At 74.6% G+C, this 52,497-nt stretch carries 44 protein-coding genes, 4 tRNA genes and 3 pseudogenes; 30 read left to right on the forward strand and 21 right to left on the reverse strand.

The window, feature by feature from the left end; translation table 11 throughout:
* Positions 1-241 precede the first annotated feature (241 nt).
* Complete coding sequence (gene purF / locus HK417_RS19890; protein WP_222270144.1) at positions 242-1,801, forward strand: amidophosphoribosyltransferase; 1,560 nt, start codon at positions 242-244, stop codon at positions 1,799-1,801.
* The gene (purM, locus tag HK417_RS19895) at positions 1,798-2,874 is read left to right on the forward strand and encodes a phosphoribosylformylglycinamidine cyclo-ligase (RefSeq protein ID WP_222270154.1); all 1,077 of its coding nucleotides are present in this window, start codon (positions 1,798-1,800) and stop codon (positions 2,872-2,874) included. Before purF ends, purM begins: the two co-directional genes overlap by 4 nt.
* Positions 2,875-2,999: 125 nt before the next feature.
* Here purM and HK417_RS19900 read toward each other — a convergent pair whose 3' ends face one another.
* Both HK417_RS19900 and HK417_RS19905 read right to left on the reverse strand, forming a co-directional pair.
* Entirely contained in the window at positions 3,000-3,218 is a 219-nt protein-coding gene (locus HK417_RS19900; protein WP_222270156.1) for a DUF3073 domain-containing protein, read from the reverse strand.
* A gap of 185 nt (positions 3,219-3,403) precedes the next feature.
* Positions 3,404-4,468, reverse strand: a complete 1,065-nt coding sequence (locus tag HK417_RS19905; RefSeq protein WP_222270167.1) for a Glu/Leu/Phe/Val family dehydrogenase — start codon at positions 4,466-4,468, stop codon at positions 3,404-3,406.
* A 261-nt stretch (positions 4,469-4,729) separates the two neighbouring features.
* Here HK417_RS19905 and HK417_RS19910 point away from each other — a divergent pair, with 261 nt between their 5' ends.
* The 3 genes from HK417_RS19910 to HK417_RS19920 all read left to right on the forward strand — a co-directional run bounded on the left by HK417_RS19910 (position 4,730) and on the right by HK417_RS19920 (position 7,326).
* Positions 4,730-5,716 (forward strand): substrate-binding domain-containing protein, encoded by a 987-nt coding sequence (locus HK417_RS19910; RefSeq protein WP_222270169.1) that lies wholly within the window; start codon positions 4,730-4,732, stop codon positions 5,714-5,716.
* A 28-nt stretch (positions 5,717-5,744) separates the two neighbouring features.
* The gene (locus tag HK417_RS19915; protein ID WP_222270171.1) at positions 5,745-5,915 is read left to right on the forward strand and encodes a hypothetical protein; all 171 of its coding nucleotides are present in this window, start codon (positions 5,745-5,747) and stop codon (positions 5,913-5,915) included.
* A 145-nt stretch (positions 5,916-6,060) separates the two neighbouring features.
* A complete protein-coding gene (locus HK417_RS19920; protein ID WP_222270180.1) occupies positions 6,061-7,326 on the forward strand; it encodes a M23 family metallopeptidase in 1,266 nt (421 codons plus the stop codon).
* Between the two features lie 9 nt (positions 7,327-7,335).
* Here the strand turns inward: HK417_RS19920 and HK417_RS19925 are convergent, their stop codons facing one another.
* A complete protein-coding gene (locus HK417_RS19925; protein ID WP_222270182.1) occupies positions 7,336-7,845 on the reverse strand; it encodes a hypothetical protein in 510 nt (169 codons plus the stop codon).
* 48 nt (positions 7,846-7,893) lie between these two features.
* On the opposite strand from HK417_RS19925, the gene HK417_RS19930 reads away from it, so the two are divergent.
* A complete protein-coding gene (locus HK417_RS19930; protein WP_222270184.1) occupies positions 7,894-8,763 on the forward strand; it encodes an MBL fold metallo-hydrolase in 870 nt (289 codons plus the stop codon).
* A 71-nt stretch (positions 8,764-8,834) separates the two neighbouring features.
* Here HK417_RS19930 and HK417_RS19935 read toward each other — a convergent pair whose 3' ends face one another.
* The 4 genes from HK417_RS19935 to HK417_RS19950 form a co-directional block, all read right to left on the reverse strand.
* Positions 8,835-9,038: a hypothetical protein gene (locus HK417_RS19935; protein WP_222270186.1), complete on the reverse strand. Its 204-nt coding sequence runs from the start codon at positions 9,036-9,038 to the stop codon at positions 8,835-8,837.
* Between the two features lie 202 nt (positions 9,039-9,240).
* A complete protein-coding gene (locus HK417_RS19940) occupies positions 9,241-10,413 on the reverse strand; it encodes a 4-hydroxybenzoate 3-monooxygenase (protein WP_222270195.1) in 1,173 nt (390 codons plus the stop codon).
* A 75-nt stretch (positions 10,414-10,488) separates the two neighbouring features.
* Positions 10,489-12,237: a PIG-L family deacetylase gene (locus HK417_RS19945; RefSeq protein ID WP_222270197.1), complete on the reverse strand. Its 1,749-nt coding sequence runs from the start codon at positions 12,235-12,237 to the stop codon at positions 10,489-10,491.
* A gap of 9 nt (positions 12,238-12,246) precedes the next feature.
* Positions 12,247-13,023 (reverse strand): IclR family transcriptional regulator, encoded by a 777-nt coding sequence (locus HK417_RS19950; RefSeq protein WP_222270199.1) that lies wholly within the window; start codon positions 13,021-13,023, stop codon positions 12,247-12,249.
* A gap of 69 nt (positions 13,024-13,092) precedes the next feature.
* Here HK417_RS19950 and pcaH point away from each other — a divergent pair, with 69 nt between their 5' ends.
* Genes pcaH through pcaC form a run of 5 tightly spaced genes read left to right on the forward strand, consistent with a single transcriptional unit; the run spans position 13,093 to position 17,128 of the window.
* A complete protein-coding gene (gene pcaH / locus HK417_RS19955) occupies positions 13,093-13,860 on the forward strand; it encodes a protocatechuate 3,4-dioxygenase subunit beta (protein WP_222270201.1) in 768 nt (255 codons plus the stop codon).
* Positions 13,860-14,564: a protocatechuate 3,4-dioxygenase subunit alpha gene (pcaG, locus tag HK417_RS19960; RefSeq protein WP_222270204.1), complete on the forward strand. Its 705-nt coding sequence runs from the start codon at positions 13,860-13,862 to the stop codon at positions 14,562-14,564. Before pcaH ends, pcaG begins: the two co-directional genes overlap by 1 nt.
* Before the next feature lie 37 nt (positions 14,565-14,601).
* Positions 14,602-15,930, forward strand: coding sequence for a lyase family protein (locus tag HK417_RS19965; protein WP_222270206.1), 1,329 nt, complete (start codon positions 14,602-14,604; stop codon positions 15,928-15,930).
* On the forward strand, positions 15,927-16,730 hold the full coding sequence (gene pcaD, locus HK417_RS19970; RefSeq protein ID WP_222270222.1) for a 3-oxoadipate enol-lactonase: 804 nt from the start codon (positions 15,927-15,929) through the stop codon (positions 16,728-16,730). The genes HK417_RS19965 and pcaD overlap by 4 nt, the downstream gene beginning before the upstream one ends.
* Positions 16,727-17,128, forward strand: a complete 402-nt coding sequence (pcaC, locus tag HK417_RS19975; RefSeq protein ID WP_222270224.1) for a 4-carboxymuconolactone decarboxylase — start codon at positions 16,727-16,729, stop codon at positions 17,126-17,128. Before pcaD ends, pcaC begins: the two co-directional genes overlap by 4 nt.
* A gap of 62 nt (positions 17,129-17,190) precedes the next feature.
* On the opposite strand, the gene HK417_RS19980 is transcribed toward pcaC, so the two are convergent.
* On the reverse strand, positions 17,191-18,903 hold the full coding sequence (locus tag HK417_RS19980) for a ScyD/ScyE family protein (protein ID WP_222270226.1): 1,713 nt from the start codon (positions 18,901-18,903) through the stop codon (positions 17,191-17,193).
* Between the two features lie 339 nt (positions 18,904-19,242).
* Between HK417_RS19980 and HK417_RS19985 the strand changes: the two genes are divergently transcribed.
* Complete coding sequence (locus HK417_RS19985; RefSeq protein ID WP_261327387.1) at positions 19,243-20,298, forward strand: hypothetical protein; 1,056 nt, start codon at positions 19,243-19,245, stop codon at positions 20,296-20,298.
* A gap of 236 nt (positions 20,299-20,534) precedes the next feature.
* On the forward strand, positions 20,535-20,975 hold the full coding sequence (locus tag HK417_RS19990; RefSeq protein ID WP_222270228.1) for a VOC family protein: 441 nt from the start codon (positions 20,535-20,537) through the stop codon (positions 20,973-20,975).
* Here the strand turns inward: HK417_RS19990 and HK417_RS19995 are convergent.
* A complete protein-coding gene (locus HK417_RS19995) occupies positions 20,894-22,555 on the reverse strand; it encodes a sensor histidine kinase (protein ID WP_222270230.1) in 1,662 nt (553 codons plus the stop codon). The two genes, HK417_RS19990 and HK417_RS19995, sit on opposite strands and share 82 nt — an antisense overlap.
* Before the next feature lie 7 nt (positions 22,556-22,562).
* Entirely contained in the window at positions 22,563-23,303 is a 741-nt protein-coding gene (locus tag HK417_RS20000; protein ID WP_306433869.1) for a response regulator transcription factor, read from the reverse strand.
* Between the two features lie 121 nt (positions 23,304-23,424).
* Between HK417_RS20000 and HK417_RS20005 the strand changes: the two genes are divergently transcribed.
* The 6 genes from HK417_RS20005 to HK417_RS20030 all read left to right on the forward strand — a co-directional run bounded on the left by HK417_RS20005 (position 23,425) and on the right by HK417_RS20030 (position 29,516).
* On the forward strand, positions 23,425-24,450 hold the full coding sequence (locus HK417_RS20005) for an iron ABC transporter substrate-binding protein (RefSeq protein WP_308123719.1): 1,026 nt from the start codon (positions 23,425-23,427) through the stop codon (positions 24,448-24,450).
* A gap of 86 nt (positions 24,451-24,536) precedes the next feature.
* On the forward strand, positions 24,537-26,057 hold the full coding sequence (locus tag HK417_RS20010) for an ABC transporter permease (RefSeq protein ID WP_308123720.1): 1,521 nt from the start codon (positions 24,537-24,539) through the stop codon (positions 26,055-26,057).
* Entirely contained in the window at positions 26,054-27,121 is a 1,068-nt protein-coding gene (locus HK417_RS20015; protein ID WP_222270240.1) for an ABC transporter ATP-binding protein, read from the forward strand. Before HK417_RS20010 ends, HK417_RS20015 begins: the two co-directional genes overlap by 4 nt.
* A 54-nt stretch (positions 27,122-27,175) precedes the next feature.
* Entirely contained in the window at positions 27,176-27,988 is an 813-nt protein-coding gene (locus HK417_RS20020; protein WP_222270249.1) for an aldolase, read from the forward strand.
* Positions 27,985-28,833 (forward strand): NAD-dependent epimerase/dehydratase family protein, encoded by an 849-nt coding sequence (locus HK417_RS20025; protein WP_222270251.1) that lies wholly within the window; start codon positions 27,985-27,987, stop codon positions 28,831-28,833. Before HK417_RS20020 ends, HK417_RS20025 begins: the two co-directional genes overlap by 4 nt.
* Positions 28,830-29,516 carry a glycosyltransferase gene (locus HK417_RS20030; RefSeq protein ID WP_308123721.1) on the forward strand — a complete coding sequence of 229 codons (687 nt, stop codon included), beginning with the start codon at positions 28,830-28,832 and terminating at the stop codon, positions 29,514-29,516. Before HK417_RS20025 ends, HK417_RS20030 begins: the two co-directional genes overlap by 4 nt.
* Before the next feature lie 7 nt (positions 29,517-29,523).
* Here the strand turns inward: HK417_RS20030 and HK417_RS20035 are convergent, their stop codons facing one another.
* From HK417_RS20035 to HK417_RS20050, 4 genes are all read right to left on the reverse strand, one after another.
* Positions 29,524-30,963, reverse strand: coding sequence for a glycosyltransferase family 39 protein (locus tag HK417_RS20035; RefSeq protein WP_222270259.1), 1,440 nt, complete (start codon positions 30,961-30,963; stop codon positions 29,524-29,526).
* Positions 30,964-31,017: 54 nt separating this feature from the next.
* A tRNA-Phe gene (locus HK417_RS20040) sits at positions 31,018-31,091 on the reverse strand.
* 33 nt (positions 31,092-31,124) lie between these two features.
* Positions 31,125-31,201: transfer RNA gene (locus HK417_RS20045), tRNA-Asp, on the reverse strand.
* Positions 31,202-31,234: 33 nt separating this feature from the next.
* A tRNA-Glu gene (locus tag HK417_RS20050) sits at positions 31,235-31,307 on the reverse strand.
* A 114-nt stretch (positions 31,308-31,421) separates the two neighbouring features.
* On the opposite strand from HK417_RS20050, the gene HK417_RS20055 reads away from it, so the two are divergent.
* Entirely contained in the window at positions 31,422-32,075 is a 654-nt protein-coding gene (locus tag HK417_RS20055; protein ID WP_222270269.1) for an AMIN-like domain-containing (lipo)protein, read from the forward strand.
* Positions 32,076-32,079: 4 nt separating this feature from the next.
* Here the strand turns inward: HK417_RS20055 and HK417_RS20060 are convergent, their stop codons facing one another.
* Both HK417_RS20060 and HK417_RS20065 read right to left on the reverse strand, forming a co-directional pair.
* Positions 32,080-32,406, reverse strand: coding sequence for a hypothetical protein (locus tag HK417_RS20060; RefSeq protein ID WP_222270271.1), 327 nt, complete (start codon positions 32,404-32,406; stop codon positions 32,080-32,082).
* A gap of 45 nt (positions 32,407-32,451) precedes the next feature.
* Entirely contained in the window at positions 32,452-32,985 is a 534-nt protein-coding gene (locus tag HK417_RS20065) for a GtrA family protein (protein WP_308123722.1), read from the reverse strand.
* Between the two features lie 194 nt (positions 32,986-33,179).
* Between HK417_RS20065 and HK417_RS20070 the strand changes: the two genes are divergently transcribed.
* Both HK417_RS20070 and HK417_RS20075 read left to right on the forward strand, forming a co-directional pair.
* Complete coding sequence (locus tag HK417_RS20070) at positions 33,180-34,070, forward strand: Rieske (2Fe-2S) protein (protein WP_222270279.1); 891 nt, start codon at positions 33,180-33,182, stop codon at positions 34,068-34,070.
* 18 nt (positions 34,071-34,088) lie between these two features.
* On the forward strand, positions 34,089-34,943 hold the full coding sequence (locus tag HK417_RS20075) for a hypothetical protein (RefSeq protein WP_222270281.1): 855 nt from the start codon (positions 34,089-34,091) through the stop codon (positions 34,941-34,943).
* A 144-nt stretch (positions 34,944-35,087) separates the two neighbouring features.
* On the opposite strand, the gene HK417_RS20080 is transcribed toward HK417_RS20075, so the two are convergent.
* Positions 35,088-35,762, reverse strand: a complete 675-nt coding sequence (locus HK417_RS20080) for a nuclear transport factor 2 family protein (RefSeq protein WP_222270283.1) — start codon at positions 35,760-35,762, stop codon at positions 35,088-35,090.
* Between the two features lie 171 nt (positions 35,763-35,933).
* Between HK417_RS20080 and HK417_RS20085 the strand changes: the two genes are divergently transcribed.
* The 3 genes from HK417_RS20085 (at position 35,934) to HK417_RS20095 (ending at position 37,475) form a co-directional block, all read left to right on the forward strand.
* Complete coding sequence (locus HK417_RS20085) at positions 35,934-36,521, forward strand: RNA polymerase sigma factor (protein WP_222270286.1); 588 nt, start codon at positions 35,934-35,936, stop codon at positions 36,519-36,521.
* A gap of 76 nt (positions 36,522-36,597) precedes the next feature.
* Positions 36,598-37,293, forward strand: a complete 696-nt coding sequence (locus tag HK417_RS20090) for a hypothetical protein (RefSeq protein WP_222270288.1) — start codon at positions 36,598-36,600, stop codon at positions 37,291-37,293.
* Between the two features lie 109 nt (positions 37,294-37,402).
* Positions 37,403-37,475: transfer RNA gene (locus tag HK417_RS20095), tRNA-Lys, on the forward strand.
* Positions 37,476-37,535: 60 nt separating this feature from the next.
* On the opposite strand, the gene HK417_RS20100 is transcribed toward HK417_RS20095, so the two are convergent.
* Together HK417_RS20100 and HK417_RS25765 are read right to left on the reverse strand one after the other, a co-directional pair.
* Complete coding sequence (locus HK417_RS20100) at positions 37,536-38,780, reverse strand: tyrosine-type recombinase/integrase (protein ID WP_222270298.1); 1,245 nt, start codon at positions 38,778-38,780, stop codon at positions 37,536-37,538.
* Positions 38,781-39,140: 360 nt separating this feature from the next.
* Entirely contained in the window at positions 39,141-40,388 is a 1,248-nt protein-coding gene (locus tag HK417_RS25765) for a PP2C family protein-serine/threonine phosphatase (RefSeq protein ID WP_222270308.1), read from the reverse strand.
* A gap of 301 nt (positions 40,389-40,689) precedes the next feature.
* On the opposite strand from HK417_RS25765, the gene HK417_RS20110 reads away from it, so the two are divergent.
* The 3 genes and pseudogenes from HK417_RS20110 to HK417_RS20120 form a co-directional block, all read left to right on the forward strand.
* Positions 40,690-43,002, forward strand: a complete 2,313-nt coding sequence (locus HK417_RS20110; protein WP_261327390.1) for a SpoIIE family protein phosphatase — start codon at positions 40,690-40,692, stop codon at positions 43,000-43,002.
* A gap of 1,748 nt (positions 43,003-44,750) precedes the next feature.
* Positions 44,751-49,049 (forward strand): nSTAND1 domain-containing NTPase, encoded by a 4,299-nt coding sequence (locus tag HK417_RS20115; RefSeq protein ID WP_222270309.1) that lies wholly within the window; start codon positions 44,751-44,753, stop codon positions 49,047-49,049.
* Positions 49,046-49,710: pseudogene (locus HK417_RS20120) on the forward strand (integrase core domain-containing protein); the annotation flags it as partial. The gene HK417_RS20115 and the pseudogene HK417_RS20120, both read left to right, overlap by 4 nt.
* A 305-nt stretch (positions 49,711-50,015) precedes the next feature.
* Here HK417_RS20120 and HK417_RS20125 read toward each other — a convergent pair.
* Together HK417_RS20125 and HK417_RS25770 are read right to left on the reverse strand one after the other, a co-directional pair.
* Complete coding sequence (locus tag HK417_RS20125) at positions 50,016-50,519, reverse strand: tyrosine-type recombinase/integrase (RefSeq protein WP_222270327.1); 504 nt, start codon at positions 50,517-50,519, stop codon at positions 50,016-50,018.
* A gap of 1 nt (position 50,520) precedes the next feature.
* Positions 50,521-50,649 (reverse strand): annotated as a pseudogene (locus HK417_RS25770) (transposase); the annotation flags it as partial.
* Positions 50,650-50,855: 206 nt separating this feature from the next.
* Between HK417_RS25770 and HK417_RS20135 the strand changes: the two are divergent.
* Both HK417_RS20135 and HK417_RS20140 read left to right on the forward strand, forming a co-directional pair.
* The gene (locus HK417_RS20135) at positions 50,856-51,878 is read left to right on the forward strand and encodes a LacI family DNA-binding transcriptional regulator (protein WP_222270337.1); all 1,023 of its coding nucleotides are present in this window, start codon (positions 50,856-50,858) and stop codon (positions 51,876-51,878) included.
* Between the two features lie 424 nt (positions 51,879-52,302).
* A pseudogene (locus tag HK417_RS20140) lies at positions 52,303-52,434 on the forward strand (transposase); the annotation flags it as partial.
* Between the last annotated feature and the right edge of the window lie 63 nt (positions 52,435-52,497).

Consider the following 52,497-nt stretch of genomic DNA (forward strand, 5'->3'; position numbering starts at 1 on the left):
CGCGACCGGCCGCTCCTACAGCGACAAGCCCACCATCCTGACCTCCATCCGGGCCCGGCTGCTCACCCTGCACGGGGACACCGTGGTCCGGACCGGCCACGGCGAGGACACCACCATCGGCGCCGAGGTCGGCCACATCTCCTGAGCCCCCCGGGGCAGGAGTGGCCACTTCTGCCCCGGGGGTGAGTGGCGCCACCCGGGCACGACGAGCGGTCTCCGGCTCCGCCGGTACGCTCGACCTGTGCCTCGCGGTGACGGACGGCTGACGCACGACCTCGATCCCCATGCTCCCGGACCCCAGGACGCCTGTGGCGTCTTCGGTGTCTGGGCGCCCGGGGAGGAGGTCGCGAAGCTGACCTACTTCGGCCTGTACGCGCTCCAGCACCGCGGGCAGGAGGCGGCCGGCATCGCGGTCTCCGACGGCTCCTCGGTGGTGGTCTACAAGGACCTCGGCCTGGTGAGTCAGGTGTTCGACGAGCCGACGCTGGGCAGCCTGCGCGGCCACCTCGCCGTCGGCCACACCCGGTACTCCACCACCGGCGGTTCCACCTGGGAGAACGCGCAGCCGACGTTCCGCACCACCGGGGACGGCGCCGGCCTGGCGCTCTGCCACAACGGCAACCTCGTGAACACCGCCGAGCTCGCCAGCCGGGCCGCGGACGAGGGCGTCGCGGGGGCCTTCGCCTCGACCACCGACTCGGACCTGGTGACGGCGCTGATCGCCGCCCGGCAGGACATGTCGGTCGAGGCGGCGGCGATGGAGGTGCTGCCGATGCTGCGCGGCGCCTTCAGCTTCACCTTCATGGACGAGACCACCCTGTACGCCGCCCGCGACCCGCAGGGCGTCCGCCCGCTGGTGCTCGGCCGGCTGGAGCGGGGCTGGGTGGTGGCCAGCGAGACCGCCGCGCTGGACATCTGTGGCGCGTCCTTCGTCCGCGAGGTCGAGCCCGGTGAACTGCTCGCCATCGACGAGGACGGGCTGCGCAGCCAGCACTTCGCCCCTGCCGAGCCCAAGGGCTGCATCTTCGAGTACGTCTACCTGGCCCGCCCGGACACCACGATCTCCGGCCGCGGCGTGCACGCCGCCCGGGTGGAGATCGGTCGCCGGCTGGCCAAGGAGCACCCGGCCGACGCGGACCTGGTCATCCCGGTGCCCGAGTCGGGCACCCCGGCCGCCGTCGGGTACGCCGAGGCCTCGGGCATCCCCTACGGGCTGGGCCTCGTCAAGAACTCCTACGTGGGCCGCACCTTCATCCAGCCCAGCCAGACGATCCGCCAGCTGGGCATCCGGCTGAAGCTCAACCCGCTGCGCGACGTCATCCGCGGCAAGCGGCTGGTCGTGGTCGACGACTCGATCGTCCGCGGGAACACCCAGCGGGCGCTGATCCGCATGCTGCGCGAGGCCGGCGCGCTCGAGGTGCACGTCCGCATCTCGTCGCCGCCGGTGAAGTGGCCCTGCTTCTACGGCATCGACTTCGCCAGCCGGGCCGAGCTGATCGCCAACGGCCTGGACGTCGACGGCGTCCGCGCGTCGATCAACGCCGACTCGTTGGGCTACGTCTCCGAGCAGGGGCTGATCTCCGCGACCGAGCAGCCGGTCAACCGGCTGTGCACCGCCTGCTTCACCGGTGAGTACCCGATCCCGCTCGGCGAGCCGGAGGTCCTCGGCAAGCACGTGCTGGAGGGCATCGGCCGGCGGGCGCTGTCCGAGGGCGCCCCGGCGGTGACCGGCTGGACCGGGCAGCAGGCGGGCAGCCCCGCGGTCTCCGGCGGCGCGGACGACGCGCTCCAGCGCCCGTGACGGAGCGGGGCACAGGGACGGACGCCGACCTCACCTACGCGGCCTCCGGCGTCGACATCGACGCCGGGGAGCGGGCCGTGACGCTGATGCGCGCCGCGGTGGAGAAGACCAACCGGCCCGAGGTGGTCGGCGGGCTCGGTGGCTTCGCCGGCCTGTTCGCCCTGGACACCACGAAGTACCGCACGCCGCTGCTCGCCTCGTCCACCGACGGCGTCGGCACGAAGATCGCGCTGGCCCGGGCGCTGGACCGGCACGACACGATCGGGATCGACCTCGTCGCCATGGTCGTCGACGACCTGGTGGCCTGCGGCGCCGAACCGCTGTTCCTGCAGGACTACGTCGCCTGCGGCCGGGTCGTCCCGGAGCGGATCGCCGCGATCGTCACCGGCATCGCGACCGGTTGCACCCAGGCCGGAGCCTCACTGGTCGGCGGGGAGACCGCCGAGCACGGGGACCTGATGGACGCCGACGAGTACGACCTGGCCGCCACCGCGGTCGGGGTCGTGGAGGCCGACGCGGTGCTCGGGCCCGAGCGGGTCCGGGACGGCGACGTCGTCCTGGCCATGGCATCCTCCGGCTTCCACTCCAACGGCTACTCGCTGGTGCGCCGGGTCGTGGACCGCGCGGGGCTGGACCTGCACGCCACCTCGGCCGGCCTGGACCGACCGCTGGGCGAGGAGCTGCTCGAGCCGACCCGCATCTACGCCCGGGACTGCCTGACGCTGGTGGACGAGCTCGGCGTCGAGACGGTGCACGCGTTCGCGCACATCACCGGCGGCGGGCTGGCCGGCAACACCGCGCGCATCCTCCCCGACGGCCTGGAGGCGGTGCTCGACCGCGGCACCTGGGCGCTCCCGGCCGTGGTGCAGCTGATGGAGGAGCACGGCGTCCCGCGGGCGGAGTCCGAGCGGGCGTTCAACTGCGGCGTCGGCATGGTGGCCGCGGTCGCCCGTGAGCACGCGGAGCGTGCCCAGGCAATGCTGACCGCTCGCGGCGTCCCGGCCTGGGTGGCCGGCACGGTGCAGCGGGCCGAGGGCGCCGGCGGCGCCCGGCTGGTCGGCAGCTACCGCTGAGGAAGGACCCTGCCCCCGCGCTCGCGGCGGGTGCAGGGCGGCCGGCGCGCACGACGACACCGCCGCACCCGGAGGTGTCGGCGGTGTCGCGGTGGGACGAACGCCGGGCCGCAGGGCTCAGCTGGTCAACGACTGGCAGCCCAGTCGTCGTCCTCGTCCTCCTGCGCCCAGCGATCGGCGTAGCTGCTGTCCTCGTCGTCGTCCTTGGTCCCACCGCGGGTGGGGAACGACGACGGCTGACCAGCGAGTTCACGCTGGAGGGCTGTGAGGTCGGTGTTGGGTGAGCTGTACTTGAGCTCACGGGCCACGCGTGTCTGCTTGGCCTTCGCTCGGCCGCGCCCCATTGGCTCGACCCCCTCGTGACGGAGTGCGGGCGCCCAGCACTGGGCTGGACGGCCCGTGTGGCGACCCCGACTGAGTGACTGTGTCCTGCAGCGAGCTTACGACACGGACGGGTCACGGGCACGCATCGGCGTCCGCGACCCCCTCATCCGGAGGTGGATGTGACCGGGGTCTCACTCTGGCGGGGTCAGCGGGGCAGCCGGATCGTCGCCAGCCGGCCCACGTCGCGCATCCGCTCCTCGGCCAGCCGGTCGGCGGCGACCGCAGGGGAGACCCCGTCGTCGTCGGCCTGCCGGAAGACCCGCAGCGCCACGTCGAAGATCGTCGTCGCCTTGGCCTCCGCCCGGGCGAAGGAGAAGCCGTGCCGCTCGTCCTCGACCTGGATGACCCCGCCGGCGTTCACCAGGTAGTCGGGGGCGTAGAGGATGCCGCGCTTGCGCAGCAGGTCCGCCGTCGCGTCGTGGGGGAGCTGGTTGTTCGCCCCACCGCAGACGATCTCGGCGGGCAGGACGGACACGGTCTCGTCGTCCAGGGCGCCGCCCAGCGCGCACGGCGCGTAGACGTCGTGCGGGGTGCGGACCAGGGTATCGGTGTCCGCCACCGCGATGGCCTTGGGGTGGCGGGTCAGCAGCCGGTCGACCGCGCGCTGGTCGACGTCGGTGACGACGACGGCCGCCCCGTCGGCCACCAGCCGGTCCACCAGGTGCGACCCGACCTTGCCGACCCCGGCCACGGCGACGGTGCGGCCGGCCAGCGACGGGGTGCCCCAGCGGTGCTGCGCGGCGGCCCGCATGCCCTGGTAGACCCCGAAGGCGGTCAGCACCGAGGAGTCGCCGCACCCGCCGAACGCTTCCGAGCGGCCGTGGGCGAACCGGGTCTCCCGGGCGACGACGTCCAGGTCGGCGTTGTAGGTGCCCACGTCGCACGCGGTCAGGTACCGGCCGCCGAGGCTCTCCACGAACCGGCCGTAGGCCCGCAGCAGCGCCTCGGTCTTGTCCCGGTTCGGGTCCCCGATGATCACGGCCTTGCCGCCGCCGAGGTCCAGGCCCGCGAGGCTGTTCTTGTAGGCCATCGCCTTGGACAGCGCGAGCGCGTCGGCGACCGCGGCCTCCTCCGAGGGGTACGGGTAGAAGCGCGTTCCTCCCAGTGCCGGCCCGAGGGCCGTCGAGTAGATCGCGATCACCGCGCGCAGACCCGACCCGGGGTCGCTGCAGAAGACCACCTGTTCATGCCCGGAACCCAGTACGTCCACGGTTCGCAGCCTAGGCCGGGCCGGGTCGGGTGCCGGTCGTCCCGGCCCAGCCCGGCGGGGGGCCGCCGGAGACCGCCCGGTCCCGGCCGTGAGGTGCCTGCGACCGGCGGGGAGGCGGCCGGGCATCATCGGGAGCTGACGGCAGGCGCCGGTGGTCCCGACGCCTGTCGTGCCTCGGAGCCCGGGTCCAACGCCGGCCGGCCGGGAGCAGGCGACCCGCGGAGCACCGCCGTGCCCGCGACACCGGAGGAGATCCACACCATGGCCCGACGCACGCGCCTGCTCACCCTCGCCCTGGCGGCCCCCCTGTTGGCCGGCGGGTGCGCCACGGAGAACTCCGGGAGCGGCCAGAGCGCGAGCACCGCTGCGGCCGCCGCACCGGCCGGCGGGGACCTGGAGTTCGCGGTGGTGACCCACGGCTCGGCCGGTGACGCCTTCTGGGACGTGGTGCGGAACGGCGCCGGGGCGGCGGGGGAGGACCTCGGCGTCGGCGTCGACTACCAGAGCGACGGCGATCCGCAGCGGCAGTCCCAGCTGATCCAGGCGGCCGTCAACCAGGGCGTCGACGGGATCGTCGTCTCGATGGCCAACCCCGACGCCCTGCAGGACGCCGTGGCCGCCGCCGTCGACGCCGGGATCCCGGTCGTGACGATCAACTCCGGCGCCGAGCGGTCGGCGGAGTTCGGCGCGATCGGCCACGTCGGCCAGGACGAGGCCGTCGCCGGCCGGGGCGCGGGCGAGCGGCTGGCCGAGGACGGCCGGCAGAACGTGCTCTGCGTGGTGCACGAGGCCGGCAACGTCGGGCTGGAGCAGCGCTGCGACGGCGCCTCGGCGGGCCTGGGCCGCGACGTCCGGCTGCTGCAGGTGGACATCAACGACCTGCAGGCGGCCCGGTCCACCATCACCTCGCAGCTGCAGAGCGACCCGTCGATCGACGCCGTCCTGACGCTGAACTCGGCGGTGGCCTCAGCGGCCGTGGCCGCGGCGGCCGACGCCGGCTCGTCGGCGGAGGTGGCCACCTTCGACCTGAACGGCGACGTCATCGCCGCCATCGAGGACGGCGCCGTCACCTTCGCCGTCGACCAGCAGCAGTACGAGCAGGGCTACCTGCCCGTCGTGCTGCTCAAGCTGTACGCGGAGAACCTGAACACCGTCGGCGGCGGTCAGCCGGTGCTCACCGGCCCGGCGATCGTCGACGCGCAGAACGTCGACGCGATCGCCGGCCTGGCGTCGTCCGGCACGCGCTGAGGACGACGGCTGTCGACGGGGAGGGCCCATGGGCGTCACCCAGGAGGCGACCGCGCAGCCGCGCGCCGACGAACCGCGGTCGCAGCCTCGGCGACTCCGCCAAGTCCGAGGTCTCCCGGAGGAGCTCACCACGATGATGGCCGGCGGGGACGAGCTCACCCACCTCGCCGAGGAGCTGGAGCGCCCGGCGCGGGCGTGACCGACCGCGGGGGAGGGGCCTGTGTCGACATCGCGGTCCCGTCGCCGCGCGAACCGTCTGCCGCGCCGCGTGTTGCCCCTGGGACGGGGGGTGCCCGATGGGACCCTCGCTGGGCACACCTCGCCCCGCGTCCCCAGGGAGCCCCATGTCGCAGCGCACGCAGCGCCCGGACCGGCCGGCCGGCCGGTCCCGGCTGCTCGCCGGTGCGCTCGCCGCGCTGGTCGCCGGTGCGGTCCTGGTCGGCGGCGCCGGCAGTGCCGCGGCGGTCCCGGTGAACCCCAGCGACGAGGACATCACCGGCGCGCAGACGGCCCAGGACGCGGCCGCGGCCGAGGTGGGCCGGCTCGCTGGACTGGTCGCCGCGGCCGAGGCCCAGCTGGAGCAGGCCCAGGTGCAGGCGGAGGCGGCGGGCGCGGCCTACCTGGCGGCGGAGGAGGTCAGCCTGCAGGCGCAGGCCGCCGCGGCGCGGGCGGCCGCGGAGCTGCGGGCGGCGACCGACGCGGTGACCGCCGCCCAGCGGCAGATCGCGGAGTTCTCCCGGGACAGCTACATGAACGGCAGCACCCTCAGCGCGGAGATGGCGCTGCTGGACGCCGACGGCCCGGCCGAGCTGGTCCAGACCGCGGCGATGCTCGACTACGTCGCCGACCACCAGCTCGACGTGCTCGACGTCCTGGAGATCGCCCAGGTGCAGCAGGCGAACGCCGACTCGACGGCCCGCGCACTGCGCGACGAGGCCGCTGCCGCGGAGCAGGCGGCCGGCGACGCGAAGGCCGCGGCGGACGGCCAGCTCGCCGCGCAGCAGAACGCGGTCGCCGAGGTGGCCGCGCAGAAAGCGTCCCTGGACCAGCAGCTGCAGGCCGCCCAGGTGCGCCTGCTGGAGCTGCAGGGGGCGCGCAACGCCTACGAGGCCTGGCTCGCCCAGAAGCGGGCCGAGGAGGAGGCGGCCGCCCGTGCCGCCGCCGAGGCGCAGGCCGCCGACCAGGCGTCCGACGCGGCCGCGGGCTCGGGCTACGCCCGGCCCGCCCGGGGCACCACCAGCAGCTGCTACGGCGCCCGCTGGGGCGTGACGCACCTGGGGGTGGACATCGCCGCACCCATCGGGACGCCGGTCCGCGCCGCGACCAACGGGGTGGTGCAGCGGGCGGGGGCCGCGACCGGGTTCGGGCTGGCCGTCTACATCCGCGGCGACGACGGCGCGATCACCGTCTACGGCCACGTCAACGAGTACTACGTCCAGGCGGGCGACCGGGTGTCGGCCGGGGAGACGATCGGTGAGGTCGGCAACCGCGGGCAGTCCACGGGGCCGCACCTGCACTTCGAGGTGCACCCCAGCGGTTCGCTGTACAGCGGCGCGGTCGACCCGGTGCCGTGGATGGCCGCCCGGGGCATCACCATCCGCGGCTGCTGAGCAGCCGGGTCAGGCCGGCCCGCAGTTGGTGTCGACGTACTGCTGGACGCGGGCCTGCGGATCGGCCGCCCGGCTCTCCAGGTCGGCCACTGCCTCCTGGACCGCCATCTGGCCCTCCGTGGTGTTGAGGTCCACGCCGGCCACCGCGTCGCGCAGCCCGGCGAAGGCCTGCTGCAGCGCGTCCCAGTCCGGCGCGATCTCGGCCGGGGGCTCGATCCGGTCGAAGACGGCCACGCTCTCCTCCAGCGCGGCGTCCAGGCTGTTCGGGTCGGCGGCGTCCAGGCCGTTGGTGATCTGGGCGAACGCCTGCTCGGCCTCGGTGCAAAACGCCTGCGCCTCGCTGTCCCCGCCGGCGGCCTCGGTGGACTCGGCGGCGCTGGACCCGGCGGCCGTGGACGCGGCGGCACTGGAGGTCGCGGTGGCGTCCGGCGCCTCGTCGTCCGAGCCGCCGCACGCGGTGAGCACGAGGACGGCGGCGACGGACAGACCGGCGCGGGCCAGGGTGCGGGGGGTGCGCATGCCACCCACGCTAGCCGTGGTCGTCGCCGGCCGGGCTAGCGTGCGGGCGTGACCGCACCCGTGGACCCCCGGGCCGGCTGGGACGTGCCCGCGCCGGGGACGATGCCCCACACCGCCGACCTCGAGCCGCTGGTCAGCCGGGTGCTGGCGCCCAACCCCTCGGGGATGACGCTGGACGGGACCAACACGTACCTGGTGGGTGCGCCGGGCAGCGGGCAGGCGGTGGTGGTCGATCCCGGGCCCGCCGCCGGCACGCACCTGGCGGCCGTGGAGGAGGCGCTCGCCGCGCGGGGGGCGCGGGTGGTCGCCGTCCTGGTCACCCACCACCACGCCGACCACGCGGAGGCGGCGCTGCCCTGGGGGGCGCACTTCGGCGCGCCGGTGGCCGCCGCCGATCCCGCGGTCGCCGGTCCGCGGGGCCGGGTGCTGACCCCGGGCGAGCGGCTGGTCCTGGCCGGTACGACGATCGGCGTCGTCCCCACCCCGGGCCACACCGCCGACCACCTGGCCTTCCGGCTGGAGTCCGGCGCCGTCCTGGTCGGCGACCACGTCCTCGGCCGGGGGACGTCGGTGGTCACCCACCCGGAGGGCGACGTCCTGGCGTACCTGGAGTCGCTGCGGCGGGTGCACGACCTGGGCCCCTCCGCGCTGTACTGCGGGCACGGACCCGAGCTCACGGTGGACCCCGGCGCGGTCCTCGAGTTCTACACGGCGCACCGCAGGTACCGGGAGCAGCAGCTGCTCGACGCGCTCGCCGGTGGGCCCCGCACGGTCGACCAGTTGGTGGCGGAGGTGTACGCGGCGGTGCCCCGGGCGCTGTGGCCGGCCGCGGCGCAGTCGACCCGGGCCACGCTGGCCAAGCTGGCCGCCGAGGGCCGGGTCCGGCCGGCCGCCGGCGGAGCCGTCGCCCTGGCGTGAGACGACGGGGCCCGGGACGACGGCGCCGCCGCACCCTGGGCGGGTGCGGCGGCGCCGGAGGCGTCGCGGGGTCAGCGCACGGCGCGGATCTGCGTGCTCGTCGTGGACAGCGGCGACCACGCGTCGGGGTGCGGCTTCCCGGCATCGACGACCCAGCTGGGGGTGCGCGGAGCACCGGTGCGGACCCTGCGGGGAGCGCTCAGGTGCACGATCAGGCCGAGCAGGGCGACCAGTCCGACCAGGACGCCGGCGATGACCAGGAGCGTGGAGAGCATGAGGAGAAGGTAGTGGGGAGGACCGGTCAGGGTCCGCGTCCCGGACGGGCAGATGTCACCGAAACCCGGCTCCGAAGAGCGGGGACATCGCCAGTTGACGGCCGTGGCGGGCGACATGTCGACCGCCGTCCGCCGCGGATCCGTGCCAGGCGGCCCCCGGAGCGGCCATGTTGGCCAACACGGCCGGTCCGGGGGCCCTTCCTCAGCGGTTGAGGGGGAGGCCGGTGTAGTTCTCCGCCAGCTCGCGGGCCGCGGTCTCCGACGAGCAGACCCGGTGCAGCTGGGAGAGCTGCAGCTCGGCGTCGAAGTCGTCGCCGGAGCGGTGCAGCATCGAGGTCATCCACCAGGAGAAGTGGGTGCACCGCCAGACCCGGGCCAGCGCGCGGTCGGAGTAGCTGTCCACCAGGTCCGGTTGCCCTTCCTGCAGCAGCCGGACCAGCGCCTCGGCCAGCAGGGTGACGTCGGCGGCGGCCAGGTTGAGCCCCTTCGCGCCGGTCGGCGGGACGATGTGGGCGGCGTCGCCGGCCAGGAACAGCCGGCCGCGCCGCATCGGGGCGCTGACGAAGGAGCGCATCGGGAGGATCGACTTCTCGGTGACCGGACCGGTCCGCAACTCCCAGCCGTCGAGGGCGAACCGGGTCGCCAGGCCCTCCCAGATCCGGTCGTCGGACCAGTCCTCGATCTTCTCCGTCGGGTCCACCTGCAGGTAGAGGCGGGACACCTTCGGCGAGCGCATCGACAGCAGGGCGAAGCCGTCGGGGTGCCAGGAGTAGACGAGCTCGTCCTCCGACGGGGCGACGTCGGCCAGGATCCCCAGCCAGGCGTAGGGGTAGGTGCGCTCCCAGGTGCGGCCCGCGGTGCCGGCGGTGACCACCGGCCGGGAGACGCCGTGGAACCCGTCGGTGCCGGCGATGACGTCGCACTCGAGCACCTGCGGGGTGCCGTCGGCGTCGGTGAACCCGATCCGCGGCGCGTCGCCGTCCACGTCCTCGGGGGTGACGTCGGAGACACCGAACAGCAGCGGCGGGCCGCCGTCCAGCTGCGCCCGGATGAGGTCCTTGGTGACCTCGGTCTGCCCGTAGACCCACACCTTCCGGCCGCACAGCGCCGGGAAGTCCAGGTGGTGCCGGACGCCGGGGTACTGCAGGTGGATGCCGTCGTGCGGCAGGCCCTCCCGCTGCAGCCGGTCGCCGACGCCGGCGTCGATCAGCGTCCGGACGGTGTGCTCCTCGAGGATGCCTGCGCGGATCCGTGCCTCGACGTACTCCCGGGAGCGGCTCTCCAGGACGACGGTGTCGATGCCGCGCAGCTGCAGCAGCCGCGACAGCAGCAGTCCGGCCGGCCCGGCCCCGATGATCCCCACCTGAGTGCGCACGGCCAGAGTGTGACGGCCGCGACGGGTGGGCGGCGACCCTCGGCTTCCGGTGGGCGGAACGGGCGTCGCCTGCCGTCAGCCGATGTCCGCCCACGGGGTCCAGGTCCCGTCGGGCTTCCGGGTCCGCCACCGGAGGACGTCGTCGGCGTGCACGGCGGCGACGACGAGCCGCCCGTCGCGGGTGGCCACCGCGATCGGGGAGTCGACGAGCTGCCCGCCCAGGGAGGTCCACGGGCCGTACGGGGAGTTGGGCCGCCGTTGCAGCGCGACGGACGCTCCGCCGTCCCGGTCCCGGACCGCCGTGGCGATCGTGCCGGCGCTCGTCGTGGCCGTGGCCGGCTGGCCGAGCCCCCCGGTGCCGTCGAGCGTGGTGCTGGCGGTCCACCGGAGGACGGCGTCCTGCCAGGTGACGGCGACGGCCGCCGTGCCCGCCCGGCGGTAGTGCACCTCCAGCCGCCCGTCCGCGTTGAACGCCAGGGTCGGCGGGCCGGCCGGGGGCAGCGCGGGGACCGTCGCCCGGGCCAGGCGGCCGTTCGGGCCGGTCTGCCGCCAGGCGACCAGCCCGGTGCGCGTGGCGGCGACCACCACGATGTGGCCGACGCCGTCCAGGACGGCGGTGCACGGGTCCTGCAGGTCGCTGTCGCCGAAGTCGGTCCACTCCGCCCAGCCGCCGCCGATCCGCTGCCACCGGCTGGACAGCCCGCCGCGCGCGTTCACGGTGAACACCTGCAGCCGGCCGTCGGCGTTGCACGCGAGCACCGGGGTCCCGACGTGGCGGGCCGCGTCGCCGGGGTCCGGTGTGCCGAGGTCGGTCCAGCTCCCGCCGGAGGCCGGTCGGGTGAGGACGCGGTGGTCGGTCGTGCGGGCCGCCAGGTGGATGCCACCGTCGAGGCGCCGCAGGGTGGTCACCGCGCGGATGTCGGCACCCAGGTCGACGGGGCCGTCCCAGGAGCCGCCGTCCCCGGTCCAGGACAGGGCGCGGCCGGCGCGGACGACGACCAGGTGCAGTGTGCCGCCGGCGTCCACCGCCGACCAGGAGGTGCCGGCCGGGTGCCGGTGGTAGGCGCGGTCGGTCCAGCCCCAGGCGTCGACGGCGGCGGGGTCCCAGGGCTGGTACTCGTCGGCGAACAGCCTGCGCTTGTGCTCGCGGGTGGCCGGGTCGAGGTCGACCGGGAGCTGGCTGATGCCGTAGTCGCGGTGCTCGGTGACGTGCGGCAGCCGGTCGCGGGTGCTGGTGCGGTACCGGTCGACGGCCTGGACGGCGAGCGCCGCGGCGGCCCGGTGGTCCGGGTGCGACGGGGGGACGTCGTACCGGGGGTCGGCGGAGAGCTCGGTGAGGTGGAGCTGGGTGGGCCGGTACCGGTGCAGCAGCGCCGCCAGGACCGCCACGGTGGTCCCGGCGTCGTAGGGCTGGGGTGCGCGGACCAGCCCGTCCGCCGCCGGCACGGTCGAGAGGGTGGCGCCCGTGGCCAGCGCGGCGAGCTGACCGTCCGGGAGCCCGAGGAAGACCAGCCGCACCGCCGGGCGGTCCCGCAGCCGGAGCTCCTCGACCTCACGGCCGGCGACCCGGACGACCCGGCCGACCCACTCGCCCTGCAGCGGCCGGTCGCCGACCCCGGCGGACACCCGGTGGGCGTCCTGCACGCCGCGCTGCCGGTCGCGCACCCGGTCGGCGGCCGCGGTCCCGGTCAGGCCGGCCTGCCCCGCGGTGACGTAGACGACGGTCGTGGGGAGCCCGGCCCGGATGCCGGTGTCCAGGTCGGGGTTGAGGAAGAGCAGGTCGTCGTCCGGATGGGCGACGACCGCCAGCACGGCCGCGGGCACCGGCGCGGCTCAGCGGAACTCGGCGGTCCGGGCCAGTGCGCGGCCGATGCCGCGGGCCGCGACCTGCAGGACCGGGGCGAGGCGGCCGACGTCCCGGCGCCCGGAGGGCACCACGATGCCGAGGGCGGCGACGACGACCGGGCCGGCCGGGCGCTCCACCGTGACCGGCACGGCCACCGAGGCCGCGCCCAGGCTCATCTCCTCCGACGTGCGCGCCGACCCGCGCCGGCGCACCTCGGCGAGCTCGCGGAGCAGCAGCCGGGGGTCGGCGACGGTGTGCCGGGTCTCCCGGCTGAGCCGGTGCAGCACCTGGTCGAGGACGTCGTCGGGCGCCGACGCCAGCAACACCTTGCCCACCCCGGTGGCGTGCAGCGGCAGCCGGCTGCCCACCTGGCTGACCACCGGGACCGACTCGCGGCCGGAGATGCGCTCCACGTAGAGCGCCTTGAGCCCCTCCCGGACGGCGAGGTGGACGGTGTCCCGGGTGGCGGTGTGCACGTCGAGCAGGAAGGGGGCGGCGACCTGGCGCAGCTCCAGCTGCACCGGGGCCAGCAGGCCGAGGTCCCAGAGCTTGCGGCCGATCTCGTAGCGGCCGTCCGGCCGGCGGGACAGCGCTCCCCAGACGACGAGCTCGGCGAGCAGCCGGTGGGCGGTGGTGAGCGGGGTGCCGGACCGGGTGGCCACCTCGGAGAGGGTCAGCCGGGGATGCCGGACGTCGAAGGCGTCCAGGACGCCGAGGGCCCGGGAGGTGACCGACCGCCCCGCGGTGACCGCGCCACCCGCCATGAGCCCCTGCTTTCATCCAGTGGAAGATGCGACTTGGGCACCCTAGCTCTGGGCCGTACGGTCCGGAACATGACCGGGACCACATCACGGGAGCCGCGTCCGGCGTCGGACAGCGCGCTCGTCCTCCCGCGTTACCTGCGTGAGGGCGAGGGCCGGCGGACGCCGCTCGACTACCCCGGGTACCGCAGCACGGCTCTGCGCGCGCCGCTGCGCACCCCGGTGGACCTGCCGCACCGGCTGACCGAGATCACCGCGCCGGTACTGGGTGAGGACCGGGTGGGCCCGCTGGACGCGGACCTGACGCTGCGGATGGGCGGCGAGGCGCAGGGCCAGCGGATCATCGTCTACGGGCGGGTGCTCGACAGCGACGGCCGCCCGGTGCCCGACACCCTCGTCGAGGTCTGGCAGGCCAACGCGGCCGGCCGCTACCGGCACGTGATGGACAACTGGCCCGCCCCGCTGGACCCGCACTTCGACGGGCTCGGCCGGGTGCTCACCGACAGCCTGGGCCGGTACGAGTTCACCACCATCAAGCCCGGTGCCTATCCGTGGGGCAACCACCACAACGCCTGGCGGCCGGCGCACATCCACTTCAGCCTCTTCGGCCGGGCGTTCACCCAGCGCCTGGTCACCCAGATGTACTTCCCGGACGACCCGCTGTTCGGCCAGGACCCGATCTTCCAGTCGATCCCGCCGGTCGCGCGGCACCGGGCGATCAGCCGGTTCGACCTGGAGCGGACCCAACCGGACTGGGCGCTGGCCTTCGAGTGGGACATCGTCCTGCGCGGCACGGAGCAGACGCCGTTCGAGACCGACGACGACGGAGACGTGGCCTGATGACGGTCGAGGGTGATGGGGTGGCGGCGGCGCACGCCTCGCCGCTGGTGCGGGACGCGGTCGACGTCGAGGTGCGGCGCCCGGGCATCCCCCGGCGGGGCACGGGCTTCCTGACCGAGCCCCTGCGGTTCGGCACCACGCCCAGCGCCACGGTCGGCCCCTACCTGGCCATCGGGCTGACCTGGGACGACGGCCCGTACGCCGTCCCGGAGGGCACCCCCGGCGCGATCTGGCTGCGCGGCCGGGTCTTCGACGGCAACGGTGACCTGATCCCCGACGCGATGATCGAGACCTGGCAGGCCGACCCGGAGGGGCGCTTCGCCCACCCGGACGACCCGCGCGGCGCGGTGACGCACGACCCCGGTTTCCGGTGGCTCGGCCGCTCGCACACCGTCGAGGGCGGGGAGTACGCCGTGCTGACGCTCAAGCCCGGCCGGGTGCCCGACGGCGAGGGCGGGCTGCAGGCGCCGCACGTGGACGTGTCGGTGTTCGCCCGCGGACTGCTGGACCGGGTGGTGACCCGGATCTACTTCGCCGACGAGGCGGAGGCCAACGCCGAGGACGTCGTGCTGCGCTCGCTGCCCGACGACGCGGCGCGGGCCACGCTCATCGCCCGGCCCACGGACGACGGCTACCGGCTGGACATCCACCTCCAGGGCTGCGCCGACAAGGGCACGGACGAGACAGTCTTCTTCGCGGTGTGAGCGGCGACCTGCGGGCCCGACCCGCCAGGATGACCGCGTGACCGGACTGCTCGACTCGACGTTTGCCCGCGGCCAGGTCTCCGGCGGGGACGTCTGGCTGGTGGCGCTGCTGGAGGTCGAGGGCGCGCTCGCCCGCGCCGCCGCCCGGGTGGGCCTGGTCGCTGCCACGGCGGCCGACGAGGTCAGCCGTGCCTGCGGCGAGCCCGGGCGGCTGGACCTCGCCGCGGTCCACGCGCGGTCCGCGGACGCCGGCAACCCGGTCCCGCCGCTGGTGCGGGCACTGCGCGACGCGGTGGGTCCGCACGCCGCGCGAGCCGTGCACGTCGGGGCCACCAGCCAGGACGTCGTCGACACCGCCGCGGTGCTGCTCGCCCGCCGCGGCCTGCAGTTGATCGACGCGGACCTGGCCGCGGCGGCTGAGGCGTGCGCCCGGCTGGCCACCGAGCACCGCGACGACGTGCTGATGGGCCGCACCCTGCTGCAGCAGGCGCTGCCGGTGACGGTGGGCCTCAAGGCCGCCGGGTGGCTGACCGGGCTGGACGGCGTGCGCGCCCGGGCCGCGGCGGTCGCGGCGGAGCTGCCGGTGCAGTACGGCGGCGCGGTCGGCACCCTGGCGGCCAGCGGCGGGTCCGGCGTGGACCTGCGGCGGGAGCTGGCCACCGAGCTGGGGCTGCAGACCACCCCGCTGCCCTGGTTCACCGTCCGGCTGCCGATCGCCGACGTGGCCGGCGTGCTGGGCGCGGCCGCCGGGGTCGTGGCCACCATCGCCCTGGACCTGGTGCTGCTGGCGCAGACCGAGGTCGCCGAGGCCGCGGAGGTCGCGCCGGGCCGGGGCGGGTCCTCGGCGATGCCGCACAAGAACAACCCGGTGGCGGCGATCTCCGCCCGGGCGTGCGCCCGCCGGGCCCCCGGACTGGTCTCCACCCTGTTCGCCGCGATGGAGCAGGAGCACGAGCGCGGCGCGGGCACCTGGCACGTGGAGTGGCCGACGCTGACCGAGCTGCTGGGCACGGTCGGCTCCGCGGCCTCCTGGCTCGCCGAGGCGCTGGGCTCGCTGCGGCTGGACACCGGCCGGATGGCGCAGACCGTCACCGCGGCCTCGGACCCGCAGCTGGCCGGTGCCCTGGCCGAGGCGCTCACGCCGTCGCTCGGCGCCGACGCGGCACACGACGCGGCGGCCGCGGCCGTCCGCCGGGCCGTGGAGGAGGGACGGCCGCTGGCCGACGTCGTCCTGGAACGCCCGGACGTCGACGGCGCGGCGCTGGTCGCCGACGCAGCGCCGGACGTCGGTGAGGCCGGCGCCCAGGTGGACGCGGCTCTCGCCGCGCACGTGCTCACCGTCCAGCAGCTGAGAGGATCGGCATGACAGCGGTCGAGGTCGACGCCACGGTGGACGGCTCGGAGGACGCTCCGGTCGTCGTCCTGTCCAACTCCCTGGGTGCCACCCGCGCGATGTGGGACCCGCAGGTCCCGGCCCTGACCGAGCGGTACCGGGTCGTCACCTACGACACCCGGGGGCACGGGACGTCGCCCGCCCCGGCCGGTCCGTACACGCTCGACGACCTGGTCGACGACCTGGTCGCGCTGCTCGACCGGGTGGGCGCCGAGCGCGCCCACGTGGCGGGGCTGTCGCTGGGGGGCATGACCGCGCTGCGGCTGGCCGCCCGGGAGCCGCAGCGGGTCCACCGGCTCGCCGTCCTCTGCTCGTCGGCGAAGACCGAGCCGCAGGGCTTCCTCGACCGGGCCGCCGCCGCCCGGACCGCCGGGACGGCGTCGTTCGCGCCCTCCGTCGTCACGCGCTGGCTGACCCCGCCGTACGCGGCCGGGCACCCGGAGCTGGTCGCCCGCCTGGAGGCGATGATCGCCGGCTGCGACGACCAGGGCTACGCCGCGTGCGCCGAGGTGGTCGCGCGGATCGACCTGCGCGAGGACCTGGCCCGGATCACCGCCCCGACGCTGGTGGTCTCCGGAGCGGAGGACCCGGCCCTGCCGCCGGCGCACCAGGAGGCGATCGCCGCGGGGCTCCCCGGCGCGGAGCTGCTCACCCTCAGCCCCGGGGCGCACCTCGCCAACCTCGAGCAGCCGCTGCGGGTCACCGGGGCGCTGCTCGGCCACTTCGACGCGGCAGGACTCGGCCGTGGGGACACAGCAGGGGACGAGCGATGACCGAGCCGGGACCGACCACCGACGACGCCCGCCGCGACGCCGGCATGCGCACCCGCCGCGAGGTGCTCGGCGACGCGTGGGTCGACCGGGCGGTCGCGGGCACCACGCCGTTCACCGCGGACTTCCAGGACTACATCACCCGCACCGCGTGGGGGGACATCTGGCAGCGGCCGGGCCTGGCCCGGCGGGACCGCAGCCTGCTCACCCTGGCCATCACGATCGCGCTGCGGCACTGGGACGAGTTCGAGCTGCACGTGCGCGCGGCGAAGAACAACGGTCTCAGCGACGAGGAGATCGCCGAGGTCATCCAGCACGCGGCCGTGTACGCCGGCGTGCCCGCGGCCAACCACGCGTTCAAGCTGGCCCGGACGGTGCTCGAGGAGCTGCGCGGGCGTTGACCCGCTGCCCGACCCGGGCCGTCGGTGGGGGAACAGCGACGGCCCGGGCCAGGGGTCAGGGGTCAGGCGACCGGCAGCAGGCTGCAGAAGTCGACCGCGTCGGTGGGCACGCTGATGAGCTCCACCACGTCGTCGGCCGAGACGGTCTTGGTGATCGAGCCCGACGTGAAGTAGGAGTTCGCCGGCAGGCCGGCCGCGGCGAACGCGTCCACCTCCGCCGGGGAAGCGAACACGAAGCTCGGGGCGGCGAAGTCGTACTCCCACGTCCCGTCCGCGCCGAAGAACTCCGAGCCCTCGCCGGAGACGTCGAGCTCGTCGAGGAGCACGGTGCCGTCCGGGCTCAGCACGTCGACCGTCGTGGCCCCGCGGTACTCGATCCGGTCGCCGTCGTCGTCCCGGGTCACCCGCCACTCGCCGGTGAGGTCCCCTGAGCTGAGGAAGACCCCGCCGCACAGGTCCGGGAGCGCGATCAGGAAGGCCTGGGCCGGCGCCCCCTCGCCGCCGGTGTCCTGCGGGAAGGGGACCGGCAGCCCGGCGTCGGCGCTGTCGGCGAAGTCGATCCGCCAGACCTCGCCGCCGGGGGTGGCCGGGCTCATCGGCGTCTCCGCGATCCCCTCCGCCGGCGCGACGCTGTACGCGGACACGTAGACCTCGGCGTCCGCGCTGACCGCGACGCCGCCCGGGAAGGGGACGTCGACCGAGCGGTAGGTGCCAGCCGCGACGTCGACGTTGACCACGTTGCCCGGCACCCCGGCCGGGGCGGCGGACGGGTTGGAGCCGAACAGCTGGGAGACGTAGAGGTGCTCGCCGGCGCCGTCGACGGCGAGGCCGGTGATCGCGGTGAACCCGCTCCAGGCCTCGAGCTCCTCGCCGTCGGGACCGTACGTGCGGACCTCGGCCGCGCCCGCGACCTCCGAACCCAGCCCGCCGACGTAGACGTTGCCGTCGTCGTCGGTGGCCAGCGACGTGGGCACGTACTCGGGGGTCACGTCGTCGCCGGCCGGCGTGGGGAAGGTCGCGAAGACGGTGATTGCGTACGGCGGGATGCACGCGTCGCCGACGCAGTTCTCGGGGACGGCGGCGACGTCGGGCTCGACCTGCCACACCGTGTTCGCAGCGGCGTCGGCGACCAGCGCGTAGCCGTCCTCGCCGGCCGGGCCGTCCGGGGTGGGGTCGACGAAGAGGACGGCGTAGGCGGTGCTCTCGTCCTGGGCACCGTCGGGGTTCAGCTCGGTCTCCGCGGCCGCGAGCGCGGCGTAGGGCACGACGAGCTGCTGCTCCCCGTCGGGCTCCACCACCACCAGGTGGGCGAGGGTGTCGGCGCCGGCGGCGGCGAGCAGCTCGGGGGCCAGCGGGCCGAACGGGAAGTTGCCCTCGGCCACGAGGTACTCGCCGTCCAGGTCGGTGTCGTCCGCGCCGTTCGAGCCGATCGCGAAGCTGCCGTCGGGGCCGGCCAGCGAGAACAGCCCGTCGACCACGCGCTCGGCGGTGCCGCCCCCGCCCCCCGGGTCCTCGATCGCGGTGATCCCGCCGGTCGATCCGCCGCACAGCCCCGACTCCGGCGGCGCCCCTGGCGGGGTCACGCAGGTGTCCCCACCGGACCCGGCCTCGGCGACCAGCAGGACCCCGTCGTCCCCCCAGGAGAGCTGCCTCGGGTTGTCCAGCCCGGTGGCGACCACCACCTCACCCTGCGCAGCGGCCGACGGGGCGAACCCGACGGTGAGGCCGCCGAGGACGAGGGCGCCCACACCGAGGTGGGCGATGGACCTGCGCATGTGTCTCCTCTGCCGGATGCGCTGCGGCGCATCCGGCCTGGTGGCGGGGGTCGGCTCCCGGAACCCAGGGGGACGGTGCGACGGTCCGCAGGCCGGGACGGGGTCCGGCCGGCGACACTCCGGCGACGATCACGCAGCGTCACCTAGGGCGCGTTGCTGTGCGCCCGGTCACATCCCGCATGACCGTCACCCCGGCGGGGGAATTTCCGTGCACACCCGATCACCGTTCGTGAGGATCGGTACAGGAGAGGCGTGCTGCCCGAGCGCGGACGGCCGCCCGCACGCGAACGACCAGCGAACTCCCGGGTCGAGCGCCGACACCGGAGGGACCGCACGTCGTTGTCCGAGACCGTCGACCCCCGCCGCGACCCGGCCCGGCCGTTGCGCGTGGCTCCGGTCCCCGGCGGGCACCCGTACCTGGAGGCCGTCCGGCCGGACGGCGTGCGGCACGTCGTCGCGGACGCCGCCGGGTGCAGCGTGTGGCTGGACCCCCGGTACCTGACCTCGTCCGCCGCGGACGTCGACGTGCTGCACGTCCTGGCCGGCCACCTGCCGCTGACCGGGCCGGCGGTCGACGCCTGGACGACGGCGGTCCGGCGCACCGGCGTGCCCCTCGTCGTCACGGTCCTCGACCTGGTCGGGCCCGACGGCCCGGACGCGGGCCCCGCCCGGTCGCGGCACCGCGCGCACCTGCGGGCGCTGCTGGCCACCGCGGAGGTCGTGTTCACGCTGACCCCGGGCGCGGCCGACGAGATCGCCGACCGGTACGGGCGGACGGCGATCGTGGTGGCCCATCCCTCGCTGGCCGAGCCGACCCTGGACGTCGGCCGGGAGACCCGGCTGGTCGGTCTGCACCTGGGCCGGTTCGAGGCGGGCCCGGCCGGGGCGGCCGCCCTGGTCCGGGGCGCGCTGTCGGGCGCGGTCTCCGGCGGCGGGCGGCTGCGCGTCGACGTCCACCCCGAGGCCGACCTCGGCGCCGGCCCGCCCGGACTCGCCGAGCTGGCCGCCGCCGGCGAGCTCGACCTGCGCCGCAGCTGGCCGGTCGACCCGTCGTCCTCGGTGAAGCAGCTGCAGGAGCTGCACGTGTGCGTGCTGCCGCCGGAGACCGGCTGCACCCACTCCGGCTGGGTGGAGCTGTGCCGGGACGCCGGGACCCGGGCCGTGGTGCCCGGCGGTGGCCACCATGCCGGGCAGTGGTCCGACGTCGTCGCCTACGGCTGCGATCCGCAGACCGGGCCGGACGCCGCGTCCCTGCACTCCGCGGTGGTGGCCGCGCTCACCCGGCCGGCTCCCGGCCGGGCCGACCGTGGCCGGCGGGCCGAGCAGCGGGCGGCGGTGCGCCAGGTGTACGCGCAGGTATACGCGCAGGTGGCCGCCGACCGCACGGCGGTCTGAGCGGGCTGCCCCTCACGGACGTGTGGGTCCTACTGGGCGTGCCCTCTTCCCTCCGACGCCGGAGCAGCTCGGGCCGGCACCGTGCACCTCTGTCCTGCGCAGTGACCTGACCGACGAGCAGGAGGCGCTGCTGGAACCGGTGTCCAACACCCCGGGCATGCGCCGGACCTGCGGCGCGCGGACGAGCGCACCGATGAGAACCTGACCTGACGGAAGAACACAGGAGGACGCACCCCATGTCACCTATCCGGCGCTTCGATCACGTCGGCATCACCGTCAGGGATCTCGACACGGTGACGGACTTCTTCGTCGGGCTGGGCTTCGAGGCCGAGGGCCGGACGGTTCTGGAAGGCCAGTTCCTGGACACCGTCATCGGCATCCCCGAGTCCCGTACTGAGATGGTCGTGCTGCGGCCGCCCGACGGAGGAACCGGGCTGGAACTGTCGAGATTCATCCGCCCGGACCACGAACCGGGTTCGCCCGACCCCATGCCGAACGAGCTGGGGTTGCGCAACGTGACGTTCGAGGTGGACGACCTCCAGGCGATCCTCGACCGGCTCGCCGCGGACGGCTACCACCTGCTCGGCGGCGTCGGTCAGTACGAGGGCGTCTGGCGCATGGCGTCTGTGCGCGGACCCGAGGGGTTCATCGTGAACCTGGCCCAGCGAATCGACTGATCCGCGTCAGCCGGCCGGCCGGGCGGGCTCGTCGAGGTCGTCGACCTCCGGGGCGTGCGCGGAGGCGTCGCATGCGGCAGCCGGACGGTGAAGGAGGTCCGGCCGGGCCGGCCGGCCAGCTCCACCGTCCCGCCGTGCGCGGTCACCACCGCGTGCACGATGGCCAGGCCCAGCCCGGTGCTGCCGGCGTGCCGCGAGCGCGACGCGTCCCCGCGGGCGAACCGCTCGAAGACGTGCCCGCTCAGCGCGGCGGGCACGCCGGGGCCGTCGTCGGTGACCTGCAGGACCGCCCAGCCGTCCTCGGCGCGCAACCGGGTGGTCGCGGTGGTGCCCTCGGGCGTGTGGGTCCGCACGTTGGTGAGCAGGTTGGCCAGCACCTGGTGCAGGCGCGCGGTGTCGCCGGGGACCAGGACGGCGACGTCGGGCAGGTCGAGCTGCCAGCGGTGGCCGGGTCCGGCGACGTGCGCGTCGCTGACCGTGTCGACGGCCAGCGCGGTCAGGTCGACCTCCTCGGTGGTCAGCTCCCGGCCGGCCTCCCGGTCGGCGTCCAGCCGGGCGAGCAGCAGCAGCTCCTCGACCAGCTCGGACATCCGCAGCGCCTCGGACTCCACCCGCCGCATCGCATGGCCGACGTCCGGGGGCACCTCCTGGCGCTGCCGGCGGACCAGCTCGGCGTAACCGCGGATCGAGGCCAGCGGGGTGCGCAGCTCGTGACTGGCGTCGGCGACAAACTGCCGCACCTGCGTCTCCGACGCCTGGCGCGCGGCCAGTGAGCCCTCGACGTGGTCGAGCAGCCGGTTGAGCGCCGTCCCCATCTGGCCGACCTCGGTGCGCGGGTCGGTGTCCTCCGCGGACACCCGCTCGGCCAGCTGCACCTCACCGCTGGCCAGGGGCAGCTCGGCGACCCGGGTCGCGGTGGCCGCGACCCGGTCCAGCGGGCGCAGCGTGCGGCGGATGACGAGCACCGCGGCGAGCGCGGCGGCCGCCAGGGCCAGCAGCCCCATGACGACCTCGACGGCGATCAGGTTGCGGACCGCGGCGTAGGTGCCGGCGAGGGGCAGGCCGCTGACCAGCACGGCGCCGTCGGGCATCGCGGTGGCCACCAGGCGGTACTCGCCCAGCTGCCCGCCGAGGTCGCGGGTGTGCGGGCTGCCCTCGGCGGGCACGCCGGCGACGATCGCCTGCTGGTGGGCGGTCAGCGCGGTGACGGTGAACCGGGCCCCGAGGACCCCGGCCTCGGTGGCCGTGCCGTCCTCGACCCGCGCGCCCAGCGTGCCCTCGCCCTGCCCGCGGGCGTAGAGGAAGGCCGGGCCGCCGTCGCCGGGGCCGTCCGGGCCGCCGGGGTCGCCCGCGTCCGCGGGCGGTGCCGAGGGCGAGCCGGTGCCGGGGTGGTCGGCGTAGTTCTGGGAGCGGAAGGTGACGTCCTCGAGCCGTCCGTCGACCTGGCCGACGAGCTCCTGCCGCAGCGCGGTCACCGAGACCACGCCGACGAGGGCGAGCACCACGACCAGCGGGACGACGAACGCCACCAGCAGCCGGGTGCGCAGCGACCGGTGGGACCGCGCGGGGTGGCCGCTCACGAGGAGGTCAGGACGCGGGCTTGATCACGTACCCGGCGCCCCGCAGCGTGTGGATCATCGGCGCCCGGCCCGCGTCGATCTTGCGCCGCAGGTAGGAGATGTACAGCTCGACGATGTTGCCCTGGCCGCCGAAGTCGTACTGCCACACGCGGTCCAGGATCTGGGCCTTGGACAGCACCCGCTTGGGGTTGCGCATCAGGTAGCGCAGCAGCTCGAACTCGGTCGCCGTCAGCCGGATGTCCTCCCCGCCGCGGGTGACCTCGTGGCTCTCCTCGTCCAGGGTCAGGTCGCCGACCACCAGCAGGCCGTCGTCGGCGACGACGCGGCTGGTCCGGCGCAGCAGGCCGCGCAGCCGCGCGGCGACCTCCTCCAGGCTGAAGGGCTTGGTGACGTAGTCGTCGCCGCCGGCGGTGAGGCCCGCGATCCGGTCCTCCAGCGCGTCCTTGGCGGTGAGGAAGACGACCGGGACCAGAGGGGCGTCGGCGCGCAGCCGGCGCAGCACCTCCAGGCCGTCCATGTCCGGGAGCATGACGTCCAGGACGACGGCGTCCGGCCGGAACTCGCGGGCGGCGCGCACCGCGTCGGTGCCGTCGTGCGCGGTGCGGGCGTCCCAGCCCTCGTAGCGCAGCGCCATGGACAGCAGCTCGCAGATGGAGGGCTCGTCGTCGACGACGAGCACCCGCAGGGCGCTGCCGTCCGGCCGGGTCAGCCGCGCCCGGGAGCTGGATGCGGGGGTCGTCGTCGTCATGCCCCGACTGTGCGCGGCGACCCTGCGAGTTCCCTGTGCGGCGAACAGGAACACCCTGGGGGACACGATCGGCCCGCATCATGGTTAGGTCTGCCTAGCCTATGTACTGGGAGGACCGCGCGTGACCAGGCCCCGGCGGGCGACCGCCGCACTCATCTCCGCCGTCGGCTTCGTCGGCACGCTCACCGCGTGCGGCGGGTCCGGGGAGGCCGCGGGGGCGGAGACGCTCACCGTGTACAGCGCCCAGCACGAGAGCCTGGTCCGCACGATGCTCGAGGACTTCACCGCGGAGACCGGCATCGAGCTGGAGTTCCGCGACGCGAACGACTCCGAGCTCGCCAACCAGATCGTCCAGGAGGGCGACGCCTCGCCGGCGGACGTCTTCCTCACCGAGAACAGCCCCTCCATGGACGTCGTCGACGAGGCCGGGCTGCTCGCCCCGGTGGACCGGGCGACCCTCGAGCAGGTGGGCGAGCCCTACCGCCCGACGTCGGGCAACTGGGTCGGGTTCGCCGCCCGCTCGACCGTGCTCGGGTACGACCCCGACGCGGTGACCGAGGCCGAACTGCCGGCGTCCCTCCTCGACCTGGCCGACCCCGCGTGGGAGGGCCGGGTCGCCATCGCCGCCGGCGGGGCCGACTTCCAGGCGATCGTCAGTGCCGTGCTCGCGCTCAGCGGCGAGGAGGCGACCCGCAGCTGGCTGGCCGGGCTGAAGGCGAACGCCGGGATCTACGCGAGCAACACGGCGGTGATGAAGGCGGTCGACGAGGGCGAGGTCGCCGTCGGCGTCATGTACCACTACTACTGGTACCGGGACCAGGCCGAGTCCGGCCTGGTGGGGGACGACGTGACGCTGCACTACTTCCGCAACCAGGACCCCGGGGCCTTCGTCAGCGTCTCCGGAGCCGGCGTGCTCGCCTCCTCCGACCAGCCGGAGCAGGCGCAGCGGCTGGTGCAGTACCTGACCGGCGCGGAGGCGCAGCGGCGCCTGGCGGACAGCACCGCGCTGGAGTACGCCGTGGGGAACGGGGTGGCGTCGGCCGAGTCGCTGCCGCCGCTCGCCGACCTGCAGGCGCCCGCCGTCGACCCCGGCTCGCTGAACGCCCCGCTGGTCACCGAGCTCATGCAGGACGTGGGACTCCTCTGAGCACGCTCCCGCGCCCGCTCGACGACCCCGGGGCGCCGGCCCGGCCGGCGGCCCGGGGCTCCCGGCGGTCCGCCCGCCGCCCCGCGGTGCACCTGCGGCGGCACCCGGTGGCGCTGGCCTCGGCCGGTTGCGTCGCGGCGCTGGCGCTGCTCCCCCTGGGGTACATCGCCGCCTACACCGTGGACGTCGGGTGGTCCGGCATCCAGGAGCTGGTGTTCCGTCCCCGGGTGGCCGAGCTGCTCTGGAACACCGCCCGGCTGGTGGTCGGCACGGTCCTCTGCTGTGGCGTCCTGGGCGTCGGGGCGGCGTGGCTGGTCGAGCGTTCCTCGGTCCCGGCCCGCCGGGTGTGGCACGTCCTGCTGATCGCGCCGCTGGCCGTGCCGGCGTTCGTGAACAGCTACGTCTGGATCTCGCTCCTCCCGGGACTGGACACCTACGCGGGGGCGCTGCTGGTCGTGACGCTCTCCTACTTCCCCTTCGTCTACCTGCCGGTCGCCGCCGCGTTCCGGGGGCTGGACCCGGCGCTGGAGGAGACCGCCCACGGCCTGGGGCTGTCCAGCTGGGCGGTGTTCCGCCGGGTGCAGCTGCCGCAGCTGCGGGTGGCCCTCCTCGGCGGCGGCCTGCTGGTCGCGCTCCACCTGCTGGCCGAGTTCGGCGCCCTGCAGATGCTGCGGTACCCGACCTTCACCACCGCCATCTACGACCAGTACCGCGCCACCTTCAACGGCCCGGGCGCCACGATGCTCGCCGGGGTCCTCTGCCTGCTGTGCCTGCTGCTGCTGCTGGCCGAGCTGCGGCTGCGGGGGGACCGGGGCTACGCGGGCAGCGGGCGGGGCGCCGTCCGCCCCGGGCGGCCGGTGGCGCTGGGCGTCATGACGGCGCCGGCCCTGCTCGCGCTCGCCGCGCTGGTCGCGCTCGCCCTGCTCGTGCCGCTGGCCGGCCTGGGCCGCTGGATGGCGGTCGGGGTGTCCACCGCGCGGGGCTGGGACGTGCTGACCACCACGGGGACGACGCTGACCCTGGCCGCGGGGGCGGCGGCGCTGACCACGGCCATGGCACTGCCCACCGCGTGGCTCGCGGTGCGCGCCCGCGGCCGGACGGCCACGCTGCTGGAGCGGAGCACCTACCTGGGCAGCGCCGTGCCGGGCATCGTCGTCGCCCTGGCTCTGGTCACCCTGAGCATCCGGGCCACCCCGTGGCTCTACCAGACCGTGCCGGTGCTGCTGGCCGCCTACGCGATCCTGTTCCTGCCGCGGGCGATCGTGACCGTGCGCTCGGCGGTCGAGCAGTCCAGTCCGCTCTACGACGAGATCGCCGCCTCCCTGGGGTCCTCGACGCCGGACCGGCTGCGCCGGGTCACCCTCCCGCTGCTCGCGCCGGGCATGGGCGCGGGCGCGGCCCTGGTGTTCCTGGCCGTCGTCACCGAGCTGACGGCGACCCTGCTGCTCGCCCCGACCGGGACGACCACGCTGGCGACGGCGTTCTGGTCGGCGAGCAGCGCCCTGGAGTACGGCGGGGCGGCGCCCTACGCCGTGGTCATGGTGCTGCTCTCCGCACCCGCTACCGTGCTGCTCTCCCGAGACGCCCGACGAGGTCTGACGACATGAGCTCCCTGACGGTGGAGGACCTGGCCAAGTCCTTCGGCGCCACCCCGGTCCTCACCGGGGTCGACCTGCACGTCCCCGAGGGGAGCTTCACCGCGCTCCTGGGCCCGTCCGGGTGTGGCAAGACGACGCTCCTGCGCCTGATCGCCGGGTTCGAGGACCCCGACTCCGGCACCGTCGTCCTCGGCGACCGGGTCGTGGCCGGCACCGGGCGCCGGGTGGCCGCGCGTCGCCGGGGCGTGGGCCTCGTCCCGCAGGAGGGCGGTCTGTTCCCGCACCTGACCGTGGCCGGGAACATCAGCTTCGGGCTGCCCCGGCGGCAGCGGCGCGACGGCGGGCGGGTCCGGGAACTGCTCGGCCTGGTCGGCCTCGACGCCGCACTCGCCGACCGGGCTCCGCACCAGCTCTCCGGCGGTCAGCAGCAGCGGGTGGCGCTCGCCCGCGCCCTGGCCCCCGAGCCGTCGCTGGTGCTGCTCGACGAGCCGTTCTCCTCGCTGGACGCCGCACTGCGGGAGGAGACGCGCGGCGCCGTCTCCGCGGCGCTCAGCGCCACGGGGGCGACCGCCGTCCTGGTGACCCACGACCAGGCCGAGGCGCTGTCGATGGCGGACCAGGTCGCCGTGCTCCGCGGCGGGCGGCTGGTCCAGATCACCGATCCCCGGACCCTCTACCGCCGGCCCGGCGACCTCGACGTCGCCACCTTCGTCGGCGAGGCCGTCGTCCTGGACGCCGACCTGCGGGACGGCCGGGCGCACTGCTCCCTGGGCGCGCTCCCGTACGAGCAGGCGTCGCCTGGCGGCGGCCTGCCAGGGGGCCGGGCCCGCGTCCTGCTGCGCCCCGAGCAGCTCCGGCTGTCGGGGCCCGTGCCGACCGCGCCGGTCGCCCGGGTGCGCAGCGTGGACTTCTTCGGTCACGACTCCCGGGTCTGGCTGGAGCTGCCGGACGGGGAGCGGGTCAGCGCGCGGCTGGACGGGGCGGACGTGCCCGCGGCCGGCGACGACGTGTCCGTCACGGTGCGCGGTGCGGCGCTGGCCTTCGCCGTGGAGCCGGTGACCGGGTCAGCCTGACGGGTGAGCACAGCCCGCCTCCGGGTCACTCTTAGGAGAGCCTAAGCTCACCGCGTGGACCTCTACCTCTTCACCGTCGACGAGCGGTGGGGCGCCGACGTCGTGGCGGCCGGCGCGACCGGGATCGTCGTCGACTGGGAGCGCCGCGGCAAGGCCCGCCGACAGCTGGGGGAGGGCACGCAGATCAACGCCGACACCCCCGGGGACCTGGCCCGGATGCGCGCCGCGACCGACGGCCGGCTGCTGTGCCGGATCAACGGCTTCGGTGCGTGGACGGCGGCGGAGGTCGACGTCGCGGTCGGCTGCGGCGCCGACGAGATCATGCTGCCGATGGTGCGCACGACAGCCGAGGTCGACCGGACGCTGGAGCTCGTCGCCGGCCGGTGCGGGCTGGGCATCCTGATCGAGACGCAGGACGCCGTGCACCGCGCCGCGGAGCTGGCCCGGCGGCCGCTGACCCGGATCTACGTGGGGCTCAACGACCTGCGCATCGACCGGCGGTCCGACCAGCTGTTCCGGCCCCTGGTGGACGGCACGGTCGAGGACGTCCGGGCCCGGGTGACCCAGCCGTTCGGGGTCGGTGGCCTGACGCTCCCCGGCGGCGGGTTCCCGGTGCCCGGCGACCTCCTGGCCGCCGAGCTGGTCCGCCTGGGAACCGACTTCAGCTTCCTGCGCCGCTCGTTCACCGCCGACATGGCCGGCCGCGACCCGTTCACCGAGGTGCCCCGCCTCCTCGCGGCCCTCACCGCGCTGCGGAGTGCTCCGCCGGCCGAGGTGGCCGAGCGCCGCGCCCGGTTCGTCGCCGCCGTCGGGGTGGGGCAGGACGTCGCCGCTGCACCGGTCCCCGCGCTGGCCCGGCCGGCGTGAGGGCGCTGGTGACCGGTGGCGGCGGCTTCGTCGGCCGGCACCTGGCAGCCCGGCTGCGCGCCGACGGCTGGGAGGTCGTCGGGCTCACCCGGGCGACGGTGGACCTCGCCGATCCGGTCACCGCGGCCGCCGCGGTGCGGGCGGCCGACCCGGACGTCGTGTTCTCGCTCGCGGCGGGCCGGGCGAAGGCCACCGCCGCCGAGCGGGCCGCGACCGTCGCCGTCAACACCAGCCCGTGGCTGGTGGACGCCCTCCCGGACCGCTGCCGAGCGGTCGTGCGGCTCGGGTCCTCCACCGAGTACGCCGCCTCCCCGCGGCCGCTGACCGAGGACGCCCGGCTCGAGCCGCGCGGCTTCTTCGGTGCCACCAAGGCCGCCGGGTCGCTGCTGCTGCAGGCGGCCGCCGCCGAGCGCGGGGTGCGGGCGACGGTGCTGCGCGCCTTCCAGGTCTACGGGCCGGCGGACCACCCGACCCGGCTGGTCCCCGTCGTCCTCGCCGCGGCGCGCACCGGCGGGACCGTGCCGCTGCCCGGCCGGCTCAGCCGGCGCGACTGGGTGTGGGTCGGGGACGTGGTCGACGCCTGCGTCCGCGCGGCGGAGCACCCCGCCCTCCCGGCCGGCACCGTGCTCAACATCGGCACGGGCGTGCAGACCAGCACGGAGGAGCTGGTCGCGACGGCGCAGCGGGTGACCGGCCGCCCGATCGCGACCTCCCCGGGCGCGCATCCTGGCCGCGACTGGGACACCGCGGACTGGGTGGCCGACCCCTCCGCCGCCCGGCGCGCGCTGGGCTGGAAGCCGACCGTCGACCTCGCCGAGGGCCTGGCCCGGACGTGGGCGGCGTGACCGGGCCACGGGTGGCGGTGGTGGCGCCCGTCTACGGCAACGCGGCGACCCTGCCGGCGCTCGCCGACCGGCTGGCGACCGCGCTGGCGGGGCGGCCCTGGCGGCTCCGCCTGGTGATCGACGCCTCGCCCGACGACAGCCTCGCCGTCGCCCGGGCGCTCGCCGCGGCCGACCCGCGGATCGCCGTCACCGCCCTGGCCGTCAACGTCGGGCAGCACGCCGCGCTGGCCCGGGGACTCGACGCGGAGCCCGACGCGGACGTCTGGGTGTGCCTGGACGCGGACCTGCAGGACCCGCCGGAGTCCGTGCCCAGTCTGCTGGACCGGCTGGCCGACGGGGACGTCGGGGCCGTGTTCGCCGGCCGGCGGGGGAGCTACGAGTCGCCCGTGCGGCGGCTCACCGGGACCCTGCACCGGCAGCTGGCCGCCCGGCTGACCGGCCTGCCCCCGGACGCGGGCGCCTTCCTCGCCATGGACGGCCGGGTGCGCGCCGCCGTCCTGGCCGCGATGGCGGACGAGGCCGCGCCGAGCGTCGTCCTCGGTGTGGCCCGCGCCCGCGTCCCGGTGACGAGCCTGCCGGTGGCGCGGGACCGCCGGCCGGTGGGCCGCTCGGCCTGGACGGGCCGGGCGCGGCTGGCGCAGTCGGTCCGCTCGCTGGGCTGGGCGCTGCGGGCGCGGGGCTGACCGGCGGTCAGCGTTCCCAGCGCTGGAGGACCAGCACGGTCTTGCTCCCCGGGAGGGTGACCTGGTCGACCTGCCGGAAGCCCGCCGCGGCCAGGACGGCGTCGTCGTCGGTGGGCTCCGGCTCCCAGTCGATCAGCCGGCGGACCAGCCACACCACGTCGCCGGCGTCGCCGGGCGCGTCGTCCGGTGGCAGGACCACGTCCGGACGCAGCCCGGGCTCGAGGGTCCGGACGTAGTGGTCCAGCCCGATCGCCGAGCGCTGGTCGGCGGCGACGATCGGCTGACCGGGCCGGTGGACCTCGGCGAGCAGCCGGACGACGTCGTCCGCCCGCTCCCGCGGGGCGCGGTCGAACATCGTCAGGCTCGCCCCCAGCGAGAAGGCCACCAGCAGGGCGGCCACCGGAGCCCGGGCGGCGCGCGGCAGCGCGCGGACGCCGGCCGCGGCCAGCACGCCGACGCCGAGCAGGCCGGTCATCAGGTACCGCGGCAGGTAGACCGGGCGGACCAGCTCGGCGGCGAGGAGCAGCAGGAGCGGCACCAGCGCCCAGCAGGCGGCGACGGCCCGCAGGCCGGTGGCCCGGAGGCCGCCCAGCACGGCCAGGCCCAGGGTGAGGCAGAGCAGCGGCGTCTGCCCGCCCGACCAGTCGCGCAACGCCAGGCCGGCCAGCTGCCCACCGGTGTCGCGGAGGTGCTCGGCGTTGCGCCCACCGGTGCCGTTGAGCAGGTTCAGCCCGACGAGCGCGACCACGGGCAGCGCCGCCGCGCCGCCGGTGAGCAGCAGCGGCAGCGCCGACCGGCGCCGCAGCAGCCCGGCGACGACGAACGCGGCCAGGACGGTGACGGCGTACCAGTGCGCGAGACCCATCCCCGCGCCGGCGAGACCGAACAGGACCAGCCCCCGGGGCGGTTCCTGCAGCCACCGGACGAGCCCGAGCGCGGCACCGCCGGTGGCCAGGACGGCCAGGCCGTAGCTGCGCGCCTCCACCGCCTGCTCGAGCACCAGGGGGCTGCCGGCAAGGACCGTCCCGGCCAGCACGCCGGTGGCCCGGCCGGCGAGCCGGGCCACCGCGCGGGTGGTCAGGGCCAGCCCGCCGGCCGTGGCGAGGAGGGACAGCGCGCGCAGCGACGTGTCCCCGCCGAGGCCGGGCAGCGCCGTCCAGCCGTGCGCCACCAGGTAGTAGGGCGCGTTGTAGGACGGCGGCACCCCCGCCAGGTAGCTCGTCGTCCCGGCGCCGGTGACCACCGCGGAGAGAATCTCGCCGAGCGGCAACCGGGCCACCTCGGCGGTGAACAGCTCGTCGAACCAGAGGCCGTGGCCGGGCCGGAGCAGCAGGGTGCCGAGGAGCAGCACGAGCAGCGGGGGGAGGAGCTCCAGGGGGTGCCACCGGCCGCTGGTCTCCTGGGCCGGCGAGGGAGGCGCGCCCGGTCGGAGGCGCGTCGACGTCACGGGCACAGGTTAGGGCAGCCTTCCCGAGCAGCACGGGAGGGGCGGGGGTGGAGGTGGGCAGGGGCGGGGTCGAACCGCCGACCTCTCGCTTTTCAGGCGAGCGCTCGTACCGACTGAGCTACCTGCCCCGGCCGGGACCGGGTGGGACATCTGGCGCCGGATGGCGACCCTGACGGGACTCGAACCCGCGACCTCCGCCGTGACAGGGCGGCGCGCTAACCAACTGCGCTACAGGGCCTTGCTGGTGGTGCTGGGTCGTGCTGGTGGTGCGTGCCCCCAACGGGGTTCGAACCCGTGCTACCGCCTTGAAAGGGCGGCGTCCTGGACCGCTAGACGATGAGGGCTCGTGGAGCGCCGGAGGCAGGATGAACGATACATGTCCCCGCCGAGGGGGGTTCACCGGGGGGTCCCGGGCGTGGCGCGGGGGGCGGGGGACCGGGGCGTGTCAGCATCGACCCGTGCGCATCCGTCCCCGCTCCACCGCTCCTGCCGTCACCCTCGCCGCCGTGCTGCTCCTCGCCGGCTGCGGCGGGAGCACGGGGACCGAGTCCGCCGCCTCGACCGGCGAGGCGCCCGCGTCCTCGTCCGCGGCCGGGAGCCCGTCCGCGTCGTCGGCCGCCCCGGCTCCCGCCGACTCCGCGGACGCCGATGCCGAGGCCGCCGCGCCGGCCTTCCCGGCGGACACGAGCGCCGACACCTCCGACGCCGCCTCGCCCGCGGGCCTGACGCTCACCTCGGTGCGCACCGGCAGCCACGACGGCTACGACCGCGTGGTCTTCGAGTTCGCCGGCAGCGGCACGCCCGGCTGGCGGGCCGAGTACGTCGAGGGCGCGGTGGCCCAGGGCAGCGGCGACCCGATCGAGGTTCCCGGAGCGGCCATCCTGCAGCTGGACCTGAACGGCATCAGCTACCCGTACGAGACCGGCGCGACGGAGGTCGCCCGCGGGCCGCTGGCCGCCTCGGGGACCGACGTCGTGCAGGGCGCCTTCTACGACGGCACCTTCGAGGGTGTCGCCGTCGCGTGGGTGGGCACCGCGGCAGAGACGCCGTTCCGGGTGTTCGCGCTCAGCAACCCGACCCGCGTGGTGGTCGACGTCGTCCACGCCCCCTGAGGCCTCAGCCGGCCGAGGCGGTCAGCTCCACGGAGTCCTCGGTGACCGTGGTGCAGGTGATCGACAGCGGGCCCAGCGAGACGCTCTCGCCCTGCGCGCAGGTGACCGACGCGTCCCCGAGGGACAGGCCGGCCCGGCCGTCCTGCGTGCCGGCGAAGCCGATCTCGTTGCCGAGGATGTTCGCCGAGGCCCCGTTGCCCTCCAGCGTCACGGTGCACTGGCTGCCCGAGCAGGAGACGTTGTCCGTCGTGAAGCTGCAGGCGCTCAGGGGCAGCGCGAGCAGGCCGCCGACGAGGGCGAGACGTGCGGGCCGGAGGAGTCGCGTCGGCATGGCGTCAGCCTAGGGCGGTCCGGGACGACGCGCCGGGACGGCGGCTCAGTGCTGCTGCTGCGCCTCTGCGAACACCCAGCTGCGCAGCACCAGGAACTTGATGAGCCCGATCAGCCCGGTCACCGCGGCGACGAGGCAGAGCTGGGGCACGGTGCCGACGTCCCCGACCAGGCCGTGCACCCCGGCCAGCGCGAGGGAGGTCGCGACCAGACCGATCCCGGCCAGGCCGCCGGCCTCCCACTGCGCGGTGAACCAGGCGACCCGCTCCCCGGCGTGGAAGGTGAGCCGGCGGTGCAGCTCGTTGGCCAGCAGCGTCGACCCGACCACGCCGGCCAGGTTGGCCGGCTGGGCACCCCAGCGCTCGAGCGTGACGAACAGCAGCGCGTACAGGGCGCTGGACAGGCCGCCGACGACGACGTACCGGGTGAACTGGGCGACCTTGGAGTCGCCGCGCAGCCGCCGGTGGAGCGTGACCGCCGCCCGGCGCGCGCGCTCGGTCGCCTCGGGGACCCGCTCGTCCGCCGCCCCGGCCCGCGTCCCGTCCCCGGGGGAACGGCGCAGCAGGGACGGGCAGGTCACAGGGGTGCTCCTCGGTCGGGGACGGCGGACGTGCGTGGCGCACGGTCCATGCTTTGACGGCAAGGCCGCGACCCGGGCACGCATTCCCGGAGCGTCGCTCGCCCGCCTGGTGATGTCGCTCACGGAGCGTGGGTGCCCGAGTCCGGTGCGACCTGCGGGTTCCCGACCGGCCCGCGCGGGGTAGAGGCCGCCGCATGAGCCTGTCCGGGATCTTCGACCGCCTCGCCGACGTCCCCGCCCTCGACAAGGTGATCGAGCCCGCCCGGGCGGTGGTCGACAAGGCCCTGCAGCCGCAGGCGCTCCGGGACCTGCTGCACGGTTCGTGGCTGGGCCACCCGCTGCACCCGGTGCTCGCGATGGTCCCGGTGGGCACCTGGCTGTCCGCCGGGATTCTGGACCTCGCTGCGCCCACCCGCCCGGCGGCGACCGCGCTGATCGGCACGGGCGTCGCCGCCACCCTGCCGACCGCCCTGGCCGGCGCGGCCGACTGGACGGAGCAGGAGATCGGTGTCCGCCGCCTGGGCGCGGTGCACGCGGCCGCCAACACGGTCGCGCTCGGCCTGTACGTCGGCTCGCTCGTCGCCCGGGCGAAGGGTCGCGGGGGGCTGGGGCGGCTGCTGTCCTACACGGGGCTCGGTGTCGCCGGCGGGTCGGCGGCCATCGGCGGCCACATGTCCTACGCGCTGTCCTCCGGCGCCTCGCACTCCACCGCCGCGGCCCGGGCGCTCACCACCGACTGGATCGACCTGGGGCCGCTGGACGACCTGCCGGACGACCGCCCGGCGGTGCGCACCGGCGAGGGCAGCGGAGGAGCGCCGGTCCCGCTGGCCGTCGTCCGCCGGGGCGCGCGGGTGGACGCGTTCGTCGGCGCCTGCACGCACCTGGGGGGTCCGCTGGGCGAGGGCTCCCTGGAGGAGGTGCGCGGCCGCACGTGCGTGGTGTGCCCCTGGCACGGCTCGGCGTTCGACCTCGAGGCCGGCCAGCCGCGGCGGGGCCCGGCCGCCGATCCCCAGGTGAAGCTGGAGGTCCGGTACGAGGCCGGCCGGGTGTTCGCGCGGCTGCCGGGACGCCACCGGCAGCCCTGACCGTCCTAGGGTGCCGCCATGGGGCGGACACCCGTCGTCGTGGCGCTGCTGCTGCTGCTGGCCGGGTGTGCCGCGGAGAACGGTGCCCCGGCGGCGGAGGGGACGCCCAGCGTCGAGGCGCCCACCGTCTCGGCGCCTCCGGCGGTCGCCGGCATCGAGGCCGAGGCGGTCCGGCTGCGCAGTGACGTGACGGCCGGTCGCCGGCTGCAGGTGCGGATCGCGGACACCGGCTCGGCGCCCTTCACCGTGACGTCGGTGCAGCTGGACACCCCCGGCTTCGCCGCGGTGCCGCCCCGGGACACCGCCACCGAGTTCACCCCCGGCCGGGTCATCGACCTGCCGGTGGAGCGCGGCGCCGTCGACTGCGCGACACCGCCGGACCCGGCGGCCGCGCGGCTGACCGTGGTGCGCCCCGACGGCAGCACCGAGGAGCTCCGCGTGCCCCTGGCCGGGGACACGCTGGCCCGGCTGCACGCGCAGGAGTGCGCGGCCGTGGCGCTGCTCGACGTGGTGGACGTGCGGGTGGAGGGACTGGCCGGGGAGGGGGACACGCTTGCCGGGGACGTCGTCCTCACCCGGCGCAGCGGGGACGACGAGATCGTGGTCTCGGAGCTGTCGCCCAGCGTCGTCCTCGCGCCGGTGCCGCAGCGGGAGCTGCCGGTGCGGCTGGCCCCCGGCGAGCAGCGGCTGGAGCTGCCGGTGACCTTCGACGCCACGCGGTGCGACCCGCACGCGCTCGCCGAGACCAAGCAGCCGTTCGTCTTCCCCGTGCGCGTGACGGTGGGGGACGGCGAGGACGCCGTCGTCGACCTCCCCCTCGACGACGGTCAGCGCGCCCAGCTGCAGGAGTTCCTGACCAGCGCCTGCCGGTGACCGCCCAGGGGGAGTTGTGGCTGCCGGGGCGGGCGCCCCGCCCGGCCGCCACCCCCCGGGTTCACACGCGGCTGGGCTGCTCGGCCGGGCCGGGTTGCGCCGGGATCTGCGGCGTCGACGCGGCCGCCGAGCCGAGGGCCTCGTTCATCCTGACCCTGTCGAAGGACTCGGTGAAGCTGGTCGCCTGCCGTTCCGCATCGTCCAGACGTGCACGAACGGCAGGTCGAACGGGCGGTCGGCGGCCGTCCGGCCGGAGAGCCGACCCAGCACGACGACGGTGCCGCCGGAGTCGAGGAACGTCTGCGGCTGGACCGACAGCTCGGCGAAGTGCTGCGGGAGCCGCCCGAAGAAGCCCGCCACCTCCTGCGGGCCGGCGAAGCGGCCGCCGAACGGGACCGAGTCGGGCGTGTACCAGTCGAGCTCCTCGTCGAAGACCGCCAGGACGGCGGGGACGTCGCCCGCGGCGAAGTCCGCGTACCCCCGGCGCAGGATCTCGACGTCCGAGGCGGCAGCGGGGACGCTCTCGCCGTCCACCCCGGCGGAGATGCGGTAGACCTCGTGCGCCGGGTGGAAGGTCACCTCCGGCTGCACCCCGACCCCGGCCCGGGCCATCGCGGGACCCAGCCGTTGCTCGCCGAAGGCGGCGAAGGCGTCCTCGTCCGCCCAGGCGTCGACGTTGCGGCAGTCCTCGCCGTCCCACCAGGTCAGGTGGGCGATCCCGCCGTCCGGTGGCTCCTCGAGCCACCGGCACTCCGCCCGGACCGCGGCGTACTCCTCGCGGCTCACTCCCCGCAGCACGACCTCGGCGATCACGGTCATGGCCAGGCCTCCCCAGACGATCGGTCCCGTGCCCGACGCACCGTCGGACGTCCCACAGTGCGGCGCTGCGGGGGTCGCCGGATCACCGGCTGACCACGAGCACCGGCGGGTGGGCACAAGGTGACGGCGCGTGGCACCCCGGTCGGGCCCGGCTGCCGACGACCGCCGACGGTGGCTGCCGTCGCTACGGTGCGCCGGGTGGAGACGGCGGACTCGCCCCTCTCCGCCCGGCTCGCCGCCGGGGACGACCGTGCACTGGCCGAGGTCGTCGACCGGCTGGGGACGGCGGTGCACGCCGTCGCGGTCGCGGTCCTCAGGGACGCGGCCGCGGCGCAGGACGTCGTCCAGGACGTGTTCGTCGACCTCTGGTGCCATCCGCAGCGCTTCGACGAGCGGCTGGGCATACTGCGGACCTTCCTGCTGATGACCGCCCGGCACCGCGCCGCCGACGTCGTGCGCAGCGAGCAGCGCCGGGCGGTTCGCGAGCTGCGGTCCGAGCGGCTGCTCCCGCCGCGGCCGGACCCGTCGCCGGGTGACCTGGTGGCCGCGGCGGAGACCGGGTCGGAGGTCCGCGCGGCCGTGCGCAGCCTGCCGCAGGAGCAGCGCGAGGCCGTGGAGCTGGTCTACTTCGGTGGGCTGTCGTACCGGGACGTGGCTCAGACCCTGGACATCCCGGAGGGGACGGCGAAGTCGCGCGTGCGGCTGGCGCTGAGCAAGCTGGAGACCCGCCTCGACCGCCGGCTGCTGGAGCACTCGTGAGCACCCCCCCTGCCCGCCGACTTGCGGGACCGCGTGCTCGGCGCCGCCCTGGGGGCGCGGAGCGCCGGCCGACCCGGTGCCCGACGTCCCGCCGATCGCGCCGGGTGAGGCCTTCGCCCGCGCCGCGGACGCCCTCGCCGGCCTGCTGGCCGGTCTGGACGGGCCAGACTGGCAGGTGCCCGTTCTGCGCGACCTGGACGTGCAGGGCCTCGTCGGTCACCTGATCGGCGTGGAAGGGGAGCGGGGGCGGGCCCGGTCGCAGACCCGCCGGGCCCTTCGAGCGGCGGTGAACCGCACCCTGTTGATGCTGGAGGAGGATCCCGCCGGTGACGCGCGGGAGGTCGCCGTGCACGGCATGCGGCTGTCCCGGGCGCGCTGCTGGTCGTCCGTGCGCTCGAGCTGTGGACGCACGAGAACGACGTGCGCGCCGCGTCCACCGGCCGCCGACCGTGCCCGACGCCGCGACGCTGCGGCTGATGACCCAGTTGGCCGTGGCCGGGCTGCCGATCGGGGTGCAGCGGGCCGCGCCGGACACCGACCCGGTGGACGTGCACCTCGTCCTGACCGGTGTCGGCTGGGGGACGTGGGACGTCGCGGTCGGTGCGGATCGGGGCCTGCGGTGCGCGAGGTGGTGCTGGTCGTGGAGGCCGTCGAGTTCTGCCGGCTGGTCGCCGACCGGGTCGATCCGGACGACGTCGCCGCTGAGGTGGAGGGGCCGGTGGAGGCGGCCGCCGTCGTCCTGGCCGGGGCGGCCGCCCTGGCCCTGGACTGACCCGGACGCCGGGACGGCGGCGGTGCGGTCAGTCAGCGGCAGTACCCTCACTCGGGGTCGCGAGGCCTCCGGGTGCTGCATGAGTCGTCCGGAGTTCGCTGCCCCCACCGGGCCTCTAGCTCAACTGGCAGAGCAGCGGACTTTTAATCCGCGGGTTGTGGGTTCGATCCCCACGGGGCCCACCGTGCTTGACCTGGGGTTTTGTGCCTTCGGCGGTCGTTCGAGACCCCGTCGTGCCAGCATCAGTGGCAGCTGTGGTCGCCTGCGGTGTCGGCGACCGTGTTGGCCGCCTGGTCGAAGGCGGCGTCCAGCAGCGCGCCGATCGCGTCGGACGCGGTGCGGGCCGTCTCCTCGGACAGGTGGCCATAGGTGTCGACGGTGATCCCGATCGAGGAGTGACGAAGCATCTTCGACACGATCGCCATCGGCACCCCGGCGGCCAGCATCAGCGACGCGGCGCCGTGCCGGAGGTCGTGCAGCCGGATCTGGCGAAGGCCGGCCGCCGTGCTCAGCGCCACGAACCGGCGGGTCACGTACTCCGGTCGCAGCGGGGCGCCGTTCTCCCGGGCGAACACCAGGCCGTGGGCCTCGTAGGCGGGACCCCAAGACTGCCGGTCGATGTCCTGGCCGAGCCGCCACTGCAGCAGCGCGTGCATCGCGCGCTCGGTCAACGGCACCGACGCCTCGGACGACTTCGTCTTCGGGGTCGAGAACTCAAGCCGGCCGCCGACGTCGACGACGGTCTGCCGGATCCGGGCCGTCCGGTTGGTGAAGTCGAGGTCGGACCAGCGCAGCCCAAAGGCCTCGCCGCGGCGCAGCCCGCACGCGGCGATCACCTCGAACAGCGGGCCGAGCCGGTCGGTCTCGACGTGCCGCAGGAAGGTCGCGAGCTCACCGGCGGACCAGGGCTGGACCTCGGGGCGGGCCCCGTTCGGGGGAGTGACGTTGCTGGCCACGTTGAACGGCAGCCGGCGAGTCTTCACCGCGTAGGTGAGCGCGGATCGCAGGGTCGCGTGGATCCGCCGGCCGGTCACCGGGCCGCGGCCACCGGTCAGCGCGTCGACCAGGAGCTGCTCGACGTGCTCGGCGCGCAGCCGCTCGATCGGCACATGCCCGATCGCCGGGACGATGACGTTGTCTACGTGCGCCCGGTAGGACCGCAGCGTGGTCGGTTTCGCTTCGGTGGCCTTCACCTGCAGCCAGCGCGTCAGGAAGGTCGCGACGGTCTCCCGGTCGTCGACTCGCACGCCCTGTGAGGCCCGGCTGGTGACGTCGGCCAGCGCCCGGTTCGCGGCGGCCTTCGTCGTGAAGCCGCCGCGGCGCATGGTGCGGCGCTTCCCCGCCTCGCCCGGCAGGTCGACCGCGAAGTACCAGGTGCCGTGCTTCCCATCCGTGGCCAGCCGCGGGCAGGACTGGCCCAGCTGGCGGCCGGCGTCGTCACGACAGGAGCAGCGTCGGTAGACGCGCCCCCGCCGGTCGATGCTCACTCGCCCTCGCCCTCGCCCTCGCCCTCGCCCTTCGGTCGAGGCACCCCGAGGCGGTCCATCTCGTCGAGAAGCTCCGCCGGGCACGCCGGCGGGGACAGCTGCTGCTCTCGCATCCGGTCGTAATGGTCGGTCAGGCTCAGGAGTGCCGTCCGTAGTCGGCGGTCGATTCCCTCCAACTCATCTTGGTGCACCCTTGAGGACGATCCCGAGGTACTCACCCTCGTCGGGTAGCCGCCGGTCCGCCGCCTCGCCCTCGCGGAGGCGCTCACGGCGCTGGTCACGGCCCGGGAAGAGGACGCCGCGGTCTGACCTGCTCCACGCGCACCGCGAAGGGCGTGTACGTCACCCCGGAGTGGACGGTCAGGTGCTCGGCGAGGGGTTGCCGGCGTCGGCACCGTTCTCGGTGTTCCGGCCGCGGGGCGGGCCGCCGTACCAGTCGAGGCACACCATCGTCGCGTCGTCGCGGAGGTCCCCGCCGGTCGCGTCCATCACCGCGGCGCCCAGGGCGTGAACGACTTCCCGCGGGTGCAGCTCCGCGGTGTCGGCCAGGGCCGCGGCCACGTCGAGCGATGCAGCGTTGCGCTCCTGCATGCCGTCGGTGAGGAAGACGATCCGGTCGCCGGGCTCGAGGGAAAGGGACTGCACTTCGAAGGCCTTGCCGGGCAGTACGCCGAACGGCGCCTCGACGCGGAGCCCGATCTCCTCCACGACACCTCCCCGGAGCCGAAGGGGCAGGGTGTGCCCGGCGTTGACGATCACGGCCGCGCCGGTGTGCAGGTCCACGCGCACGAGCTGACCGGTGACGAACTGGCCATGCGGCGCGTTCTCGGCCAGGCAGTCGTTGGCGTAGCTGGCCTGCTCGCCGAGGTCCATCCCCTTACGGCGACCGTTGCGCAAGCCGCCGACCAGCACGGTGGCCAGCAGAGACGCCGCGACCTGATGGCCGACCGCGTCGGTGATCGACACCTGCAAGCTGTCGCGGTCGAGGGTGTAGTCGAAGGTGTCCCCACCGACCGCGTGGGCCGGTTCCAGCCATCCGGCGAGGGTGAACTGCCCGGCCTCGCAGGTGAAGGCGGCCGGCAGCAGTCGGCGCTGGATCTCCGCGGCCAGGGAGAACGGGGTGGAGCGCATGCCCCACTCGAACACGTCGGTGTGCCGGCGGGCGGCGATGAGGATGTAGGCCAGCGCGTGCGCGGCGGTGCCGATGTCGGCGACCTCCTGGGGGGAGGGGATGCGGGGCAGCCGCAGTTCGAGCAGCCCGATGGCGTCCCCGCGGTCGGTGACCGGGGCGACCATCCGGGCGCCGTTGTCGACCGGCTGCACGTCGGCCCGCTGTGTCCGCAGGACGCTGTCGTAGACGGTGCCCGCCAGTGGCACCGTCTTGGCCTGCTCGACTCCGCGTCCGCGGGCGCCGTCGACCCGGTCGGTGGACGTCAGCCGGACGACTGCCCGGCCGCTGAAGTCGGCGATCAGGAGGTGCACCTCCTGGGCGCCGACCATCTCCGCGAGCCGGGCCGCGACCACCGGGACCGAGTCGACCGGCGCTGCCGCCTCCACCTCGTCGAGGAGTTGGCCGACGTCTAGCCGTCCAGACCTCGACCCCCGCACGGGGCAGACCCTAGCGCGGCGTAGCCGCCAGGGCGCCCGCGAGATGCGGTCCAGCAGCTCGTTCCCCAGCGGCCAAAGTGCGCGGTCTCCGGCGGGCGGAGGTCGTTGTTGGCCGGGACGTCCACTGCTTCGCTCCGCGCAGCGTCCCGGGTCGCCGGTCGCTTGCGCCGCGTGTACTTTCCGCACCGGCGCCGTTCCGAGGTCGGTTCGGCGCCTGTCGTGCGTTGGTCGTGTCGCGCGGGCACCCCGGAAGGGTCGCCTTGGCCCCGCGGAACGCGCCGGAGCTGCGGAAGGAGCGCGGATGAGCGAGCCGCTGTGGGTGCGCCGTGCTCTGCCGCAGCTGGCGCCCGATGCCGGGCTCGTCGGCCGGTGGCGGCCCGGCCGCGCCGCCGACGTCTCCGCCTCCCGGCGACAGCTGGCGGCCGCGATGCAGGACGGCGACCGGCCGATGGCCGCGAGCGATGAAGCCGTGGAACGGCTGCTGCTGGCGTTTGAGGAGCTGGTCAGCAACGCCGTCCGGCACGCCCGGCCGCCGGTCGAGGCGACCGTCACGGCGACCGACCGTTTCTGGCTGCTTCAGGTCACTGACGACGCTGGTGAGGAGCCGCCGTCCCCGGCGGTCGACCGCGACGCCGCCCTCGGTGGACTCGGTCTCGGCATGGTCGCGGCCATCTGCGGCGCGGTGGGCTGGGAGCCGCTCGAGGCCGGGCGCAAGGTCGTCTGGGCTCGGCTGGACTTCACCGGCGATGAGGCGCTCGGCTCGGTGCCCCGGCCTCGCGACGGCGCCACCGACCCGCCCCCCGCCCGGGCGATCGGACCCACGGTGAGCACCCCGCAGCACCCAGCCCCGGCGCCGGCGGCGGCGGCGGCGCCGGCCCTCTCGGCGGCTCCCGCTGCGACCCACGACGCGGTCCCGGCGACTGCTGGGGTGGTCGGTGAGATCGCCGCGTCGCGGCTGGGGGCCGGGGTGCTCGCGGCGGCGCTGGCTGCGTTGCCGGACGGGGTGGCGATCTTCGACCGCGAGTGGACGATCGACTACGTCAACCCGGTGGGGGCGGCGCTGCTCGGCCGGCCGGCCGGCGAGCTGGTGGGGCGCAACATCTGGGTCGCCCTGCCCGAGCTCGGCGGCACCATCCTGCACGACTTCTTGCTGCACGCCCGTGGCGTCGGCGAGCCGGTGACCTGGGCCGGCTTCTACCCACCGGCCGGCCGGTGGCTGTCGGTCACCGCCGGCACGTTGGGCGGCCTGCTGCAGATGACCTTCCGCGCCACCGACGACCGGCCCGACGAGCCGGTCGCCGCCGGCACCGGGCCGGAACGGGCGGCGACCGACACCGAAGCCGATCGGGACCGGCTGCGGTTCCTCGCCGAGGTCAGCGAGTCCCTCATCGCGACGCTGGACACCGGCGCGTCGGCCAGCCGGCTGGCCGAGCTGACCGCTCGCCGGTTCTGCGACTGGGCGATCGTGGCCCTGGTCGGCGAGGACGGCCGGGACAACGAGGATTCTTGGGCGCACCGCGATCCAGGCCGGGCTGCGGATCTGGACACCTACATGCGCGGCCGGCTGCGCGGCACCGGCGACGACACCGTTCTGGTCAACGCGCTGCTGACCGGCGAGCCGATCCAGGTGCCCACGATCAACCAGGAACAGGTAGCCCCCTCGCTGCCCACCGAGCAGGTGCGCGAAGCCTGGCAGCGGCTGAACCTCACCTCCTGCAGCATCGTGCCGTTGCGCGCCCGAGGGGAGACCTTCGGCGTGCTGGCGTTGATGAACGCCGACGGCCAGCCACTGCAGACGGAGCTGGAGCTGGCCACCGCCGTCGAGGTCGCCCGCCGCGGCGCGCTCGCGCTGGACAATGCCCGGCTCTACGGCCGCCAGCTCAAGGTCGCCGAGACCCTGCAGCACAGCCTGCTCACCCCACCTCCCCAGCCGGACCGCCTGCAGATCTGCGTGCGCTACCGGCCCGCGGCCAGCCACCAGCAGGTCGGCGGCGACTGGTACGACGCCTTCACGCAGCCCGACGGCGCCACCATGCTGGTGATCGGCGACGTGGTCGGGCACAACGTCGACGCCGCCGCCGCGATGGGCCAGATCCGCAGCATCCTGCGCGGCATCGCCTACGACCGGCCGGAGAGCCCCGCGCAGATCCTGCGCCGGGTCGACGCCGCGCTGGCCGGCCTGCACGTCGACACCCTCGCCACCGCCCTCATCGCCCGCATCGAGCAGACCCCACAACACGAGGCCGCCGAACAGCGGCTGCTGCGGTGGTCCTCCGCGGGCCACCTCCCGCCTCTGCTATTGCACGCCGACGGGACGGTGCAACTGCTCGACAGCCCGCCGGAGCGGCTGCTCGGCACCGGCACCACCAGCCCACGCAACGACCACCAGGCCCTCGTGTGCCCCGGCGACACCGTCCTCTTCTACACCGACGGCCTGGTCGAGACCGGCCGCACCGCCATCGATGAGGGCATTGCGCGGCTCGCCACCGAACTCGCCCTCCTGCGGGCCGTGCCGGTGGACGAGCTCTGTGACCGGCTGCTCGCTCGGATCGCGCCCGGCCGCACCGACGACGACATCGCCGTACTCGCCCTGCACGCAGGCACCGACGGCTGAGCCGTCCGAACGTCCGGCCGCCCGGCGAGTCGCTCCCGGATGGCGGTGAACATGTCGCTGGGCACGGGAACCGTCGATCTGTCACCTCCGAGAACCGAATTCGCCCAAGGCCAGAACCCGTGGATCTGACGTTGGTCACCGGCGAGGGCCAACAGGGTGCCAATGAAGCGAACGCGACGGCGCGCGACCCTCCGTGGGCCGACGCTGGCCGCCACATCCCCGGCTCCGGCCAGCGGTCGCCGGGGGCGGGCGGGGACACTCGCGCCGAAATCCGCGGCTGGCCAGGTCGCCGGGGGCGGGCGGGGACACTCGCGCCGAAATCCGCGGCTGGCCAGGATCGCGGTCCGCCTACGGGGCGTCGCGGAGTCTTCGTGCTGCGGGACCGCTCGCAGCGGTAACCGTCGGTCGGGGCTCGCGGCAGCCTCCGGGGATCAAGACCGGCGGCCGTGCTGGACTCTGGAGTTGGCTTCACGGTTCGGTCACGGTGGAGACATGGCTGAGCCCCCGGCCGCCCGTCCCGACCGCCTATCCGCGCCGAAGGCCGCGTTAGCCGGCCCCGCCCGCCACGGACCCCCAGGGTCGATGACTCACGCTGATCACGACGATTTCGCCTCTGGTCGGAGCGGCGGCCCGCGGCGGTGGCTCGTCGGCGCCGACGCGGTGATGCCACGCCCGCGACCGGCAAACGGCCACCCGACGGCCGGTGCAGCCCCGGTCGGCCGGCTGCACGCGATCGACGAGACGGGCCTGACGTCGGGACGGGCGGTCTGCCTCGCCCCCGTCGTGTCGCTGGATCCAGCCGTGTGGTTCTGGCCGGGATCCGCCGACCGCGTCTGGCCGCTGTGCTGGGCCTGCCTCACCGTCACGCATGACGCCGGCGACGGCCCCGGCTCCCTCAGCTGACCGGCCACCCCGGGTTGGCCGGCCGCGCTGCGACGTCGCCGCCGACCTGCGGCTCCATCCGGCGACGAGGCGAGCGTGGTAGGGCAGTCAGCCTGCGGATTAGGTATCCGCAGGCGCATCTTGTGACCTGGGCCTTCTGCCTCGGTGGTCGCGGTGTGGTCGCGTCGTCCGGAGCCAGTGGTCCTGCGTTGACACCGGGTCCTTGACGCGGATGGTCAGACGCGGCTGGCCCAGCCGCCGCTCTCCGCGGGCAGGCGCCGCTTGGCCTGAACATCCGGCTTTCGGCACCGCCGGCCCAAACCTGGTGCTAGAGGTTGACGAGCTGCCAACCGTCGCGGTCGAGCTCGTTGATGAGTACCCGGCTCGGGCCGGTCCGCCGTTGCCGGAGTCGATGAGCTCGGGCTCCGGTCGGCCGCAGGACTCGTGTCGCCTCCACGTTCCCGTCCGACTCGACGTGCACGGTCATGTGCTACCACAGCTTCGTGATGGGCACGGTAGTCAGCGGGGGCGCTATAAGGGCTGGGGGGCGTCGGCGGCACGGCGGCCTGGCGCCCTGGGTGCTCTCTCTGGCCTCTGTCCCTAACCGTCTCCAAGGCTCGCCCGTAGACCCAGCGGCAGAAGCAGGTCGAGCACGACCGTCGCCCACCAAGCAGACCTACCAGGGCGGTATCACCGTGGCTCCTCGGCGCTCGGAAAGGCGACCGGTCCTGGGGTTCGTGAAACGTCAACGGGGATCGCGGCACGCGTTTCCGTGCGTAGCTCACCGCCGGTAGCGGTCTGCATTGACCGTCCGTGGTCTGTTGGCCACGCTGCATTGGCACGGCGCACTCCGCCCGGGAGGGTTGATGGCTAGGGTCTTCGTCAGCCATTCGAGCAGGGACGCCGCCCTGGCCGCGGACGTGCACCGGTGGTTGGTCGATGAGGGCCATGAAGCGTTCCTCGACCAGGACTTGTCTGACGGCATCCTCGCCGGCGAGGAGTGGGAGAAGCGGCTGCACGAGCGGCTGCGCTGGGCCGACGCCGTGGTCTGCGTGCTGACCTCGGCCTATCTGGCGTCGGTGTGGTGCACCGCCGAGCTGGCGATTGCTCAGTCGCGGGGGAGCCGGCTGCTGCCGATTCGAGCTGAATACGGACTCCGGCATCCGCTGCTGGACTCCGTGCAGTACGTGGACTTGACGCTCGATGCGGCAGCGGCCCGGGCAAGGGTGATCGAGGCGCTACTGCGGGTCGACGCTGCGGGCGGATATGGCCGGCCGGATGACCGCTCACCGTTCCCGGGCCTGCGCCCCCTGGACACGGACGAGCACTCGGTGTTCTTCGGTCGCGCTCGCGAGATCGACGAGCTCGCCACCCTGCTGCGCTCACCGGCGGAACAAGCCTATCCAGCGGTCCTGGTCGTCGTGGGCCCGTCTGGCTGCGGGAAGTCGTCGTTGGTGCGGGCGGGGCTGCTGCCGGTGATGGCGGCCGAGCCAGGGTGGTGGACGCTACCGGCGATCCTGCCCGGCACCCAGCCGGTGGCGGCACTCGCCCGTGAGCTGGCCGCCTCGGCTCACCAGCTCGGCCTGGCCTGGACGGTCACCGACGTGCGCCGCCGCCTCGACGCTGGCGACCTCACCGGATTGGTCGATGACCTTCTCCTCGCCGTGCCTGGACGTCGCCGCCGGCACCTGCTGATCGTGGTCGATCAGTTCGAGGAGCTGCTGACCCAGACCGGACTGCAGCAGCGGGCCCAGTTCGCCGAGCTGCTACGGGATGCCCTGGCCGGTCCGATGCGGGTTGTGGCCACGCTGCGCCCCGAGTTCCTCGAACCGCTGCTCGCCAGCTCGGATCTGTCCGCTCTCCCGACGCGAACCCACATCCTGCGGCCGCTTCGGCCCGAGGCGTTGCGCGCGGTCATCGAAGGCCCGGCCGACCGGGCCGGCATCACCATCGACGCGGAACTGGTGCCGCGTCTGGTTGCCGATACCGGCGGCGGCGAGGCGCTGCCGCTGCTGGCCTACACCTTGGCTCAGCTAGCCGACGGCGTCACCCGCGGCGGACGGCTAACCACCACCCGGTACGAGCAGCTCGGTGAGGTGCACGGGGTGCTGGTCCGGCAGGCCGACGCGGCGCTGGCTGACGCCCTCGCCGCTGGTGGGCGCTCCCGTGAAGAGGTGATCCGGGAGCTCCTCAGGCTCGTGACCGTTGACGAGCAGGGCCGCCCCACCCGCTGGCGCGTTCCCCGCGATGAGTTGCCGCGCCAGGTGCTCACCGAGCTGCAGCCGTTCATCGACCGTCGGCTGCTCACCACCGACACCGAGGGCGGCCATGTCGTCCTCGGTGTCGCCCACGAGGCGTTCCTGTCCGCCTGGCCACCCCTCATCGAGGCGATTGCCGCTGCGGCGTCGGCGCTGCGTGCCCGACGCCAGGTCGAACAGGCCGCGGCCCAATGGATCGAGGACGGGCACGCATCGTCCCGGCTGTGGGAACGTGGCCAACTCGCCGCCGCACTCGCCGACACCGGCGCGCGCCTTCAGTCACACCGCGGGGCGCCGAAGGCACCTCCCGCCGGCGATGGATTCGTCCCGCATCGGCGATCGCCGGTGCAATGGCGACGCGGGCACCGGACCTTGGTAGCCGAACGCGTAGAGCTGAGCGCCCGCGCCCGGGACTTCCTCGCCGCGAGCATCCGCCGCGACCGCCGCCGCCGTAATCGGGCTGTCACCACTCTGTCGGTGCTCCTCGTGCTGGCGCTCGGCGCGGCGGCGTTCGCGATTGGCCAGCAGCGTTCAGCGGAGGAACGCCAGCGGCTCGCCACCGCTCGCCTGCTCGTCACGCAGGCCGAGAGCAGCCTCGACCGTGACCCTCGGACGGCGCTGAGAATGGGCGAAGCGGCCCTACGCATCCATCCCAGTTCGGAGACAGAGTCGGCGCTGGTGAGGAACGTTCTCACCACTCCATACACGGGAACCCTCACCGGTTCGGTGTATGCGGTGGCGTTCGCCCCGAACGGGCACATCCTGGCCACCGTTAGCGCCGAGGACAGCAGCAGCGTCATCCTGTGGGACACCGCTGACCCGGCGGCACCCCAGCGGCTGGGCGCTCCGCTCAGCGGCCACACCGGCTGGGTGTCCGAGGTGGTGTTCGCCCGCGACGGGCACACCCTGGCCACCGCCGGCGCCGACGGCACGCTCTTATGGGATGTCACCGACCCGGCCGCACCGCAGCGGCTGGGCGCTCCGCTCAGCGGCCACACCGGCGGGGTGTATGCGGTGGCGTTCGCCCCGAACGGGCACATCCTGGCCACCGCCGGCGGCGACGACGGCACCCTCATCCTGTGGGATATCACCGACCCGGCCGCACCCCGGCAACTCGGCTCCCCATTCACCGGACACTCCCTCGAGGTGAACGCGGTGGCGTTCGCGCGGAACGGGCACATCCTGGCCACCGCCGGCAGCGACGACCTCGGCGGCAGTTTCGTCATCCTGTGGGATATCACCGACCCGGCCGCACCCCGGCGACTCGGCTCTCCGCTCACCGGCTACAGCGGCGTGGTGCATGTGGCGTTCGCCCCCGACGGGCACGCGATGGTAACTGCCGACGCCGGTGCCACGGTCATCCTGTGGGATGTCACCGACCCGGCCGTACCGCAGCGTCTGGGCTCCTCGCTCAGCGGCCACACCGGCGGGGTGTATGCGGTGGCGTTCGCCCCGAACGGGCACACCCTGGCCACCGCCGGCGCCAACGGCACGCTCTTATGGGATATCACCGACCCGGCCGTACCGCAGCGTCTGGGCTCCTCGCTCAGCGGCCACACCGGCGGGGTGTATGCGGTGGCGTTCGCCCCGAACGGGCACACCCTGGCCACCGCCGGCTACGACACCGTCATCCTGTGGGAGCTCACCGACCCGGCCGCACCCCAGCAGTTGGGCGCCCCACTCAGCGGCCACACCAGCGGGGTGGGTGCGGTCGCTTTCGCCCCCAACAAGCACATCCTGGCCACCGCTGGCTTCGACGAGAGCAATGACAACAGCCGAGTGATTGAGGACAGCACCGTCGTCCTGTGGGATGTCACCAACCCTGCCACACCACAGCGACTCGGCTCACCTCTCAGGAGCTCGTTGGGGATGGTGTTCGCGTTGGTGTTCGCCCCGAACGGACGCACTCTGGTCACCGCCGGCGCCGACGGCACCGTGTTGTGGGACATCAGCGACCCGGCTGCTCCCCGCCAACTCGGCGCTCCGCTCACCGGCCACCCCGGCGCGGTCATAGACGTGGCGTTCGCCCCCGACGGACACATCCTGGCCACCGCTGGCGCCGACGACGGCGCCATCATTCTGTGGGACACCACTGACCCGGCGGCACCCCAGCGGCTGGGCGCTCCGCTCAGCGGCCACACCGGCGGGGTGTCCGAGGTGGCGTTCGTCCCCGACGGGCACACCCTGGGCACCGCTGGCGCCGACGACGGCGCCATCATTCTGTGGGACACCACTGACCCGGCGGCACCCCAGCGGCTGGGCGCTCCGCTCAGCGGCCACACCGGCGGGGTGTCCGAGGTGGCGTTCGTCCCCGACGGGCACACCCTGGGCACCGCTGGCGCCGACGACGGCGCCATCATTCTGTGGGACACCACTGACCCGGCGGCACCCCAGCGGCTGGGCGCTCCGCTCAGCGGCCACACCGGCGAAGTCTCCGAGGTGGCGTTCGCCCCCGACGGGCACATCCTGGCCACCGCCGGCGGCGACGACGGCACCCTCATCCTGTGGGACACCACTGACCCGGCCGCACCCCGGCGACTCGGCTCTTCACTCACCGGCCACACGGGCGGGGTGTGGGAGGCGGCGTTCGTCTCGAACGGGCACATCCTGGCTACTGTCGGCAACGACGGCATCATCCTGTGGGATATCGCCGACCCGGCCAGGCCACAGCGGCTCAGCCCCCGGCTCCCCGACGGGGTGTATGAGGTGGCGTTCGCTCCGAACGGCCACACCATGGCCACCGGCGGCCGTAACGGCACCGTCATACTTTGGGACTTCACGGGCCTTCAGTCACTTCGTGCACACGCAATCGAACATGCCTGCGCCATCACTGGCGGTAGCTTTAGTCATTCGGAGTGGGCGAAGTACGTGCCAGGTTTGAAATACATCGACGCTTGTGGAACATAACTTCTCGCACGGTCTCCCGCGTGCTGGGTCGCTGCGGGGCGCCCCGGCTGGCCGCGCTAGACTCGATGACCGGCGAGGTGATCCGGTCCTCCAAGGTGACCGCGGTCCGCTACGAGCGGTCCCGGCCCGGCGAGCTGGTGCACATGGACGTCAAGAAGCTGGCCCGTATCCCCGATGGCGGAGACTGGCGGGCGCACGGCCGCGCCGCCAGCAGCACCAGCCGCGATCGGGCCACCGCCGTCGGCTACGACTACGTGCACTCGCTGGTCGATGACCACTCCCGGCTGGCCTACTCCGAGATCCTGCCCGACGAGAAGGGCACCACCTGCGCGGGCTTCCTCACCCGCGCCGCCGGCTACTTCGCCACCCACGGCATTGCTCGGATCGAGCGGGTGATGACCGACAACGCTGGGCCTACCGGTGGTCCCTGCGCGAGGTCATCACCGCCCTCGGCGCCCGGAAGATCATCAAGCCGCATTGCCCATGGGAGAACGGCAAGGTCGAACGACTCAACCGCACCCTGGCCACCGAATGGGCCACCGGCAGGTCTTCGCCAGCAACGACCAGTGCCCCGCCGCCCTGGATCGAGCACTACAACCCACGACGCCGCCACAGCGCCCTCGGCGGACTTCCTCTGATCAGCCGCCTGGCACCAACCTGATGGCCAGGTACAACTAGGGCATAGCTGGCCAGGGTGAGGTGCGAGTCCTAAGACGCGGATGGTTGGCCTGCTGCAGAGGCAGCGGGTCCGCGAGAAACCGACCAAGCCTAGAACAACCGGGCCATCGAGTCCTGATCGTGGGGAACCCTCGCTTGAAGGACCGCTCCCAGCGGAAGAATGACTGGCTGGCCGACAGGCTGGCAGGTAGATGTGTGGTCGCGTTGTGGTCGCGGACTGCACGTCATCGGACGATGAGCGACGGCAATCGTCAACACCCGGTATGGCCCTGACCAGCACGGACGGCATCACGCAGTACCGCCTGGCAGTTCACCGGTAGGACTTTTAATCCGCGGGTTGTGGGTTCGATCCCCACGGGGCCCACCGTCTTGACCAGCACCTTTACTAGTTCTCGATCTGTCGCTTGGGGCTCGCGCCCACACGGCGCCCACACGGTCTTCCGTCGCAGCCCGCGCGGCGGCGTCCATCCGTTCGGCCAGAGCGGCCAGATCGTCGTCGAACAGGCCGGAGTAGACGTCGAGGGTCATCGCCGCTGAGGCGTGGCCGAGCATCCGCTGGACGCTCTTGACGTTGGCGCCGCTGGCGACGGCGAGGGAGGCTGCCGTGTGCCGGAGGTCGTGCGGAGTGACGTCGCTCAGGCCGGCTGCTCGTACCGCTGGATCGAAGACGACGCGACGCCAGTTGCGAAGGCGAAGCACCGCGCCGCTGGCCGTGGTCACCAACAGGTCGTCGCCCTGCTTGCCCTCGCAGCGGCGGGCCAGCGGCTCGGCGAGGGCTGCGGGCAGGGGCACGGGCCTCGGTCCAGTCCCGCAGTCGTCGCCAGCAGGTCACTCCTGAGCAGCCGACCACCGACGTGGGCAGCTGGTTCCAGGCGATGCCGGTCTTGAGCACGAACACGATCCCGGCCAGCGCCGCTCGGTCGGACTCTGCCGGTTACGGTGGCAGGTCTTCGAGGAGGGCGGGATTCTCCAGCTTGCGGGCTAGCTCGGTCAGCGTGACCTGCACCTCCTGGCGCCCGAGCCCGACGCCGTCTGCATTCAAGGTTGCAGGCAGGGACTGTGCGGCACGAGCCCGCCCCGGCAATGCGCAGCTGGAACGTTCTAAACGCTTTGGCTAGGCTGACCCACATGACCCCGCGGCTTGGCTCGGCCGCCAGCCGCCGCCCCACGCTGGCCGACGTCGCCGCCCGCGCCGGCGTGTCCGTCGCGCTGGTCTCCATCGTGATGCGCGATGCGCCGGGGGCCAGCTCCGCGACCCGGGAGCGGGTGCGGCGCGCGGCCGAGGAGCTGGGCTACCGCCCCGACAGCCGCGCCCGGCTGCTGCGCAGCGCCCGCAGCCGGCTGATCGGCGTGGTGTTCGCCGTGCAGCACGCCTTCCACGGCGACCTCGTCGGCGGCCTCTACACCGCCGCCGACGCCGCCGACTACGAACTGGCCCTAAGCGCCGTCACCCCCGGTCGCGACGAGCGCCGCGCCGTCACGAGCCTGCTCCAGGACCGCTGTGAGGCGCTGATCCTGCTCGGCCCCCACGCACCAACGTCCTACCTGGCCGAACTCGCCGCCCGCATGCCCCTCGTCGTCGTCGCCCGCCCGGTGCGGCACCGCACCGTCGACGTGATCCGCACCGACGATATCGCCGGACTCGGGCAGGCCGTCGACCACCTCGTCGCGCTCGGCCACACCCGCACCGCCCACATCGACGGCGGCCGCGCTCCCGGCGCAGCCGAACGCCGACGCGGCTACCGCGGAGCCCTCCAGCGGCACGGCCTGGCCGACGCCGCCCTCATCCTGCCTGGCGGACTCACCGAGCAGGATGGAGCCACTGCGGCTCGCGCTCTGCTCGACACTCACCCCCTGCCCACCGCGGTCACCGTGTTCAACGACCGCAGCGCCACCGGCGTTCTCGATGTCCTGCGCAGCGCCGGTATTGACGTGCCCGGCGACATGTCCGTCGTCGGGTTCGACGACAGCCGCCTGGCCCGCCTGTCGCACATCGCGCTCACCACCGTCGCGCAGGACACCCAGCAGCTCACCAGCCTCTCCGTCGCCCGCGCCGCCGCTCGGCTCGACGGCTCGGCCATCACCGAACGCGAGCTGGTCATCCCACCCCACCTCATCATCCGCGGCACGACCGCACCGCCCACTCGCTGACATCGAGGTGACCGTGCCTCTTGGCGTCGCGACCCAGTGATCGCAGGCCACCCGCACCAACGGCAGACGACGTCACGCCCAGCAGTGGAGCCCGACTGCATGAGTGTGACGGCGACCTGTTGGTGCACTGCATCCATGATCACTCGGCAGATGGCGGCGACGAGCACGACGAGCACGACGAGCACCCGATCACGAGTCGGCCTCGGCGGATCGTTCCAGCGAGCGATGTCGCGGATACGAGCGAGCCGCACCTCCCGCGTCCACGCCCGGCCAACCAACGAAAGGCGAGTTCACGCGCCTCCTGCGCGGCGGCTGAGACAGCGTCAATCGCCGGGCCGGCGTCGACCGCGACGTTCAAACGCGGATTCCCTGCCGCAGGGCGAGCGCCACCGCGCCGACTACACCGCTCCGGCTACTCTTTCGGTTCCGGGACCTGACCGCCCGCGGCCTCACCGGAGTTCAGCTCGTGACCTCCGACGCGCACCGCGGGCTGGTCGAGGCGATCGGTGCCGCCCTGCCCGGCGCGGCCTGGCAGCGCTGCCGCACCCACTGGGCCTGTAAAGAATCAACTTGTCGGCGTGTTGTTGGCGGCGGCCTGGGGACCCGGCAGTGAGGCGAG

The sequence above is a fragment of the Modestobacter marinus genome (assembly GCF_019799945.1).
GTDB lineage: Bacteria > Actinomycetota > Actinomycetes > Mycobacteriales > Geodermatophilaceae > Modestobacter > Modestobacter marinus_B.

Coding starts and splice junctions, on each gene's coding strand:
- HK417_RS19900 (WP_222270156.1), bottom strand. CDS start 3,218: ATGGGGCGCGGCCGAGCGAAGGCCAAGCAGACACGCGTGGCCCGTGAG.
- HK417_RS19910 (WP_222270169.1), top strand. CDS start 4,730: ATGGCCCGACGCACGCGCCTGCTCACCCTCGCCCTGGCGGCCCCCCTG.
- HK417_RS19915 (WP_222270171.1), top strand. CDS start 5,745: ATGGGCGTCACCCAGGAGGCGACCGCGCAGCCGCGCGCCGACGAACCG.
- HK417_RS19920 (WP_222270180.1), top strand. CDS start 6,061: ATGTCGCAGCGCACGCAGCGCCCGGACCGGCCGGCCGGCCGGTCCCGG.
- HK417_RS19925 (WP_222270182.1), bottom strand. CDS start 7,845: ATGCGCACCCCCCGCACCCTGGCCCGCGCCGGTCTGTCCGTCGCCGCC.
- HK417_RS19935 (WP_222270186.1), bottom strand. CDS start 9,038: ATGCTCTCCACGCTCCTGGTCATCGCCGGCGTCCTGGTCGGACTGGTC.
- HK417_RS19950 (WP_222270199.1), bottom strand. CDS start 13,023: ATGGCGGGTGGCGCGGTCACCGCGGGGCGGTCGGTCACCTCCCGGGCC.
- pcaH (WP_222270201.1), top strand. CDS start 13,093: ATGACCGGGACCACATCACGGGAGCCGCGTCCGGCGTCGGACAGCGCG.
- pcaG (WP_222270204.1), top strand. CDS start 13,860: ATGACGGTCGAGGGTGATGGGGTGGCGGCGGCGCACGCCTCGCCGCTG.
- pcaD (WP_222270222.1), top strand. CDS start 15,927: ATGACAGCGGTCGAGGTCGACGCCACGGTGGACGGCTCGGAGGACGCT.
- pcaC (WP_222270224.1), top strand. CDS start 16,727: ATGACCGAGCCGGGACCGACCACCGACGACGCCCGCCGCGACGCCGGC.
- HK417_RS19980 (WP_222270226.1), bottom strand. CDS start 18,903: ATGCGCAGGTCCATCGCCCACCTCGGTGTGGGCGCCCTCGTCCTCGGC.
- HK417_RS19990 (WP_222270228.1), top strand. CDS start 20,535: ATGTCACCTATCCGGCGCTTCGATCACGTCGGCATCACCGTCAGGGAT.
- HK417_RS20000 (WP_306433869.1), bottom strand. CDS start 23,303: ATGACGACGACGACCCCCGCATCCAGCTCCCGGGCGCGGCTGACCCGG.
- HK417_RS20015 (WP_222270240.1), top strand. CDS start 26,054: ATGAGCTCCCTGACGGTGGAGGACCTGGCCAAGTCCTTCGGCGCCACC.
- HK417_RS20060 (WP_222270271.1), bottom strand. CDS start 32,406: ATGCCGACGCGACTCCTCCGGCCCGCACGTCTCGCCCTCGTCGGCGGC.
- HK417_RS20070 (WP_222270279.1), top strand. CDS start 33,180: ATGAGCCTGTCCGGGATCTTCGACCGCCTCGCCGACGTCCCCGCCCTC.
- HK417_RS20075 (WP_222270281.1), top strand. CDS start 34,089: ATGGGGCGGACACCCGTCGTCGTGGCGCTGCTGCTGCTGCTGGCCGGG.
- HK417_RS20080 (WP_222270283.1), bottom strand. CDS start 35,762: ATGACCGTGATCGCCGAGGTCGTGCTGCGGGGAGTGAGCCGCGAGGAG.
- HK417_RS20110 (WP_261327390.1), top strand. CDS start 40,690: ATGAGCGAGCCGCTGTGGGTGCGCCGTGCTCTGCCGCAGCTGGCGCCC.
- HK417_RS20115 (WP_222270309.1), top strand. CDS start 44,751: ATGGCTAGGGTCTTCGTCAGCCATTCGAGCAGGGACGCCGCCCTGGCC.
- HK417_RS20135 (WP_222270337.1), top strand. CDS start 50,856: ATGACCCCGCGGCTTGGCTCGGCCGCCAGCCGCCGCCCCACGCTGGCC.